Below are 55726 nucleotides of genomic sequence, written 5' to 3' on the forward strand. Positions count from 1 at the left end.
GCGGCCAGGTCGAGGGCCTCGGTCAACCGCCCGCGGTCGGCCTCGTCGAACGCCTCGATCTCCAGCCGGAACCGGGCCAGCAGGCCGGGCTCACCGTGGATCTCGGTGATCGCGTGCATCGGCATGGTGGCGAGGTACGCGGGGAACTCCATGCGTCCCTTATAGCTGATCTTCGCTAGGTTGGGGGACCGCCGGGCCGCTCACGTCGCGGGTGAGGTGCTTGACCAGGCGTACGCAGGTGCCCTCCGGCGTGCCGACGATGGTGGCCTCGTCCATCACCCGCGCCATGATCAGCCGCCCGCGGCCCCGGTCGCCGGTGTCGTCGCCGTCGGCCGGGCGCCAGCCGCCGTGGTCGCGTACCTCGATCTCCAGCCGGTCGCCGCGCAGCTCGGCTCGCAGCGTGGTGATCCCCTCCGGGGCGAAGCGGTAGCCGTGCTCGATGGCGTTGGCGCACGCCTCGCCGGTGGCGATGAGGACGGTGTCGACGTCCCAGTCGCCGACGCCCTGGGCGTGCAACCAGGCGCGCAGCCGGTCCCGCGTGCCGGCGAGCCGGGCCGGGTCGGCCGGCAGATCGATGGTGAGGACCGGGCCGACGTCGCCGGATGTCTCACCCGTCACGTCCGGCCCTCCGTCCCGTGCCCGTCCCCGGACCTGGGCGCCCACTCGCGCTGTCACCGCCTGATTCTCACCCTGTTGTCCCCGGTGGCCGCCGATTCATTCCCCCGGCGGCGATGTCCGTCAAAGGTGATCATTGCGCATCGGCGGCGGTGTGTCAGCCGGCGGCCCGGCGCGGCGCATCGGTCCCGGGCCGGCGAACCCTTCAGGGGACGCCGGCCCGGGACGAGCGGGCGGTCACCCCGACGGCGTCGGGGCGGTACGCGTGCGGGCCCGGGGGCAGGTCAGAGCGGCAGCCGCCCGGCACCGGCGAAGGCGTCGACGGCGAGGGGGACCAGTGGGGCCGGCAGCGGCCGGGCGGCGCGCAGCGTGGGCGTCCATCCGGCGTCGCCGCCGAGGTCCGGGTCGTGGGCGGCGTTGTACGCGGCGAGCAGGCTCACCGGCCGGGGCAGGCGGTCGCCCTGCCGGACCCAGCTGCCGCGCTCGGTGAGGGCGGTGCCGCCCCAGTCGTAGAGCAGGTCGGCCGGGGCGGTGTCGCCGGTGAGCGTGAAGAAGTTGTTCTCCGCGTACAGGGCGGACTGCACGCCGACGCCGAGGGCGTACGCGAAGCCGGGCCCGCCGAGCCGGTAGTGGTTCTCGTGCACGTCGACCCGGCCGAACCGCACCCGGGGCAGGCGTTGCAGAGTGCCGTCGAACAGGTTGTGCCGCACGGTGACGTCGAGCCGGCCCACGTCCGGTCCGACGGTGTTCGACGAGCCGATGAGCATGACCTTGTCCCGGCCGGTGAACCGGTTCCACGAGACGGTGACCAGGCTGGCGGTGTGCGTGACGTCCACCGAGCCGTCGTGCACCTGCCAGGGCCGCCCGAAGTAGACGGGCTGGGCGCTGTCCGGGTTGTCGCCGTCGGTGAACGTGTTGTGGTCGATCCAGACGTGTTCGCTGCGCCGCACCGAGATCTGGTCGTACTGGGAGTTCCAGTTGCCTTCGTCGCCGTCGGTGGGGGACCAGGCGGGGAAGCAGTCGCGGGCGTCGGTGAACTCGATGTTGCGCACGATGACGTTGTCGACCCGGTCGATCATCAGCGTCAGGCCGGTGAGCCGGGCGCCGCGCAGGCCGACGATCGTCGTGTTGGAGCCGACGTTGATCTGGGTCTGCCGGGTCTGGGCGGCCACCGACCGCACCCGGGCGGCCTCCAGCGGCCCGCTCGGGCTCACCCGCCCCCAGGTCGCCGGGTCGTACGCGGCCAGGTAGGCGGGCAGCGAGTACTCCGGGTCGGCCAGGTCGGCGCAGTCCAGCGGCGTGCCGTCCGGGCCTTCGAAGCCGTCGATTGTTCCGGCCACGTACACGATCTTGGCGGTGGTGTCGGCGGCGTTCGTGGCGTTGTCGCCGCCGAGCGCGGCGACCAGCTCGGCCCGGGTACGCACGACGTGCACCCGGTCCGGCGCGGCGGCCGACCCGCCGGTGGTGCCGGTGCCGGCGGCGGCCCAGCCGTCGTTCGCGGCGAGGGCCTGGCGGCCGATCAGCTCGGCGGCCCGGGACGGCTTGCCGGGCGCGGCCGGTGCGGGCGCGGCGGTGGTGAGGACGAGCGCGGCGGTCAGCGCCGCGACGACTGAGGTTCGGGTACGCATGACTCGTTCCGTTCTCCTGGAGGGACATTCACTGCGCGGCCAGGTCCACCACGTACGGCGTGACCGCCCACGGCACGCCCGCCTCGGACGGCAGCGCGCCGCTCTCCGCGGCGGCCCGCAGCACCGCGCCGACGCCCCGCACCATCCGCACCCGCTGCGGGCCGTCGCCCGCCACGCGCACCAGGTCCCCGCCGAGCAGCGTGGGTCGGGGGGCGTCCCGCAGCGCGTCCAGCACCGCGGTGAACGGCTCGGTACGCGCCGGCGGCGCGATCAGCGGCGTGCCGTCGGCGCGGTGGTCGAGCAGGTTCGCCAGCAGCCCGCGGCGGCCGGGCACCGGGCGCGGGACGTCGTCGCCTGGTAGCCGCAGCCGGTCGGTCGGGTACTCCAGCACCGCCCGTCCCCGTTCCCCGGTGACGAGCACCTCCCCGGGGACGTGTTCCTCGGCGGCGAGGGTGAGCGCGGCCAGCACCGGCGGCCCGGCGTGCGGGGTCAGCCGCAGCACGGCGGTGTCGTCCACCTCGATCGGGCGGACCCGGTAGCGCTCCACAGCGATCCGGGCCGGGCGGACGGGTGCGCCGGTGACCGATTCGGCGACGGCCAGGCACTGCATGAGCGCGTGTGCGAGCGGGTTGGCGAGCGCGCCGTCCAGCGCCGGGCGGCCGTCGACGGTGCGCCGCCCGGCCCAGGGGGAGCGGGCGTAGTAGGCGTCCGGGCGTTGCCAGGCGGCGAGCGTGGAGATGCCGGTGACCGGGCCGAGCCGGCCGAGCGCGCCGGTCAGCTCGGTCAGCGCGGCGGAGCCGAGCGCCTGGAAGTTGACCTGCACGGCGCGGCCGGCGGCGTGCGCGGCGGCGGTGAGCCTCCGATGTTCGGCGAGGTCGAGCACCGGCGGCTTCTCCAGCAGCAGGTCGGCCCCGGCGGCGAGGGAGTCGAGCGCGATCGGCAGGTGGGTGTGCGGCGGCGTGCATATCACCACCACGTCCGGCCGGGACTCGGCGAGCATGGCCCAGTGGTCGGTGAACACGCCGGCCCCCGGTGGGACCGGTGCCTCCGGTTCGTCCTCCAGCGGGCGCACGTCGACCAGCGCGACCAGGCGCGCCCGCCCGGCCGCGTGCAGCCCGGCGATGGTCCGGCGGTGCCAGCGGCCGTGGCCGTTCGCCCCGATCAGCGCCACCCGCGGCGGGTCGTTGCCGCTCACCGGCTACTCCCGGCCGGTCGCGGCGCGCCGCCGGTCACCGGGCGTCCGCCAGGGTCGCCCGGACGCCGTGGCGTTCCAGCGCGGTGAGCCAGCCGGACACGTCGGCGCGGAACTCGTCGTCGCCGGCCAGATCGGCCGGGAACACCTCGCGGAGTGCGAAGACCGCGTCCACCACCCCGGCCGGGGTGTGCGCGCCGGCGGTCAGCGCGGCGCGCAGCCGGTCGGCGAGCGGGTCGTCCAGCGGCAGCGGCCGGCCGTCGTCGGCGTACCCGAGCAGGAACCGCAGCCAGGCGGCCACCACGAGCGCGCTCCACCGCGCCGACCGGCCGGCCGCCCGCAGGTCGGCGACGGTGTGCAGGACCCGCTGCGGCAGCTTCTGCGAGCCGTCCATGGCGACCTGTGTCGTCCGGTACCGGATCGCGGGGTTGGCGAAGCGGGCGAGCACCTGCTCGCCGTAGGCGGTCACGTCGACGCCGGGCGGCGGGGTGAAGCTCGGCGTGATCTCCTCGGCGACCAGCCGGCGCAGCACCGCCTCCAGGTGCGGCAGCGCCAGCGCCTCGGCCACCGTCTCCGCGCCGGCCAGCGCCCCCAGGTATGCGGTGGCCGAGTGCACGCCGTTGAGCGCCCGCAGTTTCAGCCGCTCCCACGGCCCGGCGTCGCCGGTGAGGATCGCGCCGGAGTGCTCCCAGGCCGGGCGCCCGCCGGGGAAGTCGTCCTCGATCACCCACTGCGACCACGGTTCGGCGGCGACCGCCGCCAGGTCGGCCACGCCCAGCGCCCGCCGCGCGGTGTCCCGGGTCTCGTCGGTGCTGGCCGGCACGATCCGGTCGACCATGGTGCCGGGGCAGGTGACAGCCGCCAGCACCCGTTCGGTTGTGGCGTCGGGGACCCGGGCCAGCGCGAGGCACTGCTCCACCAGGCCGCGCAGCCGGCGCCCGTTCGCGGGCAGGTTGTCGCAGCTCACCAGCGCGATCGGCCCGGCGTCGGCGGCGGCGCGGGCGAGCAGCCCGCGCACCAGCAGACCGGGCACGGTACGCGGGGGACGGCCGGTGGTGAGGTCGGCGGTCAGGTCCGCGTCCACAGTCAGCGCGGCGGTCACCGGGTCCAGCCGGTACGCCTTCTCGGTCACCGTCAGCGTGACCACCCGGATCGCCGGGTCGGCGAGCAGGCCGACCACCGCGTCCGGGTCACTCGCGGCGTGCCGTACCCCGGCGAGCGCGCCGACCACCCGGGTGGCCGCGTCGTCGGCGGCGAGCGTGGTGACGCTGAACAGGCAGTCCTGCGCGGCCAGGGCGTCGACCACGCCGGTGCTGCGCGGCGCGACGCCGATGATGCCCCAGTCGCCGCCGGCCGCGCCGACCGCCGCCTCGGTGTGCACCGCCTGGTGGGCGCGGTGGAACGCGCCGACGCCGAGGTGGACGATGCCGGCCGGCACGGTGCCGGGGCGCAGCAGCGGCCGGGACTCCGGCGGCAGGTGGCGTAGCGTGGCCAGGCCGAGCCGGTCGGTGGTCAGCGCCATGCCGGGCCGTCCGGGAAGCGGTACCGCGCGATCGACTCCTGACGCATGGTGGCGCTGTAGCCGGGCGCGGTGGGCAGCAGGTAGCGCCCGCCCCGGGTGCGTACCGGGTCGGTGAAGTGCTCGTGCAGGTGGTCGACGTACTCGATCATGCGGCCGTCCAGGCTCGTGCCGACCCGCAGGTGGTCGAAGATCGCGAGGTGCTGCACGTACTCGCACAGGCCCACGCCGCCCGCATGCGGGCAGACCGGCACGCCGAACTTCGCCGCCAGCAGCAGCTCGGCAAGCACCTCGTCCACGCCGCCGACGCGGCAGGCGTCGACCTGCATCACGCCGATCGCCTCGGCCTGGAGCAGCTGCTTGAAGATGACCTTGTTGGCGGCGACCTCGCCGGTGGCGACCCGGCAGCGGCCGCCGGTCAGCTCGGTGACCGCGCGGGCGATCCGGGCGTGCCCGAGCACGTCGTCGGCGTGCGTGGGCTCCTCGATCCAGTACGGGTCGACCTCGGCGAGCACGCCCATCGCGGCGATCGCCTCGTCCACGTCCCACACCTGGTTGGCGTCCATCATGAGCAGCGCGTCCGGGCCGATCTCCGCCCGGATGATCCGGGCCCGCCGCAGGTCGTCCTCGATCCGTCCGCCGACCTTCATCTTCATCGCGCGCCACCCCTGCGCGTACGCGTCGCGGGTCAGCGCGCGCACCTGGTCGTCCGGGTAGCCGAGCCAGCCCACCGAGGTGGTGTACGAGGGGAACCCGTCGCGTTCCAGCCCGGCGAGCCGGTCGGCCAGGCCGTCGCGTCCCTTGTCGAGGATGGCCGCCGCCTCGTCGGGGGTGAGCGCGTCGGTGATGTGGTGGAAGTCGATCGTCGCGACCAGCTCGTCGGTGGGCATCTCGGCGAGGAGGCGCCACATCGGCTTGCCGGCGAGCTTGGCGCGCAGGTCCCAGACCGCGTTGACGAGCGCGCCGGTGGCCATGTGGATGACGCCCTTCTCCGGCCCGAGCCAGCGCAGTTGCACGTCGGCGGCCAGCGAGCGCCAGAACGCGACGGGTTCGGCGGCGATCTCGGCGACGGTGCGTCCGCGGACGTGGTGGGCGAGCGCGCGGACCGCCGCGCAGGTGATCTCGTTGCCGCGCCCGTTGGTGAACGTGAAGCCGGTGCCGGTCGGCCCGCCGTCGGTGGTCAGCTCCACGTACGTGGCCGAGTAGTCGCCCCTGTTTATGGCGTCCGAGCCGTCGCCGCTGGCGGCGGTGGGGAAGCGCACGTCGTGCACCTCGACGTCGACGATCGTGGTCATGAAGGCCCACCTCCGAACTTGAAGACCTGCTTCGGCAGCCGGTACGCCAGGTCGACGATGGTCTCGGCGGCGTCGTCCGCGGTCATCCGGTGCTCGGCGACGAGGCGGGCGAGGAAACCGGCGTCGACCCGGCGGGCCACGTCGTGGCGTACCGGGATGGAACAGAACGCGCGGGTGTCGTCGACGAACCCGGCGGTGTTGTAGAAGCCGGCCGTCTCGGTGACCGCCTCGCGGAACCGGCGCAGCACCTCGGGGGAGTCCAGGAACCACCAGGGCGCGCCGAGGCGCAGCGCCGCGTAGCCGCCGGCGAGCGGGGCGAGTTCCCTGGTGAACGTGTCCTCGTCGAGCGTGTAGAGCACCACGGTGAGCCGCGGGTCGTTGCCGTGCGCGTCGAGCAGCGGGGCGAGGCCGTGCACGTACTCGGTGGCCTGCGGCACGTCGCCGCCCACGTCGCGGCCGTGCCGGGCGTGCAGCCAGCGGTTGTGGTTGCGCACCGCGCCCGGGTGCAGCTGCATCACCAGGCCGTCGTCGAGCGACATCCGGGCGAACTCCAGCAGCATGTGCGCCCGGAACGCCTCGGCGTCGCCCGTGTCGGCAAGGCCGCGCCGCCCCTTGTCGTACAGCGCCGCGGCCTGCGCCGGACCGAGATCGAGGGTACGGGCGGTCGGGTGCCCGTGGTCGGTGGAGGTGGCGCCGGCGGCGGCGAACGCCTCCCGCCGGGCCCGCAGCGCGGCCAGGTAGCCGGCGTACGTGCCGGTGTCCTCGCCGGAGACCTCGGCGAGCCGGTCCACGTTCGCCGACCAGTTGCCGAACTCCATGTCCACCACGTCGTCGGGGCGGAACGTGGTGACCACCCGCCCGCCCGGCCCGCCCCAGCCGTCGGCGGCGAGCTTGGCGTGCCGGCCCAGGTCGTCCAGCGGCGACTCGGTGGTGGCGAGCACCTCGATGCCGAAGCGCTCGAACAGCGCTCGGGGCCGGAACCCCGGTTCGGCCAGGCGCGCGGCGAGCGCGTCGTAGACGGTGTCGGCGGTGTCCGGGCTCAGCGGCGTGTCGACGCCGAACACGTTCCGGAACGTCTGCTCCAGCCACAGCCGGGAAGGGGTGCCGCGGAACAGGTGCCAGTGCGCGGCGAAGCGCCGCCAGATGGTCCGCCCGTCGGTCTCCACCGGGCTGCCGTCGACGCTCGGCACACCCAGATCGGCCGGGGGTACGCCCTGGCTGAGCAGCATCCGGGTCAGGTAGTGGTCGGGTACGACGAGCAGCCGGGCCGGGTCGGGGAACGGCTGGTCCTCGGCCAGCAGCCCGGGGTCGACGTGCCCGTGCGGGGAGATGATCGGCTGCTGCGCGGCGAGCGCGTACAGCTCGCGCGCGACGGCGCGCAGGCCGGGCTCGGCGGGTAGCAGCAGATCGCTGGGGGAGATGATCGGCACGGGTGCGGGCTCCTCGGTCAGGGCAGGGTGAGCAGGTCGGCGACCCGGACGGGCGCGCCGGTCTCCAGCGAGCGGTTGGCGGCCAGGCCGGTGAGCAGGGCGAGCGCGCCGTCGCGGGCGGTGGCGGCCCGGCCGAGCGGGTCGGGTTCGCCGCCGAGCAGCACCCGGGTCATCCGGGTGTCCGCGCCGCCGTGCCCGCGCCGGGTCCAGCCCTCGACCGGGATCTCCTGCGGCGGCGCCCAGAACGGCCGCAGCGTGAGCCGGGCCGCGCCCTGCTCGACGGCGGCCTCGTCGCCGTGCAGCGCCGCGCCCTTGAGTGCTCCGGCGACGGCCGGGCTGACGTGGTCGCTCTCGGTCACCTCCAGTTCGAGGCGGCCCCGGCTGCCGTTGACCATGACCCGGTAGCCCTCCCAGGGGGCGTACGCGGTCAGGTGGTAGGTCATTGTCGCGCCGGTGTCGTAGCGGGCCAGCACCGCGAGGTCGTCCTCGATGGTCACGCCGGGGGCGAAGACGTTGCGGTCGCGGTGGTAGCCGTCCTCGGCCTCGGCGTCGAGGTACAGCTCGCGCAGGCGCGGATGGTCGGCCAGGCGCAGCGCGAACGGGTCGCCGTCGGCGGCCGGGGAACCGTGCGCGCGGTCGTAGTCGCGGGCGTAGCCGTGTCGGCGCCCGTCCGCGCCGTAGAAGAACAACCTGCCGTACGCGTGCACGTCGACCGGCCGGGCGTCGAGCCACCAGTTGACCAGGTCGAAGTGGTGGCCGGACTTGTGCACCAGCAGGCCGCCGGAGACGGACTTGTCGCGGTGCCAGCGGCGGAAGTAGTCGGCGCCGTGGCGCACGTCGAGCAGCCACTCGAAGTGCACCGACCCGATCTCGCCCACCGCGCCGTCGGCCAGCAGCCGCCGGACCTGCTCGTGCAGCGGGTTGTAGCGGTAGTTGAAGGCGACGGTGACGCGCCGGCCGGTCTCGGCGACCGCGTCCAGGATGCGGCGGCACCGTTCCGCGTCGACCGTCATGGGCTTCTCCACCACCACGTCGCAGCCGGCGCGCAGCGCCGCCGTCACGTACTCGTCGTGGGTGGCGTCCACGCTGGTCACCAGCACCACGTCGACGCGCTCCTTCACGAGCATGGCGGCGAAGTCGGCGGCGGCGTACGTGGGCACCGGCGACCGGCCCAGCTCGGCCAACCAGCGGTTGTGGGCGTCCATCCGGGTGTGGTTGACGTCGGCGAACGCGACCAGCTCGGCGGTGTCGGCGTGGTCGAGCGCGAGGGCGCGGACGAACATCTCGGCGCGCGCCCCGGCACCCACCAGGGCGTGGCGGACCCGTTCCCGGGCCGGTGGTGACATGACGTCGGCCTCCCCGGCAGTCGGCTGCAAAGGTTTGCAGCCGAAGAAACCACGACGATGGATACGTCGTCAACGGATGGCGGTCAAGCCGCCCCATCCATCCTCATTGATGAGGTTTCGCGCGCCCACCGGGACCGTCGCCGCAATCGAGCCGCAACAATGGACCGTTGACACGGGCGCAACCGTTTGCATTAATGGGCGGCACCCGTGACCCCCACCACATCGGACGAGGGAGCCCGCCGTGCCAGCCACCATCCGGGACGTCGCCCGCGCCTCCGGTGTGCACATCTCCACCGTGTCCCGGACGTTCTCGGCCCCGCACCTGGTCAACCCGGAGACCCGGGTCCGGGTGCTGGCCTGCGCGGAGGACCTCGGCTACCGGCCCAACCGGGCCGCCCGGGCCCTCATCACCGGCCGTACGCACAACATCGGCCTGATCGTGGCCGACATCGCCAACCCGTTCTTCCCGCCGCTGATCAAGGCGGCGGAGGGGCAGGCCCGGCACCGCGACTACCACGTGTTCGTGGCCGACACCAACGAGGACCCGGTCGCCGAGGAGGACCTGGTCCACGCCCTCGCCAAGCAGGTCGACGGCGTGCTGCTGTGCAGCCCTCGGATGAGCAACAGCCTGATCGAGCAGGTCAGCCGCGAGGTCCCGGTGGTGGTGATAAACCGCCAGGTCGCCGGCCTGCCCTGCGTGATGATGGACGTCGGGCAGGGCGCCCGGGCCGCGATCGAGCACCTGCTCGGGCTCGGCCACCGCCGGATCGCGCTGCTCGGCGGCCCGCGCGGCTCCTGGACCGCCCGGGAGATGCGCCGCGCCGCGACCGCCGCCGCCCGGGGCGGGGGAGCGGACCTGACCATTCTCGGACCCAACCAGCCCACCGAGACCGGCGGCGGCGCCCTGGCCGAACAGGTACGCCGCAGCGGCGTCACCGCCGTGCTCGCCTACAACGACCTGATGGCGATCGGCCTGATCGAAGGGCTGGACGCGATCGGGGCGCGGGTGCCGCACGACGTGAGCGTCGTCGGCGTCGACGACATCGCGCTGAGCCGGCTCACCCGCCCCAAGTTGACGACGGTGGCCACGCCGACCGCGGCCGCCGGCCGGACGGCCGTCGACATGCTGCTGCAACTCGACTCCGACGCGCCACGCGGCGCCCGGGGCCGGGGCGCGGCGGCCGGCGACCGTCGCACCACCGCACAGGTAATGCTCCAGACCGAACTGGTCGTCCGCGACTCGACCGGGCCCGTCCCCGCGCCCGGCCGGGACGGCACCGGGGCCTGAGCAGGTGGCCCGGGCCCGCACAGCACTGCGGACCCGGGCGGCCCGTGGACGGCCGCCGGTGACGTCGTCGCCTCCCACAGCCGAGGAGTGAGCGCAGATGCACCCCGCAACGTCCCCCACCGCCGGCGTACCCGCCGGGCGGGATCACCGTACCCCCCTGACCCGACGCCGACTCGTGCGCGGCCTGGCCGCCGTCGCGCTCGCCGTGCCCCTCGCCCTGGGCGCGGCCGGCTGCGGCGACGACGACGCCGGCGGCGACGGCGGCCCGGTCAAACTCTCCGTCTTCTGGTGGGGCGGTGAGGCCCGGGCGAAGCTCACCGAGGACGCCTTGGCCCTCTACACCAAGAAGAACCCGGACGTGACGTTCGAGAAGACGTGGCAGGCCAACCAGGGCTACTTCGACAAGCTCGCCACGCTGACCGCCGGCGGCAACCCGCCCGACCTGTTCCAGATCGACGACAACTACCTGGCCGAGTACGCCGGCCGCAGCACCACGCTCGACCTGGGCAGCTACCGCGACTCCGGCAAGCTCGACGTGTCGAAGTTCCCCAAGAGCCTGCTGGAGTACGGCGTGGTCGACGGCAAGCTCGCCGGGGTGGCCGCCGGGGAGAACACCCAGGGCCTGGTCTACAACAAGACGCTGCTGACCAAGAACGGGCTGCCCGAGCCGACCACCGGGATGAGCTGGGAGGAGCACATCGCCTGGGCCGAGCAGGTGGCGAAGAAGACGAAGGTCCCCGGTACGCAGGACCCGAGCGCCGACTACAAGGCGCTCTGGGTGTGGCTGCGCCAGCAGGGCAAGGACCTCTACAACGGCAAGGAACTCGGGTTCACCGCCGAGGACGTGACGAAGTGGTTCGAGCTGTGGAAGGGCGCGCGGGACCGGGGCGCCACCCCGACGCCCGACGTGATCCACGAGGGCAACTCCAGCGACATCACCAAGCAGCTCGTGGTCACCGGCAAGTCGGCCACCTCCTGGGTGTGGGTCAACCAGATGCCGGACCTGAAGAAGAACACCAAGGACGAGCTGGGCGTGGTCGCGTACCCGGGTGACCCGAGCGCGCAGTGGGCGCGCGCCTCGATGTACTGGTCGGTGTTCAAGGGCAGCAAGCACAAGGACGTCGCCGTCGACGTGATCAACTTCCTGAACAACGACCCGGAGGCGGTGGCGCTGCTCGGCACCGACCGTGGTCTGCCGTCCAACATGGACCTGCGTGCCAAGGTCAGCGAGACCGCCACCGACCCGGCCATGAAGCAGTCCATCCAGGTCGAGTCCGAGCTGGCGCAGAAGTTCGGCGCCTCGCCCCAGGTGCCGATCAAGGGCCACAGCAAGGTCAAGTCCGAGCTGGTAAAGGCCGCCGAGAACGCCCAGTACGGCCGCGCCACCCCGGCTCAGGCGGCGGAGCAGTTCGTCACCGCCTGCAAAGCCGCGATCGCCTGACCCCACGAAAGGACCGGTCCCGTGGCTCTCACCACGGCGCCCGGCCGGACCCCGCGTACCGGACCGGCCGGCCCCCGCCCCACGCGGCGTCGGGCCGGCCGGGCCCGGCTCGGCGAGGGCCTGGCGGGGTACGTCTTCCTCTCGCCCTGGCTCATCGGACTGATGGGCGTCACGGCGATCCCGATGCTGCTGTCGCTCTGGCTGAGCTTCACCGACTACGACATCCTCACGCCGCTGTCCGAGGTGCGGTGGGTGGGGCTGGCCAACTACGAGCGGATGTTCACCGCCGACCCGTCGTACTGGCACGCGGTGCGGGTCACGCTGACGTTCGCGCTGGTCGCCGTACCGCTGAAGCTGGCCGCCGCGCTCGGCGTGGCGCTGCTGCTCAACCGGGCCTGGCGCGGCGTCGGGCTGTTCCGCAGCCTGTTCTACCTGCCGTCGCTGCTCGGCGGCAGCGTCGCGCTGGCGATCGTCTGGGTCAACATGTTCAACCGGGACGGCGCGTTCAACTCGTTCCTCGCCCTGTTCGGCGTCGAGGGGCTGCCCTGGGTCAGCGACCCGGACTGGGCGCTGGAGACACTGATGGTGCTGGCGATCTGGCAGTTCGGCGCGCCTATGGTGATCTTCCTGGCCGGGCTCAAGCAGGTGCCCACCGAGCTGTACGAGGCGGCGGCGGTGGACGGCGCCGGGGCGTGGCGGCGGTTCCGCGCGGTCACCCTGCCCATGCTCTCCCCGGTGATCTTCTTCAACCTGGTGCTGGAGACCATCAACGGCTTCCAGGGCTTCACCGCCGCGTTCGTGCTCAGCAACGGCACCGGTGGTCCGGTCGACTCCACCCTCATGTACACGCTGAAGCTCTACATCTCCGGCTTCACCGACCTGGAGATGGGCTACGCGTCGGCGATGGCGTGGGTGTTCCTGGTGGCGATCGGCGTGATCACTGCCGTCTTCTTCAGCACCGGCCGGTTCTGGGTGCACTACTCGGACGGAGACGACTCATGACGGCGCTCGCTGCCACCCGCCGGCCGGGCGGTGGCCGGAACGTGCTGCGGCTCGTCGTGCTCGTGGCGATCGTCGCGGTGGTGCTCTACCCGCTGTTCTGGATGCTCGGCACCTCGGTCAAGTCGCAGGCCGAGATCGTCAACAACGTCGGCCTGCTGCCGGAGAAGTTCACCCCCGGCAACTACCTCGACGGCTGGACCAACTTCGACATCAGCTTCGGCCGGTTCTTCCTCAACAGCGCGCTGGTCAGCGGGCTCACCGTCGTCGGCAACGCGCTGTCCTGCCTGCTCGCCGCGTACGCGCTGGGCCGGCTGCGGTTCCGGCTGCGCAAGCTCTGGTTCACCGTCATGATCGGCACGCTGCTGCTACCCGGGCACGTGCTGATCGTGCCGCAGTACATCCTGTTCCGCGGCCTCGGCCTGGTCGGCGGCGACTGGCCGTACCTGCCGCTGCTGGTGCCGCAGTTCCTGGCCACCGAGGCGTTCTTCGTCTTCCTCATGGTGCAGTTCATGCGCGGCATCCCACGCGAGCTGGACGAGGCGGCCACCATCGACGGCGCGTCCCCGTACGGCGTGTTCCGGCACGTCATCCTGCCGCTGAGCCGCCCGGCGCTGGTCACCACGGCGATCTTCTCGTTCATCTGGACCTGGAACGACTTCTTCCGGCAGTTGGTGTTCCTGTCCAGCCTGGAGGACTACACGGTCCCGGTGGCGCTGACCCTGTTCATCGACTCGACCAGCCAGAGCGCCGTCGGTCCGATGTTCGCCATGTCGGTGCTGTCGCTGCTGCCGGTGTTCCTGTTCTTCCTGGCCTTCCAGCGGATGCTCGTCGAGGGCATCAACACCAGCGGGCTGAAGGGATGACCGCCGTGCCTGCCTCCACCGACGCCGTAACCGTCCACCCCGTGCCGGCCCGCGCCGACTGGCGGGACACGGCGCGCGAGGCGACCGACCTGGCGCTGCTCGGCTTCGCCGTGGCGCTCGCCGCGCTGCCGGTGCTCACGCTCGCCCCGGCGCTCGCCACCGCCGGTGCCGCGCTGCACGACAGGTCGGTCACCGGCTCCTGGCCCGACGCGCGGACCAGCCTGGCCCGGTTCGGCCGCGCGCTTCCAGCCGGGCTGGCGGTCAGCGCCGTCGCGCTCGCCGCCGCCGCGCTGCTCGCCGCCGACCTGGTCGCGCTCGCCACCGGCCGGGTACCAGGCGGCGGGCCCGCGCTCGCGCTCACCGCCGTCGTGGTGGCGGCAGTGCTCGGGTACGCGGGCCTGGTCACCGTCGCGGTCGGGCGCACCGGCGGCCGGGGCTGGCGGGCCGCCGCCCGCCGGGTGGCGCGGTCCTGCCCGGAGCGCCCCGGCGTGTGGGCCGCCGCCTCCGGCATCTGTGCCCTCGCGGTGCTGCTGGGTGTGCTGGTCACGCCGGTCGCGGTGCCGATCCTCGGCGGGTACGCCCTCGCGGCGTTGCACGCGCTCGACGCACGCCGTCCGGTCCCCGCCCCGGAGCCGTCGTGACCACCGAACCTCGTTCCGCCGCTGCCGAGCCGCGCCGCGCCGGGCCCGAGCCGCGCCCTGCCGCGGCCGACGCCGAGCCCCGGCTGGTCGTGGACGGCGTCGAGGTGGCCCGGTACCTGGTCCGGCCCGACCTGGACCCGCGCCACGGGCCCCGGCCGTACCTGCATCCGGTGCGGACCCGGGCCGGCACCCCGGTCACCGACGCGCTCCCGGCCGACCACGTCTGGCACCTCGGCGCGTCACTGGCCGTGCAGGACGTGGACGGCGTCAACCTGTGGGGCGGCCGGACGTACGTGCGCGGCACCGGCTACACCTGGCGCGACGACCACGGCGTCATCGCGCACACCGGCTGGCGGGAGCGGACCGCCGACCGGCTCGACCACGACCTGGAGTGGCGGGACCGGCACGGCCGGGTGCTGCTGCGCGAGCACCGGCGGATCAGCGCCACGTCCGCCGGGGAGGACGCCTGGTGGCTGGACCTGTCCGCCACGCTCACCTCCGCGACCGGCGCCGACGTGCGCCTGGGCAGCCCGGCCACGAACGGCCGCCCGGGCGGCGCCGGGTACGGCGGCTTCTTCTGGCGGGCCGTGGCCGACGGGGAACCGCTTGTGCGCACCGCCGCCGCCATCGGTGAGGACGACGTGAACGGCTCGGCCGCGCCCTGGCTGGCGTTGTCCGCCACCGCGCCCGGCGGTGGCGCGTACACGCTGGTGTTCACCGGTCTGGGGCCGGGCGACAGGTGGTTCGTGCGCACCGCCATGTACCCGGGCGTCTGCGTCGCGTACGCGTTCGACAGCCCGGCGGTGGTCGCGGCCGGGCAGCCCCGGCACAACCGGCACCGCGTGCTCGTCGCCGACGGCCACCTCGACCCGGTCGACGTGTCGGCCCGAGTCGAGGCGGTTCTCCGGTGAGCGGGCCGATAGGTGTCGCGGTCGCGGACGGAGGCGGCGCCGGGAGCGGCCCGGAGGTGGTCTGCGTGGGCGAGACGATGGTGGTGCTCACCCCGGATGACGGCGGGGCGCTGGAGCACGCCGCGCGGCTGACCGTCGGCGTCGGCGGCGCGGAGTCGAACGTGGCGGCCGGGCTGGCCCGGCTCGGACACCGCGCCGCGTGGGTCAGCCGGGTCGGCGACGACCCGTTCGGGCGGCGGGTGGTGGCCGAGGTCGCCGCCGCGGGCGTGGACGTCAGCCTGGTCACTGTGGATCCGGACGCGCCGACCGGGCTCTACCTGAAGGATCCGGGGCCGGACGGCACCCGCGTGCACTACCACCGCGCCGGGTCGGCCGCGAGCCGCCTCGGCGCCGCCGACCTCGCGCGGCCCGCGCTGGCCGGGGCACGCCTGCTGCACCTGTCCGGCATCACCGCAGCGCTCTCCGGCACCTGCCGTGACCTGCTCGTATCAGCGCTGGACGGGCGCGCGCTGCCGGGCGCGCGGGTCAGCTTCGACGTGAACCACCGCCCGGCGCTCTGGCCCGCCGACCGGGCCGGACCGGTCCTGCGTGACCTGGCCGACCGCGCCGGCGTGGTGCTGGTCGGGCTGGACGAGGCAGCGGTGCTCTGGTCGGCGGACGATCCGGCCGCGGTTCGCACGCTGCTGCCCGGCCCGGAGCTGGTGGTGGTCAAGGACGGGCCGGTCGGCGCGGCGGCGCTGCCGCGTACCGGGCCGGCGGTGTTCGTGCCGGCGCTGCCGGTGGACGTGGTGGAGCCGGTCGGCGCGGGTGACGCGTTCGCCGCCGGGTTCCTCTCCGGGCTGCTACGCGGCCTCGACCTGCGAGCCTGCCTGCGGCTGGGGCACCTGACCGCGGCGCCGGTGCTGGCCGTGCCGGGCGACACCGCCCCGCCGCCGGACCCGGAGACGATCGCGCGGGCGCTGACGCTGCCGAACGAGGCGTGGACCGAGCAGGCGCAGGTCGGGGGAGGGAGTGGACGATGAGCGGGCACGACTTCGAGGCCCTGTTCGGCGGCGCGCGGGTGATGGTGATCCTGCGTGACCTGCCGCCCGGCGAGACGGTACGGCTGGCGGAACTGGCCTGGGATCTCGGCATCGCCGTGGTGGAGGTGCCCATCCGTACCCCGGAAGCGGTGCCGGCGCTGCGCGCCGCCGTGACGGCCGGGCGGCGGCGGGACCGGATCGTCGGCGCGGGCACTGTGCGTACCCCGGCGCAGGTCCACGACGCGGTGGCCGCCGGGGCGGCGTTCACAGTGGCGCCGGGCCTGGACCTGGCGGTGGCCGACGCGGCGGCCGGTCTCGGCGTGCCGCACCTGCCCGGCGTGGCCACGCCGACCGAGGCGCAGCGGGCGCTCGACCACGGCCTGGTGTGGCTCAAGGCGTTCCCGGCGGTCAGTCTCGGCCCGGCGTGGTTCCGGGCGGTGGCCGGGCCGCTGCCGGAGGCCCGGTTCGTGGCCACCGGCGGTGTCGACGCCGGCAACGCGGGTGACTTCCTCGCCGCCGGGGCGCGGGTGGTGGCGGTCGGTTCGGCGCTCACCGACCCGGCGCAACTGCCGCGCCTGGCCACGCTCGCAACCGGCGGCGCGGTCACCTGACAGTACGGCCGGACGTGGTGGCTGTGGTCCGGATCGCCTTGACGATCGCCGGGATCGACCCGATCAGCAGCACCAGCGCCCAGATCAGCGCCACCACGGCGAACACCACGGCGCCCAGGTCGTCCAGGATGCTGACCAGGATCACCGGCACCAGCGCGTGCAGGAACTGCAGCGCCACAGTGCACAGCAGCGTGGTCAGCGCCAGCGCGACGAGACCCTTGTTGCGCAGGAACCGGGGCTGGGCGGCGAGCAACAGCCCGGCCCAGACCAGTTTGAGCAGCAGCGCCAGCCCGAGCAGCACCGCCGCGTCGTCGACCGGGAAGAACCCCCACACCGCGAGGTACGCCAGCGTGCCGAACGGTGGCGCGAGGAACAGCGACACCATCACCGTCAGCTCGACGAACGCGACGATCAGCAGGACCAGCGAGACCAGCAGCAGCACGATCGAGAAGACGAGCGTGGCCACGCCCTGCACCCGGCCCTGCAACCGGTCCGGCAGCACCAGGCTCAGGCAGAACAGCCCGGTCGTCCAGAGCGCCACCACGTCGATCAGCGCCAGGGAGCCGATGCCTCGACCGGACGGCTCGGACACCGCGCCGACGTCGCCCAGCTCGACGCCGAGCTGACCGGCGCGCTCCCGCAGCGCGCCGCTCGCGTCGCCGCCGCCGGTCAGCGCCGCCGCGCCCAGCTCCACGCCGACGACCAGCGCCACCGCGAGCAGGGCGAGCAGCAGGAACGGCTTGCGCAACTCACCCATGGCGCGTCTCCGTCCCGGTCAGGACCGGGCCAGCGTGACCGAACATCCGCCACCTCCCGGACAACGCAGGAGCACCTCGGTCTCCCGGTCCACCGCCACCTTCGCGACCGCCGGTCCGTCCGCGTCCGGCGCCACCTCGTCGGTCACAGTCACGTCCGCGTCGCCGGGTGCGCGGGCTGTCACCTCGAACGGCGTCGTGCCGCGCAGCACCAGCGTGCGCAGCGCGCCCGGATCGGCCACCCGCAGCCGGCACACCGTGCCGAAGGCGAGCGTCACCCCGTCGGCGGTGGTGGCCGGTTCGGCGGCCGGCGGCAGGCATGTCACCGCCACCGTCGCCGGGTCGACCGTCCCGGTCCCGCGCCCGAGCCGGGCCAGTGCTCCGGGACCGGCCGCCGGGTCGCCCGGGTCGTCGCGGCGCCCGGCCACCGCCACCACGTACAGCGCCACCAGCAGCACCGCCACCGCCACCAGCAGCACCTTCTGCCTGGTTGTCATGGCCGGACGACGGGCGTGAAGCGGATCTCGTCCACCCCGGCGAAGTACCTGTCGGTGCCCTGGGTCTTGCTCACCGCCACGAGCGTCAGCGTGTGCGGGCCTCGGGTCAGCTCCACGGTGCCCACGTCCACCTCGTCGGTGCGGACCACCGTCGGGCTGAACCCGAAGAACGTGTCGCCGACCTGCCGGCCGTCGACCAGCCAGATCGTGTTCGCGTAGTCGAACGACGTGGTCCGCACTGTGGAGAACCGCCAGGTGCCGTCGGACGGCACGTCCACCCGCACCGTCACCCGGTCGCCCACGCCCCGGCCCAGGAAGAACAGTTGCGCGTCGCCGGACCACACCACGTCGCAGCAGTTCTCCTGCGCCACCACCTCCGCCTTCGTGCCGGTGGGGGACTGGACCGTGGCGCCGGAGACGAGCGTCTCCGCCTCCACCGTCACCGCGTTCGCCTGCGGCGGGGCCGGGGTGTCCGGGCCGCGGGTCACCAGCCAGGCCACCACCCCGGCCACGACCAGCACCAGCGCCGCGGCGGCGGCGATCCACGGCCACGGCGCGCGCTTCGGGGGTACGACGGCCCGCACGTCGTACGTGACCCGGCCGCTGGAGCGGGAACTCTCCTCCGGCGCGGTGTTCGCCGAGTACGCGAACCCGGTCATGTCGTAGCGCCGGGGCGGCGTGCCGGGCGGTACGGCCAGGCGTACCAGGAACGACACCGAGCCCTGCCCGGGCACCACCCGCTGCGGCTCGGCCACCGTGAACCAGGCCCGCTGGCTGCCCTCGCCGGGCGCGACGTCGAAGACGACGGTGTCCGGCGCGGTGCCCGGGTTGGACACGGTGAACGTCAGCTCACCGGCGTTGCGGGCGTCCAGGGTGAACTGTTCGGCGGCGGCGACGACTGTCCATTCGGTGGTCATGACGGCTCCTCGGGCGGATCGTGGGGCAGGGGTGCGGGTACGTGCGCCCGGCCGACCGCGCGCACCGTCGCCACCCCGGCGGCGGGCTCGGCGTCGTCCGGCTCGGGCGTGGGCGGCGGGCCCGGGTCCGGCGGCGTCGGGTCGGAGGGCGGGTCGGCCGGGTCCCCGGCGACGACCTCGACGGTGACCGCCGCCGGTTTCTCCGCCTCGACGATGCGGGTGACCAGTGCCAGCCGGTCGGCGGCGGCCGGTGGCACCCGCACCACCAGGTGGAACGGCCGGTCGGCCGGCTCGTCCAGCACGAACCCGGTCACGCCGGTGGCCAGTTCCAGCGCGGTCCGCATCCCGTACGGGGTGCCGCGCCACCGGGCCAGCAGCGCGCCGTGCGCGACGAGGTCCCGCAGCCGGCCGGCCGGCAACGGCAGCGGCGCGTCGGCGCGGGGCGCGGCGACCACGTGGTCCATCGCCACCCAGCGGGTCAGGTACGCCACGAACCCGTCCGGCGTCCGGTACGGCCCGAACAGCGCGTCGACGTCGGCGAGCACCGCCTCGTCCGGGGCGTGCAGCGCCTCCATCACGTCCAGCAGCGCGCCCAGCACGCTGCCCGGGCCGGCGGCCCGCTGGTACGCGGCCGGCAGCAGCCGCTCAATCGCCGCTCGGCGCATCCTGCCGCACCACCTCGATGTCGTGCTCGCCGGAGCAGAGCAGCCAGGTGCCGGGGACGGTGACCACGTCGGCGGTGGCCTGGTTGGCGCTCGCCGTCCAGTCCTCGCCGTCGCCGCTGCGGAACACGCCGCGCTCACCCCCGGCGAGCACCAGCCGCCCGGCGCCGGACGTGCCGGTGGGCGCGGTGGCGGCGATGGCGTCGACCGGGACGAACCGGGTCCGGTCCCGCAGCGGCAGGCCGCAGTTGACCATCACCGGCGACCACTGCGGCTGCCCGGCGAGCGTGTCGAGGCGGACCACGCCGCCGCTCTGCGTCGCGGCCAGCGCGAGCGGACCGCTGAACGTCAGGTCCCGGCAGGTGCCGCCGATCCAGCCGGCCGCCATCGACTGCCACTTCACGTCCGACTCGAACAGCCGGGTGCGGTGGCAGCCCTGGCCGGGCTTCTTCGGGTCCGGCTCGCCCGCGCCGCACCACAGCAGCGTGGCCGGGCCGTCGTACTGCACGGCGAGCACCCGGTTGTCCACGTTGGCGAGACCGACGTGGGCGAACGTGCCGGGCCGTCCCGCGGCGGTGGACAGGTAGACCCCGAATCCGGCCTGCGCGGCGACCGCCACCCCGGGTGCGCCGCGCTCGGAGACGAACGCGCGGACCGCGTAGAAGCCCCGGTCGGCGTCGGCCGGGTCGACAAGGATCTGCAGCGGCACCGCGCCTGGTAGCAGCGGCACCTCGTACAGGCCGGTGTCGGTGGCCAGCAGCAGCGCGCCGGTGCCGTCGCGGTCGATCCAGGCCAGGTCGCGGACGCCGGAGTCGAGGTCGGTCAGCAGCGTCCACGTCTCGCCCAGGTCGGTGCTCAGCCGCACCCGGGAGCCACCGGCGTCGCGGGTGGTCACCACCGCCACCGAACCGGCGCGCGGGACGACGCCGGGGCGTACCGGGGCGGGCGCGGGCACCACCCGCACCACGGTCTCGTCGTCGAACCGGCCGGCCGGTTCCCAGCCCGCCCCCGCGTTGGTGGAGCGGAACAGCACCGACCCGCCGCCGGCGTACCAGGTGTCGGCCTGGTACTGGTCCACCGCCACGGTCCGTACCTGCGCGTCGGGCGCCTCGTCGACCACGAACCGCACCGACTCGACGTAGCGCACGCCCGGCTCGGCGTGCTCCAGCATCCGGTACACGTTGGAGGCGCGTAGCGGCTCGCCGAACGCCCAGCCGGCCGGGTTCAGCGGCGTGGGCAGCGGGCTGAGCGTCTGGTGCAGCCGGTCGTGGATGCGGCGGCGCACCGCGTCCACGTCCTCCTCGCGGCGCACCACCACCCGCGCCTGGATGGACACCGCCTTGTACCGGGCCCAGCCCGCGCGCACCGCCGTACCCAGGGCGCGGCGCCGCTCCAGGTCGGCCTCGACCCGGCGGCGGGCCTCCTCCACCTCGTGCTCACGCAGCACCGCCACCGGCAGCCGCCCGCCGGGGCGGGCCGCCTCCGGCACGTACGGCACCAGCACCACCTCGACCTCGCCGGGCCGGGCGAAGCTGTAGACGGAGGCCCTGGTGAACGCCCGCGCCCGCGCCACCGCGCCGGAGCCGGTGGCGAGGATCTCGAAGTCCCGGGCGGTCACCGCGCGCTGCTGGGCGAAGAACTCGTACGGCCCGCGCGCCAGCACCGACTCCAGCGACTCCAGGTCCCGGCCGCCGGTGGCCGGCTCCGGGTTGTCCACCTTCACCCCCGGCAGCGGATCACGCAGGCTGGTCAGCACGCCCGCCGCCACGTTGCCGGCCGGTCCGCCGCCGCAGCGGTACCAGAGCCGTACCTGCCGCCCGGCCGGCGGCACCGCCGCCACCGTGGTCGCCCCGGCCGCCCCCTCGACGGCCGGGGCGCTCACGTCCGGGCGCAGGTCCAGCGCCGGGGCGAACGTGACCACCCCGGAGGCCCGGTCCACCAGGTAGACCTTCGCCTGCGCCCCGACACCGGCGAAGCTGTCCACCGGCCGCCAGATCTCGTACGTGCGCCCCTCGTGCTCGCGGGCGGCGGCGCCCAGCTCCACCGAGCCCGCCGGCACCTCCACTCCGAGCAGCAGGTCCAGCGCCTCGGTGGTACGGGTCAACGGCGCGCGGGCGGCCCGCAACACCTGACCGGGCTGCCCGGTGCCGGTGCCCAGCAGCTCCGCCTCCACCGGCTCGCAGTGGTGCACACGTACCGTCGTCGTGGTCTCCCCGGCGGGCAGCACCGCCGGTTCGGTGGTCACGAAGACGACCGGCCGGGGGTCCGCCCCGCGGGCCGCGGCGACGCGGGTGCCGGCCGGCACCCGCACCGGGCCGCGGTCCGGGCCGGTACGGGTCAGGCGCACGTCCGCCCAGGCCGCCGCCGGTGGGTGCCGGGTGACGCCGAGCAGGTTCAGGAACGCGACGTACGCCTTCTCCGGCAACTGGTTCAGCCGGTAGATCATCACCTCGGTCAGGTAGGCGAACGCCTCCACCAGCGCCATGCCCGGGTCGTGCGCGGACAGGTCGGTCCAGTCCGGGCAGGACCGGGCGATGCGTTCCCGCGCCTCGGTGACCAGGTCGAGGAAGGCGCGGTCGTCCAGGTGCGGCACCGGCAGCGTCATGGCGTGCCCTCCTCGTCTCCGGTTTCCTCGTCGGCGGGCAGCAGGTCGACGGAGGACACCAGGTGGCCGGGGGAGAGGCTGGCCCGCACCCGGTAGTCGAGCCGGATCACCAGGCGCCACGGGTCGTCCGGGTCCGGGCCGGCGTCCACGTCGAGCACCTCGACCCGAGGCTCCCAGCGCCGGATCGCCTGGCGCACGTAGTGGATCGCCAGCCCGGCGGTGGTGTCGTCGTTCGGGGCGAAGACGAGCCGGTGCAGCCGCGACCCGTACCCGGGACGCATCAGCCGTTCCCCGGGCGTGGTGGACAGCAGCAGGTACAGCGCCTGGCGTACCGTCTCGTCGCCGTCGGTCATGGCGAGCCCGCCGGCGGCGGTGAGCGCGAGACCACCGGCGCGGCCGGCGTCGAAGCCGGCGCCGACGAAGCGGAAGGCCCTCATGCGTCCGCCCCCAGGAAACCCTGCCGCACGTCGCGGACCTGGTGGTGCACGGTGCCCGGCGGGGTGCCGTCGGTCAGGCCGTCCAGGTGCGACAGCACCACCGGTTGCCGGTCCACCCGCACCCACGTGCTGTAACCCACAGTGACGGTCAGCGTGTGCAGGCACGGTTTGATCGTCGGGCCGTAGTTCGGGCAGGCGGTGATGTCACGTCCCTCCGGATCGGGGCGGATCAGCACCGGCACGGCCTGGACCGTCACCCACTGCTGGGACGGGCGGTTGCTCACCCGCCCGTCGTGTCCGCAGGTGATCAGCGAGTCGCGGTGGATCCAGCGCATCAGCCACCTCCGGCGGAACTGGCGAGGGTACGGGCCTGGGCGGCGGCGGTCTCGGCGTCCTCGGCCGCCGGGGCGTGCAGGAAGTCGACGGTGCGGCCGCGCACCACGACGGCCCGGCCGGGCGCGGAGAGCACCAGGTCACCGGCGGCGTGCACGGTGGTCAGCTCGGGACGCAGCTCGACGAAGCTGCCCGCGTCGGTGGCCAGGCGCAGCGTCCGCCCGTCGTCGTCGATCACGATGGACTGCCCGGTGCCGGTCCGCATCGACCAGCGCCGCGAGCGCCCGGAGACGATCCCCGCGTCGTACGGCTCGACCGCGCCGAACAGCGAACCGAGCACCACGCCCGACGCGGGTTCGCCGCCGGGCAGCGCCACCAGCACGGTGTCGTCCGGGTCGGGCAGCGCGACGATGCCCTTGCCCCGGCCCGCGCCCGGGCAGAGCACGGCGAGCCAGCCGGCGTCCAGATCGCCGTACGCCGGGAGCGTCACCCGGGCCCGGCCCAGCCCGTCGGGGTCGTCGACGTCGGTGACGGTGCCGAGCGTGACAGTGGCCGCCGGGGGCGTGGCCGTCGGCGGCGGGCCGGGCGGTGCGGTGGAGAACCGGCTCAGGTGCCCGTCCGCGTCCACCGTGTGCACCACCTCGGTGAGCACGTACACCCCGGCCAGCGGCTCCGGGACGCCGGCCAGGGCGATCCGCCGGCCGGGGCGCAGCGCCGGGTCGCCCTCCGCGGTGCCCTCGGCGGTGACCAGCGCCGCCACCCGGGTGTCCAGCCCGGCCTGGGCCAGCGCGGCCAGCTCGTCGTCGCTGCGGCCCGGCTGGTCGACAGCCGTGCGGACGCCGTCCGCGCCGACGTCGCCCGGGTCCGGGCGCAGCGGGATGCGCCGCCCGCTGCGCGCCTCGTCCGCCCGCTGGCTCAGCGGCTCGGCGCGCTGCGGATGCCAGCCGAGCACGGCGCACTCCGCGCCCGCCCGGTCCAGGTTCTCGGTGACCCGCAGCGCGTGCACCGTCTCGCCGAGCGTCAACGGCAGCGGCTCCCCGTACCCGTCCAGCGTGAACAGCCGCAACCGGTCCCCGTCGACGCCCAGGTGCAGCCCGGCCCGGCCGGCCACCTCGCACAGCAGGTCCAGGTCGGTGTGCCGGTGCTGGAGCAGCCGGTCCAGGCGCGGCCCGTCGTCCTCGGCCGCCACGCTCAACCCCAGCCCGGCGCACAGGTCGGCGGCCAGCTCGGCGGCCGTCACCGACTCGAACACCCGCAGCTCCTGCCGCTTGCGCAGCCGGTGCAGCGGGTCGTACGCCCGGATCCGGGCCAGCGCGGCGCCGTCACCCGCGTACTCCCGCTCGACAGCTGTCACCTCGCCGGTGAACAGCGCCTCCGCCTGCCCGTCGAGGCGCACGTCGACTGTGGCGCCGGGGCGTACCGGCGGGTCGAGCGGGCCCGCACCGGGGGCGGCGGTGAGCGTCAGCTCGCACTGCGCGGGCCGGTCCAGCCGGGCGGCGACGCGGATGCCGCGCAGCCGGGCCGGGTCGGCCAGCGGCCGGCCGTCGACTGTGACCAGGGCGGCCCGGCTCACGGCGCACCCCCGGCGGTCGCAGGCCGCGCGGCGCTTCTTGTCGCGTCGCCGCTCCGGGGAGTCGTGCTCGCGGGGGCGGGGCGGCGCGAGGCGCCGGTCGCGTTGCCGCTCACGGGGTGCCTCCCGTGGTGACGGTGTCCGGCGCGACGGTGGCGGCGCCGACCGGCGGGACGGCGAGCGCGGTGCCGGCGGGCACGGTGAGCGGGTCGGTGATCCGGTTGTGCTCGGCGAGCAGCCGCCACCGCAGCGGCGAACCCAGCGCGTCGTGGGCGAGCAGGTCGAAGCGCACCCCGGACCAGCCCGGCTCGGCCGCGCCGTCGGCGGCGGCGACCACCGCAGACCCGGGTGCGACAGCGGGTGTGCTCGCGGCGGCCAGTTCCTCCTCGAACCCGGCGCGCGCCGCCTCCGCGCCCTCCGCGACGCGGACCAGCCTCAACCGCAGCCAGGACCGCCGGGGCGTACCGGTGAGGGTGAACGCGTCGAAACGTTCCGCGATCGCGGTGATCACGCCCGGTACGTTCCACGTCTTGCCCCAGACCAGGCGGACCAGCGGCGGGCGCAGCCAGCCGTGCTCGACCGCCGAGTTCTCGGCGAGCATCCACAGCGGCCGGGTCAGCGCGCGCACGTCCTCGGGGCGGGCCGGGGACTCCACGAAGTCGACGTCGAAGAGCAGATCGAGGACCAGTTCGGTACGTCCGCCGCCGGTGAAGACCAGCGGGTCGTCGGCCAGCCCGGCGCCGGTGAGCGGCCCGTCCGGTCCGCCGCGCGGCCGTACCCCGGCCAGCCGCGTCACCTGCACGGTCTCCGGGTTGAGCAGGCAGTCGACGCGGGTGCCGGACTCGTCCACGAGGAAGGCGACGCGCTCCATCAGCCACCCGCCTGTTCCCGGTCCAGCCGGGCCGTGTCGCTCCACGGTGTGGTCCGCTCGGGAACCCACGCCGGTTCGGCCGGGAGCACCGGCCACGGGTCCGGGTGCGCGGCGCCGTCGCCGGTCACGCGGCCGGTCGACGCCGGGCTCGTCGCCCGGCGCGGGCCGGCGTCGTCCGGGAGTGCCGGCCAGGGCCCTTCGGTCGCGGGCCGTTGCCACCGTCGCGTCCGGAACTCGCCGCCCGGCGCCGGGCCGAGCCCTCGAGGGTACGGCGAACCGGCGACCCGCCCCGGGTAGTGGTCGACGTATCCGCTCCCGTCGCGACGAACCGCCGATCCGGTTCGGCTGCCCCCGGTGCGCGCGGCCGGTCCGCGCGGCGACGACGGGGGCGCGGCCGCGAAGGCGAGCGGGAACACGTCCCCGCGATCGGGCGACAGGTCCGCTCCGGCGGCGTCATGCCGATGCCGTACCCGGCTCCGGCCGACCGGCGGGAGGTGCCGGAGCGCCTCCATCCGATCCGCGCCGAGGCCGGGTCGTTGCTCGGGCGGTGACGGCCGGGCCGGGTCGTCGGAGGGGACGGGGCTCTGCGATCCGCGCGCGTCACGGCCGCCGTCCGGGCCGGTGCGCCGGTGAGCGCCGGCGGGCGTGCCGGCGCCGGTGGACGTGCCGCGGCGATCCTTGCTGCCGGTGCTGCCGGTGCTGCCGGTGCTCGCGCTGCGGTTCCCTGTCGCTGTCGACCGTCTGGTGCCGGCCACTCCTGCGGAGGTTGTGTCCGTGGTGCCGGTGCCGGCGCCGGTGGACGTGCCGGTGTTGATGCTGGTGCCGGTGCTGGTGCTGGTGCTGGTGCCTCCGCCGGTGTTGATGCTGGTGCTGGTCTCGGTGCCTCTGCCGGTGGCGGGTGTGCTGCGGGTGTCCGGCCCGCCGACGGTGTCTCGCGATCCGGACCGGTCGGCGATGCACGCTGAGCTCGCCCTGCCCGCCGAGCCGGCCGGACCGCCTGACGTCACGCAACCGCCTGACGTGACGCAACCGCCTGACGTCACGCACCGGCAGGCTGGAGAACCCGCGAGCGACCCGGCATCGCCCGGCCGCCCTGCGTCGCCCGAGTGGCATCGGGTCTCCACCGTCGACGGTGAGGTCTCCGGCCCCGCCGTGCCCTCCCCACCATCTGCCCGCGCGGACGCCGTCCCCGTCCCGGACCGTGCCGCACCCCGCGCGTTCCACCCCGAGTGCGCCGATCTCCCACCCCCTGAGATCCCCGTCTCACCTCCCGGGAGCCGCGGAAGATCTTGGTAGGAAGTGGCCCCTATGGGGGCCTTTTCGTACCAAGATCTCGACGGGTCGTTGCGGGAGACGGCGAGTCGGTTGATCAACTGGGCCTTCCACGTCCGCCACAGGCCCTTCCGGCGCCGCTCGGCGGGGGGCGGGGCAGGGATGGCGGGTGGGGGAAGGTCGCGGAGCAGGCCGGGGGCGTGCGCCGCCACCAGGCGCCGCCAGTGCTCGGGCGGCTGCCCGGCCGTGCGCGGCACGACGTCCGGGGAACCCGCGGAGCCCGGGCGGTCCGGGAAGTCCGCAGAGCCCGTGGAGCCCGTGGAGCCCGTGGAGCCCGTGGAGCCCGCGAAGCCCGAGGAGCCCGCGGGTTCCGGTGAGCCCGCGGAGAACGGGAGGTCCGCAGAGCCCGGGAAGTCCGGGAAGGATGGTGAGAGCGGCGTGCCCGGTCCGGAGAGGCGATCGGCGGTGGCCCGCAGGGCGCGGGCCAGCCGGTCACGTGGTCGCCGGGGCGGCGGCACCGCCGGCCTCCAGTTCCAGGCCCTCGTACGCCAAGGTAAGCGCCTCGATGGCGATCTCCTGCGACAGGGTGTTCAGGTGCGCGCCCCGCCACCGGGTCGGCCACGCGTTGATCATGTTCCAGCGCAGCACCTCGGCGGTGCCGGCCGGGTCCAGCAGCACCACCGACACGTTGCGCCGGTTCACGGTGCCCTTGGCCGCCGCGTTCACCCAGTCCCACAGCTCGCGGGAGCTGGTCAGGCCGAAGTGGAGGGTGACCGGGGCGTACTCGACCTGGCCGGGCACGGCCCGGATGCGCTCGTTGCCCGCCTCCCGGTACGACAGCGCCGGTATCGCCACCTCGAAGCCGCTGACCTCGGTGAAGTGCCCGTTGGTGATGCCGTTGATGAGCAGCTTGAAGTGGTACGCCCGGTACGGGTCGACCGGTGCGCCCGGCTGCGGCGTGGCAGTGGTGGGCATGTCAGCCTCCGATCGTCTCGGTCTCGGTGCCGCCGGCCCACTGGCTCAGCTTGAACACCACGAACTCCGCGGGCTTGACCACCGCGATGCCGATGTGGGCCACCACCATTCCGGCGTCACGGACGTCGGCCGGGTTGGTCTCCTCGTCGCACTTGACGAAGAACGCCTCCTCGGGCGTCCGGCCGAGCAGCGCGCCGTCGCGCCACACCCGGGTGAGGAACGCGCCGATGTCCCGGCGGATCGAGCGCCACAGCGTGAAGTCGTTCGGCTCGAACACCATCCACCGGGTGCCGTTGGCGATGGCCTGCTCGATGGAGATGGACAGCCGCCGCACGTTCAGGTAGCGCCACTCGCTGGCCTCGGCGGCGAGCGTCCGGGCCCCCCACAGCCGGATGCCCTCACCGGCGAAGAACCGGATCACGTTGACGCCCTTGGGGTTGAGCACGTCGTGCTCCGGCCGGGTCACCCGGTACGCGAGGTCGACGGCGCCGCGTACCGGCTCGTTGGCGGGCGCCTTGTGCACGCCCCGCAGCGCGTCGGTGCGGGCCCAGATGCCGGCGACGTGCCCGCTCGGCGGGGTGAGCACGAGGTCGCCGCTGAGCGGGTCGCGGACCCGGATCCAGGGGAAGTAGAAGGCGGCGAAGTCCGACTGCCGAGGCCGGTCACCGCCGGTGCCGGGCGGTTCGTCGTCGGCGTCGCCCGGCGTACCCTCGGCGGGTTTGTCGGGCGACGCGGCCGACCCGGACGACGCGGGCTTGGGCGGCTTGCCCGGCGTGGCGACGCGGGTGAGCCGCGAGACGTCGGTGACCTCCGGCGGCGGGTCGCAGATCGCGACCATGGTGCGCAGCCGCTCGGCCATGCTGATCAGGGCCTCGTGCGAGACCGGGTCGTGGTAGCCGGGCGCGGCCACTATGGAGATCTCGTCGATCGCCTCCAGCAGTTCCAGGCCGCCGCGCCGCCCGCCGGTGCCGGTGAGCCGGCCGCCCTCGCCGACGTTGACGACCCAGCAGCGGGTGCCGCCGTTGTCCAGGAAACCGAACACGGCCCGGGCCAGCGGCGTGCTCTCCAGGTGCTCGCCGTCGGCGTACAGCCGCAGGAACTCGGTCCAGCTGTTCACCGCCAGCGCCTCGCCGACGTGGGCGCCGCGGTCGGGCGCGATCCCGACGAACGCGGCGGTGCTCATGCCGACCGGCCCGATCGGGCGGGCCCCGCTGGGCACCTCCTCGACGTAGATGCCGGGGGAGAAGTAGGTGGGCATCGGTCCTCCTCGGACGTCAGTCGGGCGCGCGGACGACGATCAGGTGATCGCCGTCCGGATCGAGTTCGGCGGTGTGGACGCGTCCCGCGCCGACCAGCCGGATCCGCACCGGGGCGTCCGGCGCGTCGGGGTCGTGCGGCACGCCGGCCAGCCGGAACCGGCCGGCGGCGTCGGTCTCGGTGGCCTGGGCGGTGCCCACCAGCTCCACCCGGACGGCGGCGAGCGGCTGGTCCTGCGGGCCGACCACCCGGCCGTCGAGCGTGCGCATGCCGAGCTGCCGCAGTCGCAGCGGCCGGCGTACCGGCGGAGCGACCGGGACCGGCCGCTCCACCCGGGCCGGCGCGTCGAGCAGCAGCGCAGGCCGGGGCGCCACGCCCAGCGCCCGCCACAGCGCCGGGTCGCCGGCGGCCAGCACCAGCTCCGGCCGGCCCGCCGTGGTGGCGGCGGTGAGCACCCGGTCCAGCGCGGGCAGCGCCGCCGGCCCGCCGCCCGCGACCAGCAGGCGGACCACGAACCGGTACGGCTCGCGCGTCGCGCCGCCGGTCGCGGTCTGCCGGGCCGGTCGCAGCTCCAGCGGCCAGACCGTGAGACCGCCGTCGGGGTCGTCGCGCGGCGGACCGACCGGTACGGGTTCACCCGCGACCCCGGCCAGCCAGCTCGCGACGTCCGCGACGGCCGCCTCGATCGCGCCGGTCATCGCGGTGGCGTCCCCTGGATGCGGTACGCGATGGCCTCGTTCCACACGTGCGGGTAGACGCCGATCTCGAAGTAGCGGGTGAACCGGTTGATCGGCGCGTTGGTGTGGTCGTGCCAGAGCAGCCACACCGGAGCGATGGTGAACAGCACGTAGTTGAGCGCCACCAGCGGCAGGTAGAACGGGCCGAGCAGCCGGGCCTGGAACACGTGCACGTCCTCGTGCCGCTGGATGCCCGGGCTGGACCCGGCGCAGACGGTGCCGATGGTGGTGGCGTACCGGGGGGAGACGCCCTCGATCACGTTGACCCGGCCGCTGCCGGCCGAGACGATCCGGTCGAGCTGGTGGCCGAAGACCAGGTGCAGGGCCAGGAAGAGCGCCCCGGCGAACGTGTTGAGCAGGCTCCAGGTGTGGTCGACGACGAAGAGGAAGATCCCCTTCGGGTCGGCGCCGTACGTCCCGGCGGAGGCGGACGCCCAGCCGAAGGGCGCGCCGAGGAGCAGTCCGACGACCGCGCCGACCAACAGCCCGACGGTGCCGGCGGCGAGTTGCCCGAGTACGGCGCCGAAGACGACCTGGACGGCGGCGCTGAGGATGCCGAAGATCATGGGGTCACCTCTCTCAGACCCAGGAGCGGACGTAGCGGGGCTCGCGGCCCTGGGCGAGCTGGCTCGGCGACGCCTGCGTCGGCTGCCGGTTGCCAGGGGGGAGCTGGTTGATGCCGAGCGCGGCGGAGAAGATCACCAGACCGTTGAAGAACGCGATGATCCACTTCTCCGGGCCGGCGTCGGTGGCGAACGCGGCGGTGAGGTAGGACAGCAGGAGCGCGAAGCCCAGCGCGATCCACTTGCGCGCCTTGTCGCCGCTCGGTCCGATCAGCCCGCCGATGACGTTCGTGGCGAGCAGGGTGGCGGCGCTGGCGCCGGTGAGGCTGCCCAGGGCGGCCCAGGTGAAGAGATCGTTCACGGCGATCCCCCTCTTGTCACGGTGCGGTGGTGCGGTCGGGGTGGGATGGTGCGGCGGCGTCCGGGTCACTGACTCCAGGTTCCGCCCGGTGTGCTCGTGGGCCGCCGGCGCGGGCGCCGTCGGTGGTCGGTGGGTCCGGCCCGGTTCAGGCCGGTGGACCGGTGGGTGGTGCGGGTGCGGGCGGGGCGCCGGTGCCGGCCGGGGCCGGGCCGGTGGCCGCCGTCGCGGTGGGGGCGGCCGCCGGATCGGGGACGCCACGGGAGCGCCGTCGCCGCAGCAGCAGGACGAGCACCACGCCGGCGACCAGCAGCAGGACGACCACGGCGGCGACGACCGGCAGCCAGGGGAAGGAACCGTTCCCGGTCACCACGGCGGCCGGGCTGGTGGCGGGCGGCGGGGGCGCCTGGGCGACGGCGCGCAACTCGGCCGGCTTGGGCTGGTTGGCGATCACCTTCCAGCTGACCGAGCGTCCGGTGACCGTGCCGTTGGTGTCGAGCACCCGGCCGGGGAACGTCACCGAGATCTCGAACGCCATCAAGGTCATGAACGCCTGTTGCTGGCGCGGATCCTGCTGCCCGAACTTGCCGCCGTATTTCTGCGGGTCCAGCGGGAGCGAGAAGCGAATGAGATCCTCGTCCCGGACAAGATTCACACTTTCGCTCGTGAATTGTGCCAGTGGCGTTTTCCGGTACGTGATCTGAATGCCGTACGAGGTGGCGTCCTCGTACCGGGTCTCCGCTCCGGGCGGAAGTGAGGGAATGTTCGGCCGCAGTTCGGCGAACGCCACCGCCGGATCCGGGTTCCGCTGCTTGAGCACGGACTTCGGTGCGGTGAGCAGGAGCTGACCGGAGACCGTGTCGTCGTCGTTCACGGTCAGCCCGAGGTTGAGCTGCATGCAGCCGCTCATTATCGCCACGAGGGCGAGACACACCGCGAGGCCGAATGCGCGGCTGCGGCGGAGTCTCGTATTCATGCGCTCAGTGTGAGCCGGTGCCGGTCGCCGGGCAGTCCGTGATCGGTCGCCGTTCTGTCGCCGATCTTACCGGCTCCCTCTCCCGTTCGGACGACCTCGAAAACGCGAGCGATAGATATTCTGAAGGATTGTCGCGACGCAGATGTCGACGGCCTTCCTCGCCGGAGCGTGAGCCGCCGTCACCGCTCCGGGGACTCCGCCGCGACGATCCGGAAGACCGGGATGCCGGCGGCGACCCGGGCGAACTCGGCCAGCGGGGCGTGCCGGTCCACCGGTACGTGCGGGCGCGCGCCCGGGGCGAGCGCGAGGTGCCGGCGCAGGATCGGCGGCCGCTGCGCCACCGGCACCTCGACCAGCCGGACCGGCTCGCGGCGGCGACGGCGCAGCACCACCCGGCCGCCCGCGGCGCGCACGTTCGCCACCCAGTTGGCCCGCTCGCCCAGCATGGACACGACGTACCGCTCGCCGTCGTGATCGGCGACCACGATCGGCACCGAGACGGTCCGCCCGGTACGGCGGCCGGGCACCTCCATGGTCATCCAGTGCGCCGGGGCGAGACCGGCGCCGTACTGCCACGCCGACAGCGCGTTCATCATCCGGGCCAGCCGGTTCGGCCGGCCGCCCCGGTACATCCACGTCATGGCTCCGCCCATCGGGATCCCTCCTTCTCCCGTATCCATTGACGGGCGGGCGCGCCACGGCGGCCAGGGCCGACCGGCCCGTACCGGCTCAGGCGCTGTCGCGGGTGACGAGCGTCGACGGGAACGGGGTGCTCGGGGCGACCGGCTCACGCGTCAGCACGGCAGTGGCCGCGGCGGCGGCGATCCGGTCGACCGGGTGGGTCGCCGTGGTCAGCGGCGGGCTGCTGATCGCCGCGTACGGCAGGTCGTCGAACCCGGCCACCGCCACGTCGTGCGGTACGCGGATGCCGCGCCCGCGCAGCGCCGCGATCACGCCGAAGGCGGTGGCGTCGCTGGCCGCGTAGACCGCGTCGGCGTCCCGCCACCGGCGCAGTGCCTCCAGCGCCGCCCGGCCGCCCCGCGCCGCGGTGAAGTCGCCGGTGACCAGCCGCTCCGGCGCCCCCGCCTCCCGCATCAGCTCCCGGTACGTGGTCACCGAGCGCTCGGCGCAGCTCAGCCAGCGCGGCCCGGTGACCATGACGATGCGGCGGCGGCCGGTGGCGTACAGGTGACGCAGCACCTCGCCGGCGCCTCCGGCGTTGTCGACGTCGAACGACGGCACCGCCGGCGAGCCCTGACCGATCGAGACGATCCGGCCGCGCAGCCTCGGCGGCACCGCGTCCAGCGCGGCCTGGGTCGTGTTGACCAGGACCACGCCGCAGACGCCCCGGTCCGCGCCGAGCCGGGCCAGCCCGGACGGGTCGGCCAGTGGCAGCCACTCCAGCGCCACGCCGATGCCGTGCGGCGCGCACACCCGCGACGCCGCGCTCACCACCCGGTGCACGTACGGGTCGTCCAGGACCGTGTCGTCGCGGCCCACCACGGCCACCACCAGGCGTACGCCTGCTCCGCGCACCAGCGAGCGGGCCGCGAGGTCCGGCACGTAGCCGAGGCGGTCGGCGGCGGCGTGCACCCGCGCGCGAGCCTGCGCCGAGGTGAAGCCGTAGCTGCCGAGGACCCGGGAGGCGGTGGCCCGGGAGACCCCGGCGTCGCGGGCCACGTCGTCGAGGGTGGCGGGGCGTGCGGTCGGCGTACCCATGTCCGCATCATGCCTGCTCCCGCCCGGATGGGCGATGCCATAACAGCGCTTGTGGTGGAAGCGCTCTCAGGTGTGCGATTGTCGTCGGGAACCAGACGGGGGAAGGGACCACAGCACCGTGAGCAGCACCATCGACGCACCGGCCGGGAAGCGGCCACCGGCGCCCCGTGCGGTGCTGAGCGCCCGTAACGGCGTCGCCGTCGTCTTCGCCCTCAACGGGCTCGCGGTGGCGAGCTGGTTCTCCCGGGTCCCGGCGGCCCAGGACGCGCTCGACCTCAACCCGGGTGGGCTCGGCCTGCTGCTGCTCTGCGCCTCGGCGGGCTCGCTGCTGGCGATGCCGACCGCCGGCCTGGTCACCCAGCGGCTCGGGCCGGCGCGCACGGTGGCCGTGTCGGTGGTGCTGGTCTCGCTCGGCCTGACCGTGGCGGGTCTGTCCGCCAGCCTGGCAGGCTCGGTCGCCGGGGTGGGGCTCGGCCTCGCCGCGTTCGGCTTCGGCTCCGGCCTGTGCGACGTGGCGATGAACGTCGAGGGCGCGGCCGTGGAGAAGCGCCTCGGCTACACCATCCTGCCCCGGTTCCACGCCGCCTGGAGTCTCGGCTCGGTGGCCGGGGCCGGGCTCGGCGCCGGCGCCGCGCACTTCGGCGTACCCGTCGGCGTACACCTGCCGGTCCTGTCCGTGCTGATCCTGGCCGGCACGCTGGTCGGCGCCCGGGCGTTCCTCGCGGCCACCGCCGAGGCGGCCGGGGCCGGGGAGCCGGCGGCCCGGCGCCAGGCGCTGCTGGCCGCCTGGCGCGAGCCCCGCACGCTGCTGATCGGGCTGCTCGTGCTGGTCATGGCGTTCACCGAGGGCAGCGCCAACGACTGGCTCGCGGTGGCGTTCGTCGACGGGTACGGGGTCGACGAGGCCGTCGGCGCCGCCGTGTTCGGCGTGTTCGTGGTGGGCATGACGATCGGCCGCACCGTCGGCACCGTCGCCATCGACAGGTGGGGCCGGGTGCCGGTGCTGTTCACCACCATCGCGATGGCGTCGGCCGGTGCCGCGCTCGCCGTGCTGGCCGGGAACGGCCCCCTCGCGGTGGCCGGCGTCGCGCTGTGGGGACTCGGCGCCTCGCTCGGCTTCCCGGTCGGGATGAGCGCCGTCGCCGACGACGAGGACAAGGCCCCGGCCCGGGTGAGCGTGGTCGCCGTGATCGGCTACACCGCCTTCCTGGCCGGCCCGCCGCTGCTCGGCTTCCTCGGCGACCACTTCGGCGTGCTGTCCGCGCTCGTCGTGGTGCCGCTGCTCCTGCTGCCCACGCTCGCGCTGGTGCCGGTGCTGCGGGAACGCCCCGCAGCCCCGGACGCGCAGGCCGGCGCCCCGACGGCGAAGGTCGGCTGAGCCGCTTCAGCCGCCTCCCACCGCGCTCCCAGCCGCCTGTCAGGCGGGCGTGCTGCACTGGAGCGAACGCCGAGGAGAGGAGGCGGGCATGGGCTGGTTCAGCCGCCGGGCCGCCGACCCGACGACGCCCACGAAGCTCGACCGCGAGGCGACCAAGGAGGACCTGGCGCAGCTGGAGGCGTTCGTCACCAGCCGGCGCGGGGTCGAGTTCTACCTGGAACCGGAGACCACCGCCACCGACACGACGGTGGTCGCCATCGCGCACGACGGCGAGTGGATCCGCCGCCGTACCGGTTCGCCCCGTGCCGCCGGCAAGATCGCCCAGAAGCACGCGGTGCCGCTGTACGAGGCGGCCCGCACCGGCTACCCGGAGCGGATGCGGGCGTGGAACCGGGCCCACCCGGAGCGCCGGGCCCGCTGACGGTCCGCCCCGCCGACCGGCTGACCGCTCCGGTCAGCCGGTCAGCGCGGCGACCAGCGCGTAGCCGAGGAACGCCGCGCCCAGGCCCGCGGTCACACTGAGTGCCACATTCGCGTACGCGAGGCGGCGCCCGCCCGCACGGGCCAGGCGCAGCGTCTCGTAGCTGAGCGTGGACCAGGTGGTCAGCGCGCCGCAGAAGCCGGTGCCGGCCAGCGCGGTCACGCCCGGGTCGACGGGTGCCGCGAGCAGGCCGCCGAGCAGCAGCGACCCGGCCACGTTGACGGTCAGCGTGCCCCACGGGAACGGCGAGCGGTGCCGGGCCTGCACCGCCCGGTCGGTCAGGTAGCGCAGCGGGGCGCCGATCGCGGCGCCGATCGCGACGAGCAGGACGGTCATCGGGCCGCCACCGTCCCGGCGGTCACGAGGTCCGCCCGTGCCGGGCGGCCAGCAGCCGTGCGGTCACCGTGTCCCCGGCGGCGACCGCCGCCAGCGCGCCGAGCACTGTGGCGGCCAGGTAGGCGCCCGCCGTACCGGGCGCGCCGTCGGTCAGCAGCCGCTGCGCGTCGACCGCGTACGCGGAGAAGGTGGTGAACCCGCCGAGCACGCCGACCCCGAGGAACGGCCGGGTCAGCGGGTGGACCGGCCGGGCGGCGAGCACCGCCATCAGCACGCCGATGAGCAGGCATCCGGTGACGTTGACGGCGAACGTGGCCCAGGGGAAGTCGCCGGGCTGGTGCGGCAGGGCGGCCTGGGCGCCCGCCCGCGCGAGCGCGCCGAGCACGCCTCCGGCAGCGATCACGCCGAGCACCGCCGCCGGGTGCGCGGACAGTTCCGTCCGGTCCGCCGGTACGAGCAGGTCGACGTCAGGATCGACCCGGGGATCCGACACGACACCTCCCACCAGCACCCGCGAGCATAACCCCGCCCTCCCGCCCCGCCCCCGCCCCGCTCCCGGCGATCTTGCGGTTTCGGCCCCGGCGAAGGGCGCGAACCGGACACCCGAGGGGCGGCAAGTGCAAGATCGCGGGGGAGGGGGTGGGGCCGGCCGGGGAGGGTGGGGGCGGGCGTACGGTGGGCGGGATCGCCCCGGGGCGGCGGCGTCCGGGGTCCCTCGTACCAGGAGGTCACCGTGGAGGAGCGCACGCCCCGTCCGGAGGAGCTGGATCCCGTCGAGCGGATCGGCGTCGACGAGCTGCGCGCGCTGCAACGGGACCGGCTGCGGCACTCGCTGCGGCACGCGTACGACAACGTGCCCCACTACCGGCGCGCGTTCGACGCCCTCGGCGCGCACCCCGACGACCTGCGTGACCTGGCCGACCTGGCCCGCTTCCCGTTCACCACGAAGGCGGAGCTGCGGGAGAACTACCCGTTCGGCATGTTCGCGGTGCCGCGCGAGCGGATCGCCCGGCTGCACGCCTCCTCCGGCACCACCGGGCGTCCCACGGTGGTCGGCTATACCCGCGCCGACCTGGACACCTGGGCGAAGCTCATGGCCCGCTCGATCCGGGCCGCCGGGGGCCGCCGCGGCGACCGGGTGCACGTCGCGTACGGCTACGGGCTGTTCACCGGCGGCCTCGGCGCGCACTACGGCGCCGAGGAGCTGGGCTGCACCGTCGTGCCGGTCTCCGGCGGCATGACCGAGCGTCAGGTCACGCTGATCCGCGACCTCGAGCCGGAGGTCGTCATGGTGACCCCGAGCTACATGCTCGCCATCGTCGACGAGATGGAACGCCAGGGGATCGACCCGCGCGCCACCTCGCTGCAGGTGGGGATCTTCGGTGCCGAGCCGTGGACCGAGGACATGCGCCGTGAGCTGGAGCAGCGCCTGGACATGCACGCGCTCGACATCTACGGCCTGTCCGAGGTGATGGGCCCGGGTGTGGCGGTCGAGTGCGTGGAGACCAAGGACGGCCTGCACCTGTGGGAGGACCACTTCTACCCGGAGATCATCGACCCGGTCACCGGAGAGGTGCTGCCCGACGGACAGCGGGGTGAGCTGGTGCTGACCTCGCTGACCAAGGAGGCCATGCCGGTCGTCCGCTACCGCACCCGCGACCTGACCCGGCTGCTGCCCGGCACCGCCCGCCCGATGCGGCGCATCGAGAAGATCACCGGGCGGACCGACGACATGATGATCGTCCGCGGGGTGAACGTCTTCCCGACCCAGATCGAGGAGCTGATCCTGCGTACGCCGGCGTTGTCGCCGCACTTCCAGTGCGTGCTCGACCGGCGGGGCCGGCTCGACACGCTCACCGTGCACGTGGAGCGGCGCGCGGGCACCGCCGCCGACGAGGCCGAGCGGGCCGGCGCCGCTCTCGTCGAGCAGGTGAAGAACACGATCGGGGTGTCGGTGGCGGTACGGGTGATCGAACCGGACGGGGTGGAACGCTCGATGGGCAAGATGCGCCGCATCGTCGACCAGCGGCGGGAGTCCTGAGATGGCCGGTGACGGCGACCGTACCGCGGCGCACGACATGTTCGACGCCGACGTCGCGTCCAAGGGGCTCGGCATCGAGCTCGTCTCGGCCGGCGACGGCGCGGCGGTGGCCCGGATGCGGGTCACCCCGGCGATGCTCAACGGGCACGCGATCGGGCACGGCGGCTTCGTGTTCCTGCTCGCCGACACCGCCTTCGCGCTGGCCTGCAACAGCCACGGCCCGGCGACGGTGGCGGCCGGCGGCGAGATCAGCTTCCTGCGCCCGGTCCGCGAGGGCGACCTGTTGGAGGCGTACGCCACCGAGCGGGTCCGGCACGGCCGCAGCGGCATCTACGACGTGACGGTGCGGCGCGGCGACGAGGTGGTGGCCGAGTTCCGGGGACGCAGCCGCACCATCGCCCGCGACTGATCCGACCGGCCCGGCCGCCGGGTGACGTCCCGGCCGGAGTGGCCCCGTGCCCGCTCCGACCCGGACGTCACGCTCATGCGGCCAGCCCGAGCGTGTGCCCGCCGGGCTCGGTTCTTCGCCGGCCCACCCGCCCGGGCCGTCCGGGCCACTGCGTGACGCCCGGTCCGGCCCGCACCGGCTGCCCCGGCCGTCCGGGCACCACCCGGAGCGGGTCGGAGCGATCGAGCCGGTCCGGCGGGACGGGCGCCGGTCGGGCCCCTCCACCCGACCGGCGCGACCGTCCCGCCCCGAGCGGGCACACGTCCCGCTCGTCGGCGTCCCGGACCGGGACGCCGGTTCCCGCTCCCGGCACGCGGCCGGCAGCGGTGTCCTTCGCGGTACGCAGGCGGCGGGCGAAGTCGGCGCGTACCGCACGCGACAGCCGCAGCGCGGCCACCCGGGCCACCAGCGCGTCGACCGCCCAGGCACCGGCGGCGAGCGGGTGTACCAGCCCGGCCGCGGCCAGCGCCCGCAGCACCGGCTCGGCCCGGCCGGCGGGCCAGCCGAGCATCGCCTCCACCGCGGCGGCCACGACCGGGCCACCCCGGGCGGCCCCGGCCAGCAGCGCCGCCCGGTGCGTACCGTCGAGCCGGTCCAGCCGGGCGTCCACCAGGCGGCGCGCGAACGCCGGCACGCCAGCGGGCTCGCCGGCCGGATCGGCCGACGCGTACGCGGTCGCGACGGCCGGATTGCCGCCGACCAGCGCGACCAGCCGGCCGGCGAGCGCGGCCGGTCGCCCGGCCCGGTGGAGCAGGTGCCGCAGCAGCCGCCCGGTGTCCGACGCATCCAGCGGCTCCAGCGGGATCCGCCGCGCCGGCGCGGGCAGCGGGTCGGCCGAGCCGGCGCCGCACGTGGTGACCACCGCCAGCGGCAGTCCTCGCTCGTCCGCCGCCACGTGGAGCTGGTGCAGGAAGCGGCGCAACGCCGGGGCGGCCCGGTCCAGGTCGTCCACCGCGACCACCAGCGGCGCGTCGGCGGCCAGGCCGAGCAGCGCCTCCCGGCAGGCGACCACGGCGCGGGCCGCCACCGTGTCGTCGTCCGGCGCGGCGAGGAACGCGGCGAGCGCACCACCGCCCGGACCGTCCCCGGCCGGACCGCCCGGCCGGGGACGGACCAGGCCGGCCAGCGGCGCCAGTTCGCCGCACGGGTACGGCGGGCAGGCTGTCACCCGCACGCGCACCGGCACACCGTCCACGCTCGACACGGCGCGGGTCACCTCGTGCAGCAGCCGGCTGCGGCCGCTGCCCGGCGGACCGACCAGGGAGATCCACCGGGGACGCCGCTCCCGCAGGGCCCGGCTCACCTCGTCGGCGGCGCTCGCCACCTCGCGGCGACGGCCGACGAGCGGCGTACGATGCCGGGCCGGCCTGCTCCCGGCCGCCCCCGTGACCCGCCACACGTCCAGCGGAAGCGCCTTGCCGGCGAGCGTCAGCGTGGCGAGTGGACGCTGCTCGACCAGGCCGGCCACCGCGTCCCGGGTGACCGGGCAGACGACGACTCCGCCCGGCGGCGCGTGCTCCTGGAGGCGGGCCGCCGTGGTGATGACCGCGCCGCTGGCCGCGCCGTGGCCGCCGTCCCGGACCCCGGCCAGGTCCAGCAGCACCTCGCCGGTCGCCACGCCCACCCGCACGCGCAGCCGGACACCGGCCGGCCGTCGCCGCGCCAGCGCGGCCTGGATGTCCAGCCCGGCCCGCACCGCCCGGTACGCGTCCAGACCGTCCGAACCGGACGCGCCGAACAGTGCCATCACGGCGTCGCCGACGTACTTCTCCACCACGCCCCGCCAGCGGCGCAGCACGGAGGCGACGGTACCGAAGTAGGCGCGCTGCAGCGCCCGTACGTCTTCCGGGTCGAGCCGCTCGACCAGACGGGTCGAGCCGACGATGTCGACGAAGAGGACGGTCATGACACGTCGTTCCTCGGGCACCGGCCGGCACGCCGCGATGACGGCTTTCCGACTCCCCACGGGCGTGGTGATCAACATCGCACCCACCCTTTCCCTGTTGTGGTGCCCGACGACCTCAGCAGACTTCCACCACCGGGTTCTCGGGGGATCTGTAGGACGACGTATGTCGGGCACCCGCAACCATTAGTCGTGTAGTCGACGCGAGGAGTACGAGTCCGGCCCGAAGGCCGTAGAACGGTGCGGGGACCTGTGACTAGGCTGCGTCCCATGGCCAGCGACGTGGACACCGCACCGCTCGTCGGCCGATCCGGCACCATGGCGACGCTGCGGTCGGCGCTCTACGACGACCTGCGGCCCGGGCAGACCGGCGCGGTGTTCCTCACCGGAGAGAGCGGAGTGGGCAAGACCCGCCTGCTGACCGAGGCCGGCGAGCAGTTGCGACGCAGCGGCGCGCTGGTGCTCACCGGCACCTGTCTCGACATCGGAGACGCCTCGCCGTTGCACCCGGTCCGGCAGGCGCTGCGCCGGCTCGACGCCGAGCAGGCCGACGCGCGCACCACATCGGCCGTCCGCGGGGTCCTGCAGGTCTTCGACGAGGAGACCCCGGGCCCGGACGGCGCCGGGGCGCTGCTGGAGCGGGTCGCCCAGGGCCTGCACCTGGTGGCCGGCGGGCGTCCGCTGGTGCTCGTCCTCGACGATCTGCAGTGGGTCGACCGCAGCACCCGACAGCTCCTGCTCTACCTCCTCGCCGGGCTGGGCGACCTCCAGCTCTCCGTGCTGGCCGCGATCCGGGCCGAGTCGCTGCGCGGCGCGCACCCGCTGCGCCGGGTGCTCACCGAGCTGCGCCGGCTGCGTTCGGTACGGGTGATCGACCTGCTGCCGCTGGAGCGGTCCGCCACCGACGAGCTGGCGGCCGCGGTGGTCGGCGCGCCGTTGCCGCCGGAGGCCGCCGACCAGCTCTGGCAGCGCAGCGGCGGCAACCCGTTCGTGGTGGAGGAACTGGCCCGGGACCGGCGCGACGGCCGCGACGGCCTCTCCGACACGCTGCGCGAGGTGTTCCTCGACCGGGTCGACGCGCTGCCCCAGCCGGCGCACGCGGTGGTGCACGCGGTGGCGGCGGGCGTCGAACCGGTCGAGCACTGGCTGCTGGCCCAGGTGGTGCGGCTGCCCGAGGAGGAGCTGCTCGACGCGGTCCGCGAGGCGGTCGCGCACCGCCTGCTGGTCGGCGCCGACGACGGTTACCGGCTGCGGCACCGGCTGGTCGCCGAGGTCCTGGCCCACGAACTGCTGCCCGCCGAACGGGCCGCGCTGCACCGCCGCTACGCCGAGGCGCTCACCGCCGTACCGGCCGAACTGCACCAGGCCCGGCTCGCGCACCACTGGCGGCAGGCCGGCGAACCGGCCCGGGCGCTGCCCGCCGCGATGGCCGCGGCCCGCGAGGCGGAGCGACTGCACGGGTACGCCGAGGCGCACCGCCACTGGTCCGCCGCGCTGACCCTGGCCACCGAGCCGGCCGCCGTCCTGCCCGACGGGGGACTGCCGGAGCCGGTGGACGTGGACCGGGCCGAGCTGCTCAGTCACGCCGCCGAGGCCGCGCACCACAGCGGCGAGCACGCCCGCGCCCTCACGCTGCTCGAGGAACTGGCCGACGACCCGTCCGGCCCGCCGGTCTGCGGGTTGCGCATCCGCCGGGCCCGCTACCTGGCCGCGGCCGGCCGGTCGGCACCCGCGGAGCAGGAGTACCGGCGGGTGCTGGACTCGCCCGACTGCACGCCGCAGGAGCGGTGCACCGCCGCGGCCCGGCTGGCCGAGCTGCTGCTGCACCTGGGCCGCTACGCCGAGGCCGGCGACCAGGCCCGGGAGGCCCTCGCGCTCGCCGCCGACGTTCCCGGCACCACCTCCGAGGTGGTGATGGCCAGCGCCGCGCTCGGGTTCAGCGAGGCGTTCCTGGAGGATCCGGCCGCCGGGCTGGCGGTGATGCGCCAGGCGCTGGACACCGCCGAGCGGGCCGGGCGCCCGGAGGACGTGGCCTGCGCGTACCTGCACCTGGCCGAGCTGCTCACCGGGCCGCTGAACATCCTCGAGGAGGGGGTGGTGGTGGCCCGCCGGGGTGCCGACCGGGTCGCCGAGCTGGGGCTCGGCCGCACCTGGGAGACCCGGCTGCTGGCGGTGGCGACGAACGGACTGTTCCGGGTGGGGCAGTGGGCCGAGGCGGAGAAGGTCGTCGCCGCCGCGCTGCGGCACCGCCCGTCCGGGGCCGACGCGGTCGAGCTGCTACTGGCCCGGTGCCGGCTGTCCGTCGGGTACGGCGACGTCGAGGCGTCCGACCGCGACCTGGAGGCGGTGGCGACGGTGCTGGCCGGTGGCGGCGCCCGGCACGTGCTGCCGATGCTCATCCTGCGCGCCGGCCTGGCCATGTGGCAGGGCCGGCACGACCTGGCCCGGCAGGCGGTGCAGCGGGGCCTGACCGAGAGCCGCTCCGACGACGTGATCGTGCTGGCCACGCTGGCCTGGCACGGGCTGCGCGCGGAGGCCGAGGCGACGGCCAGCCGCACGATCGAGGTCGACCCGAACGCGGTACGCCGACTGCGCGAGGTGGTCGACCGGGTGACCGGCAAGAGCGCCAAGGCGGGCGCCCCGGTGCGCTACGTGGCCGAGGGGTTCCTGGCGCTCTGCGAGGCCGAGCTGAGCCGGCTCGAGGACGGCCGCGGCGACCCCGCGCTGTGGGAGCGTTCCGCCGCCGAGTGGGACCGGCGCAACCACCCCTACCCGGCCGCGTACTCGCGGTTGCGGCAGGCCGAGGCGCTGCTGGGCCGCCGCAGCCGGGTGGCCACCGCCGGCAAGCTGCTGCGCCGGGCGCACGAGATGGCCCAGTCGCTCGGCGCGGTGCCGCTGACCGCGGAGATCCGTACCATCGCCGCGCGGGCCCGGGTGACTGTGGACGCCGCGCCGGAGGCCGCGCCGGTGCCCCGGCAGCGGGCGGCGGCGCCCGCCGGACCGGCGGTGGACGAGCTGGCGACGCTCACCGCGCGGGAGCGGGAGGTGCTCGCCGCGGTCGCCGAAGGGCTGACCAACCGGGAGATCGGCCAGCGGCTGTTCATCAGCGAGCGGACCATCGGCGTCCACGTCTCGCACATCTTCGACAAGCTCCAGGTCCGCACGCGGGTGCAGGCCAGCGCCATCTTCCTGCGCAACGGCGCGGAATAGGCGTACGTCGGCAATACGTCGTTCGACGGATCCCTGTGTGGACGGTGACTGGCAGGCTGTCCCGCGGAACAGGGGTGGCGTCGTGGGGGCGCCGGCCGGCTGATGGAGGAGAGATGACCGAACCGGTCTGGGGTCCTGTGCACCAGGACATCGTCGGCCTTCTCGCCGACCATCCCGCCGACGTGCCGGCGGTCGTGGACCATCTGACCAAGCTGCAGGACCTGCTGGTCCGGCTGCCGCCGCTGGAGGAGAGCTGCCCGCTCGCCGACTTCAACAAGCTCTACCTGATCATCACCAGCACCGTGCTCGACGGCCTGTACGACGACCGGTTCTGCGACCCGGCCTTCCTGGCCCGGCTGGACGTGGAGTTCGCGGCCCGCTACTTCGAGGCGCTGCGGTTCTGGACCGACTCCAGCCCGAGCACCCCGAAGGCGTGGTCGTGCCTGTTCAAGCGCATGCGCGGCCCGGACGCCCGGCCGCTGCCGTCCGCCGCCGCGGGCGTCAACGCGCACATCAACTACGACCTGCCGTTCGCGCTGGTGACCACGTTCGACAGCCTGGAGTCCGAGCCGATCGACGGCAGCGACCAGCACCGCGACTACCTGGAGATCAACAAGATCTTCGCCGAGCGGATCCCGGAGCTGCGCCGTGGCTACCTGGACAACTGGCAACTCATGATCGACATGGTGAACGGCGACATCGACGACTGGTACCAGGGCGAACTGGTGGGGTACACCCGGAACGTGGCCTGGCGCAACGCGCAGAAGATCTGGCGCTGCCGGCACGACCCGGACGCCCGCGAGTGTGAGCGGACGCGGCTGGACGACAACGCCGCGCTGCTCGGCCGGCTGCTGCTGTCGCCCCTCGGGGCGTTCCTGCAGTAGCCGGGACGGGGGGTTCCCGCGTCCCGCCGTCCGGGCGCGGGACGCGGGAACGCCCCCCGGGGTGTCGAGCCCGCCGCACCGGGTACCTCGCCGCCGTGCCGCGAGACGAACCAGCCGGCCCCGGGGCGCTCCCGCCGGGCCCGGTCCGCCGCTTCCCGTTCCGCTTCGACCCGGCGTTCCGGCTGCCGCTGGCCCTGCTCGGGGTCCGGCCCGCCACGGCCTGGCTGGACTGGGGACCGGACGCGCTCGTCGTCCGGTTCGGTCCCTGGCTGCTGCGCACCACGCCGGACAACGTCACCGGGGCGGAGCTGAGCGGACCGTACCGCTGGTGGCGGGCGATCGGCCCGCACCTGTCGGCGGCCGACGGCGGGGTGACCTTCGGCGCGAGCGTGGCCGGCGGCGTCTGCCTGCGCTTCGCCGAGCCGGTTGCGGCGCTGGTGCCCGGCCCCTGGCTGCGGCACCCGGCGGTGACCGTCACCGTGGCCGACCCGGCGGCGGTGCGCGCGCTGGCCCGCTGACCGGATCTTTGACCGGTTCGGCCGAGCCGCGCCCGGGACAAGCCCTACCGTCTTTGCCAGGGGGACGAAGGGGAGCAGATGGGGCAGGCGGGGGACGCGGAGCAGCCCAGGCGTGCGCGGGAGCGGCGCCGGGAGGCGCACGCGGCCGCGGCGGCCCGCGCCGGGCGGCACGGCGACCACGCCGAACGGTCCGGCCGTACGGCGCCGGAACTGCCGGAACGGGTGGCGGCCCCGGCGCGGCCTGCCGCGCCGGCGGGCCGGCTGCACCGGTGGCTGTTCGCGCACCGGGTCGAGCCGGTCGGCCCGGAGGTCCGCGAGCACCAGACCCGGTCCCACCCGTGGTGGCAGGTGATGTGCCTGACCGGCGTCGACTACTTCTCCACGCTGTCCTACCTGCCCGGCATCGCCGCCGTGGCGGCCGGCGCGCTCAGCCCGCTGGCCACGCTGCTGATCGTGGCGCTGACGCTGCTCGGGATGCTGCCGATGTACCGCCGGGTGGCCCGGGAGAGCCCGCACGGGCAGGGCTCGGTGGCCATGCTGGAACGGCTGCTGCCGTTCTGGCGGGGCAAGGTCTTCGTGCTGGTGCTGCTCGGCTTCGTCGCCACCTCGTGGATCATCACGATCACGCTCTCCGCCGCCGACGCCAGCGTGCACCTGCTGGAGAACCCGGTCCTGCCCGCGTCGTTCCCGCACGGGCAGACGGCGGCGGTGCTGGTCACCGTGGCACTGCTGCTCGTGCTCGGCGGCGTGTTCCTGCTCGGGTTCAGCGAGGCCGTGCAGGTCGCCATCCCGCTCGTGGCGGTGTTCCTGGCGCTGAACGCCGTGGTGGTGGTCGCCGGGGTGGCCGAGGTCGTCGCCGACCCGGGTCTGCTCGACGACTGGACCGGGCGGCTGGCCCACGCCGGCGGGCCCGGCGACATCGTGGTCACGAGCGTGCTCGCGTTCCCGCTGCTGGTGCTCGGCCTGTCCGGTTTCGAGACCGGGGTGAGCATGATGCCACTGGTGCGCGGCGAGGGCGACGACGCGCAGCGGCGGCTGGACGCCCGGATCCGCAACACCCGGCGGCTGCTCACCACCGCCGCGCTGATCATGTCGGTCTACCTGATCGCCACCACGTTCGTCACCACCGTGCTGATCCCGCCGGAGGCGTTCGACCCCGGCGGGCCGGCCAACGGCCGGGCGCTCGCCTTCCTCGCCCACGAGCACCTCGGGGAGGGGTTCGGCACCGTCTACGACATCAGCAGCGTGCTCATCCTCTGGTTCGCCGGCGCGTCGGCGATGGCCGGGCTGATCAACATCGTGCCCCGTTATCTGCCCTCGTACGGCATGGCGCCGGAGTGGGGGCGGGCGGTGCGCCCGGTGGTGCTCGTCTACACCGCGATCAGCATCGCCATCACGATCGCGTTCGGCGCCGACGTGAACGCCCAGGCCGGCGCGTACGCCACGGGCATCCTCGCGATGATGGTCTCCGGCGCGATAGCGGTGACCATCGCGGCGTTGCGCGCCCGCAGCCGCGCCGCCGCCGCCGGCTTCGCGCTGCTCACCGCCGTGCTGCTGTACGCGCTGGTGGAGAACGTGTTGGCCAAGCCCGACGGGATCACCATCTCCGGGTTCTTCATCGCGGGGATCATCGCGGTGTCGCTGATCTCCCGGGTCACCCGGACCACCGAGCTGCGCGCCGAGCGGATCGAGTTCGACGAGCCGGCCCGACGCTTCGTCGACGAGTCCGTCGCCCGGGACGGGCGGCTGCACCTGATCGCCAACAAGCGGCAGCGCGGGTCGGTCAAGGAGTACCGGGTCAAGGAGCGGGCGCAACGGTCGATGAACCCGGTGCCGGGCGCCGCCGACGTGCTGTTCCTGGAGATCGACGTGAGCGACCCGTCCCAGTTCAGCCAGGTGCTGCGGGTGCACGGGGTGGAGTCCGGCGGCTTCCGGATCCTGCGCGCCAGCAGCCCGGCCGCGCCGAACGCGATAGCCGCGATCCTGCTGGCGCTGCGCGACGCCACCGGTGTCCGCCCGCACTGCCACTTCGAGTGGTCGGAGGGGAACCCGATCGCGCACCTGCTGCGCTATCTCATCCTCGGCCGGGGCGACACCCCGCCGGTGGTGCGGGAGATCATCCGCAAGTCCGAGCCGGACCCTACCCGCCGCCCCGGCATCCACGTCGGCGGGTGAGGAACGGCCGGGACACGGGACCGGCCGAGGCGCGGTGGGCTAGCCGAGCGCGCGTACCCGGGCGAGCAGGTCGCGGGCGCAGAAGTCCAGGAAGCCGTCCGGGTCCGGGCCGGCGTTCTGGAACACGATGTGGTCGAAGCCGGCCTCGACGTACGTCCGCGCCTTCTCCACGTGCGGCGTCGCGTCCGGGCCCACGGAGAACTGCCGCCGGATGTGGTGGTCCTCGACCCAGGAGGTGGCGGCGTCGAAGTTCACCGGGTTGGGCAGCTCGCTCATCACCTTCCAGCCGGTGACCGCCCAGCGGCTGGTCTCCTTTGCCGCGCGTACCGCCGACTCCTCGTCGGCGGCCCAGGCCATCGGCACCTCGGCGTAGCGGGGGCCCTGGCCGCCGGCGTTGCGGTACTGGTCGACGATCGACGCCTTCGGCTCGGTGGCGAACAGTCCGGTGCCCAGCTCGGCCGCGAGACCTGCCGACTCCCGGCCGCTGGCGGCCACGGCGAGGACCGGCGGCTGGTCGGGCAGGTCCCAGATCCGGGCGTCCTCCAGTTGCAGGTGCCGGCCGTCGTACGAGCGGTATCCGCCCTGCCAGAGCAGCCGGATGATCTCCAGCGCCTCGCGCAGCCGCTCGTGCCGCCCCCGGACGCTCGGGAACCCCTGCCCGACGACGTGTTCGTTGAGCCGCTCGCCGGCGCCCACCCCGAGCGTGAACCGCCCGTCGGAGATCAGCGCCATGGTGGCGGCGGCCTGCGCGACGATCGCCGGGTGGTAGCGGACCGAGGGGCAGGTGACACCGGTGGCGAGGCCGATGCCGGTGGTACGCGCGGCGATCGCGCCGAGCGCGCTCCAGGTGAAGCAGGAGTGCCCCTGCACCTCCAGCCACGGGTGGTAGTGGTCGCTCATCTCGACGAAGTCGAAGCCGGCCTCCTCGGCCCGGACCGCCTGCCGGATGAGTTCCTGGGGCCCGAACGCCTCCGAGGCGAGCTTGTAGCCGATCCGCATGCCCGGTTCTCCGTTCCCGTCGTCGGCGAACCGCTGCCGTTCCCACCCGTTCCGCCCGCAAACCCGGCCGGACCCAGCCTCCTAGGATGCCGTAGGGGTGGTGACCCGGCGGACACGAAACGGCCCGCGCTCGACGGGCGGGCGCGGGCCGGGAGGGGAGTACGGGAGCGGCGGCCTACTTCGACGGCTCGGGGAGCTTGCAGTCCACCTTCGGGTTGGCGCCGATGTAGTTCAGCGGGCCGGCCACGATGGTGACCAGGATCGTGCCCGCCTCCGCACAGTTGGTTTCGTCGTTGCCGTAGTAGCCGCGCTGACCGGCGGCGATGGCGCCGATGATGAGCCAGATGACGACCAGGACGCCGACTATCGAGGTGCCGCGCATCAGTTGCCTCCACTGGGGTTGTGGTGGATTCGAGGTGGAGGCCTTGTACCCCGTCCGGGTGATCCGCCAAACGGCGCGCAGGTGCCGGCACGGCCGATTCCGATTACCTCAGTGCGGCGGCATCGGCTCCTCCGGCGGGCGGCCCCGGCTGCGGCGGTAGTCGGCGAACGCCACTCCGGCCAGGACCAGCATCGCCCCGGCCGAGGCGTAGACCGGCGCGAGGAACAACCCGGCCGGCGCGATCGACAGCAGCGCCAGCACCCCGCCCGGCCGCGACGGCGAGACCCGGCTGAACACCTCGTACTCGAAGGCGGCCCGCCCGGCCAGGAACAGCGCCGGCCCGCCGAGGATCACCGCCAGCCAGGCCGGCGGCGTGTGGCCGGTCGGCTCCAGCAGGACCAGGTCGAACCCCGCCGCGGTGGTCACCACCCCGGCCACCATCAGCAGATGGGTGTACGGCGCGGTGTTGAGAAACCGGCTCGGCTGGGCGGCCCGGGCGATGGCGTGCGGCAGCAGCTCACCGGACTTGTGTACGTAGATGCGCCAGAGCAACAGCGTGGTGGCGAACGCGGTGGCGAACGCGACCAGGTTCTCCGCCTCGGAGTGGTGCAGGCTGAACACGGTGCCGGCGACCAGCACGGCGTCGCCCAGCGCGATGATGAAGAACTGCTGGTACCGCTCGGACAGGTGCTCGGCGGTCACGTTGCGCTGGGCCTCCGGCACCGCGCCCAGACCGGGCACCGGGTACGCCAGACGGAACCCCAGGTAGTCGATGGCCAGGGCGGCGGCCCAGAACCACAGGCGGGCGGTGCCGTGCGCGGCCAGCGCGCCGACCAGCCAGGGCACCGCCGACACGGCGAACCAGACGAAGATACGCAGTGCCCGGCGGTTGCTCTGCGGGTGCCGCCGGACGGCGGGCATGAGGAACAGGCCGCGTCCGAGATGGATCGCCACGTACGTGCCGCCGAACACCAGCCCTCGGGCGCCGAACGCCTCCGGGATGGCGGTGGTCATCAGCAGGGCGCCGAACATCACCGCCACGATCAGCAGCTTGATCTCGGTGCGCTGCGGGTCGTAGATGTCGGTGACCAGCGTGGTGATCGCCCAGGTCCACCAGATCGCCATCAGCATGACCAGGGACTCGGCGGCCCGTTCCCAGGTCACCGACCCGACCAGGTTGCGCGAGATCAACGCGAGCGCGACCACGTACACCAGGTCGAAGAAGAGTTCGAGCAGCGTCACCCGGCGCGGCGCCTCCGGATCGCGGACCGGCGGTCGCCGGCCGGCGGGCTCCGGCGCTGCGGTGGGCACGAGACGCTCCTGCGGGTGGCGGTACGCGCGGCGGGCCGTCGCGGCCCCTCACCGACCGTAGCGACGCCCGTCCCCGCCCGGCCCGTTTTCCGGCATACCGCTCCGGGTTGGGGGTGATGGGGTGGCTGGTGATGTGGCCAGTCCGGCGTGCTGGCGGATGGCGGAACGCACCGGGCCGGTGGCGACCATCGTCACCACCGGCCCGGGAACGCGCAGGACCGTCTACTCGGCGCCGGCCGGGAGCACCCGGTCGGCGTCCGCGCCGATGCCCGCCAGCACCTTCGCCTGCTGCGGCCAGGTGGCCAGACCCGGCGCGGAGCGCAGGCCGGCGGCCTTCACCGTCTGCCGCAGCGCGGCCTCGTCCAGCTCGGCGAGCTGCCGGTAGGTGCGGATCCCGGCGTCCTGCAGGGCGGCGGCCAGCTTCGGCCCGATGCCCTGGATCCGCCGGAAGTCGTCCGGCGCGTCGCTGTCCGCCGCGGCCGGGGCGTCGTTCTCGACCGAGGTACGCGGCGCGGGCACGGCGACCGGCTCGGTTGCCTCGACCGGCTCGGTGGCCTCGACCGGCGCGGCCTCGGTGGCCGGCGCGTCGACGGCCGCGCCGACCGCGGGCTGCTTCTCCGTGACGGGCTCGTCCTCGGCGAGGGTGGCCGGAGCCGCCACCGGCTCGGCGTCGGCGGTGGCCGGAACCGTCACCGGGTGGGCGTCGACGGTGGCCGGAGCCGGCTCGGCGTCGGCCACGGGCGCGGCAACCTGCTCGGGCTCGGGCTCGGGCTCGGGCTCGGGCTCGGCGGCGACGGGCTCGGACACGACGGGCTCGGCGGCGACCGGCTCGGCGGCGACGGGCTCGGACACGACCGGCTCGGACACGACCGACTCGGCGGCGACCGGTTCGGACACGACGGGCTCGGCGGCGGCGGGGGAGGACTCGGCCGGCTCGTCGGCGGTGCGGGCGGTGGCGACGGCCGGTTCGGCGGTCGCGGTCTCGGTGGGCGCGGGCTGCTCGGCCAGCGTGGCGGCCGCCGGGGGCTCGTCGACCACGGCGACCGGGCGCGGCTCGTCGACGGTGGCGGTCACCGCGGGGGTGGTCTCCACCGTGGGCGTCGCCGGGGTGCCGGACCGGCGGCGGCCGACCAGGAACCAACCGGCGCCGAATCCGATGAGCAGGGCCAGTATCACGAAAAGCCACTGCCCGAAGCTCGACGGCATGGCCAACCTCCTTCTATATGTACGTGTACGACGGTGCCGAAAGACTCGGGGCAGCTTCGCACACGCGCGCGGCGCACGACAGGCAGGCCGGGGCCGGGCCACGACGGTGGGACCGGCGGTGTCGGCCGGTGGCCGGAGCATGACCGAGCGTGTGCCGTGCGGCCGCGTCGAACGGCGTCGGAGGGCGGGGAGACGCCCCGGAACCCGGTGCCGTGCGTGGTTCCGGGGCGTCCCGTCCGTCGCCCGTGGCCGGTCAGTGGATCCGGTCGGGCGCAGGGGTGTCGGCGGCGTCCCAGCTGTAGAAGCAGCCGGCCACGGCGTCGCGGGGGGAGTTCCAGGTCGGCAGGTACGGCGAGGTGTGCGCGGAGAGCCGCTTGTTCACCTGTTCGTAGAGCGGGTGGTCGCGCAGCTCCGCGGTCAGCCCGGGGTCGACGTCGACGGTCTCCATCAGATGGACGCACAGGTCGTGCAGGTAGTACAGCGACCGGTGCCGGACACCGGTGAGGTGGGGAAGTTCGGTCGCGTCGGCCTCGGCGAAGATCTGCGCCACCCGTCCCTGCGCACCCGGCACGATCCGGCTGACCACCAACAGTCGACTCATCGTGACCCCTCTCGCCGCGGCGGTGCTGGGTTCACGGTGCCGGTCGCGCTGTCACCTGGCCGTCACCGCGTACCCCGGGGCATTGATGGTGGTGGCGGCGCGGCGGGGGCGCGCGGCGCCGGCTTGGCGGTCCGGTCGGTGCGGCGCGGCGGCGGCTCCGGGCGGCTGGCCCGGCGGATCGGCGCGAGGGTGTCGTCGAGCAACGCGGTCATCGCCGGGGACGGTTCCAGGCGCAGCTCGCGCAGGAGCAGGTCCCGGTAGACGTAGAAGGAGTGGACCGCCTCGAACGCGTTGCCCTCGGCCAGGTGGATGCGGACCACCAGGCGGTGCGGTGTCTCCCGCAGCGGCTCGGCGGCCATCGCCTCCAGCGCGGCCTCCAGCGCCTCGCCGTGCCGTCCGGCGGCGAGGTGGTTGCCGGCGAGTTCCTCCAGCATGTGCAGGCGCAGCTGGCGCAGCCGTTCGCGTTCCAGCAGCACCCAGTCGTCGTACCAGCCGGGGAGCAGGTCGTGGCGTCCGGCGCCGGCGGCGCCGCGCGGGACGGCGCCCTCGCGGACCAGCGCGGCGGTCTCCACCAGGTCGTCCACGTCGAGGCGGACGGTCGGTCCGAGGCGGACGGTGTCGCCGTCGGTGCGCAGCGGGCAGCACGGGTCCTGCCGCAGCCGCCACAGGGCGGTCCGCAGCGACGACAGCGCCCGCTCCTCCGGCGTCTCGGGCCACAGCAGCCCGGCGAGGTGGCTGCGGGTCGCGGCCGGCCGCAGGCCGATCAGGGCGATGACGCGCTGCAACCCCCGGGGTACGACCACCGGCGCGTCGTCGTGCAGCAGCTGGAATCCGCCGAGCAGGTGCAGTGACACCCGTGGGGCGGGTTCGCCCGCCGTCGGCATTCTCGATCCACCCGACACGGCGCACCCCCCAGCACCGGAACCCTCGTCCCGACGTATCGCGTTGCCCGGACCGCCGCCCGCGACGCCGGTGTCGGAACGCCTCCGCCACGGCCGGAAGCTCCACCGTGGCCGGGCTGACCGAGACGCAGAATATCAACGCCTGTTACTCTCAGTCAACGATCCGTCGGTCACCTGACTGTCCGCAGCGGACCGGTAATACGCCTGTGATCTGCGAAGAAGTGTCGTCGCCCGGAGAGCGGAAGGCGATCTTCCCATAGCTCGCGCACAGCTTGCGTCAACGCAGCGTCACCATGTTTGTGGCGCGATGGGGCCCGGTTGACGCCCGGTAGACGCCTGCGGCGCGACCGTGTGCCCATCCGTGCGGCGCGACCGGTTCGCCGCGCACCGGGACGTACGCAGGAGGCGCGAATGGACCGTTCGCTCATCGTCGCCAAGGTGGTGCCCACAGCCGAGGACCGGGTCGCCGAGATCTTCGCCGAGTCCGACGCGACCGAGCTGCCCGGCCTGGTCGGCGTCCGGCACCGCTCGCTGTACCGGCTGCACGACCTCTACGTGCATCTGCTGGAGACGGAGACGCCGGCGCAGGGCGCCGTGGAGGACAACCGGGGCCATCCGGAGTTCGTCCGGATCAGCGAGCGGCTGCGGCCGTACATCTCGCCGTACCTGCCGACCTGGCGCTCGCCCCGCGACGCGATGGCGCACTGCTTCTACCGCTACGACGCGCCGGCCCACCGGTACGACGCGGCCGGGCGGCCACGGTGACCACGACCGCCCCGCGCGACGAGCAGCTCTGGTCGAGGTGCGACGGGTGCGCGTCGCTGCTCTACCGCAAGCGGCTGCGTCGCAACCTGGACGTCTGCCCGGAGTGCGGCTCGCACGCGCGGCTGGACGCGCCGGACCGGGTGGCGCAGCTGGCCGACCCGGACTCGTTCGTCCCGCTGCCGGACCGGGCGGTACGCGTCGACCCGATCGAGTTCGTCGACGAGCTGCCGTACCCGCACCGGCTCGGCGCGGCCCGCGCGGCGACCGGCCTGGACGAGGCGGTGCTCTGCGGCACCGCCCGGCTGGGCGGGCACGCGGTCGCGCTGGCGGTGATGGACTTCCGCTTCCTCGGCGGCAGCCTCGGCTGCGCGGTCGGTGAGCTGATCACCCGGACCGCCGAGCGGGCGCTCGCCGACGGTGTCCCGCTGGTGCTGGTGACCGCGTCCGGCGGCGCCCGGATGCAGGAGGGCGCGCTGTCGCTGATGCAGATGGCCACCGTCAGCCAGGCGCTCGCCGGGATGCGGGAGGCGGGCCTGCTGACGGTCAGCGTGGTCACCGATCCCACGTACGGCGGCGTGGCCGCCTCCTTCGCCACGAACACCGACCTGGTGCTCGCCGAGAGCGGCGCCCGGCTGGGCTTCGCCGGGCCCCGGGTGATCCGCCAGGTCACCGGCGCGAAGCTGCCGGAGGGCTTCCAGACCGCGGAGTACCTGCTGCGGCACGGCCAGGTGGACATGGTGGTGCCCCGGCACGCGTTGCGGGGCCGGCTCGCCGCGCTGCTCGCCGCCGCCGAGGCGGGCCGCCGTGCCCCGGAGACCGCGCCCGCTCCGCGCCCGCCGGCCACCGCGCCGACCGCGGCGGCGCGGCCGGACCGCGACCCCTGGGAGACGGTACGCACGGCGCGGCACCCCGGCCGGCCGACCACACTGGACTACCTGGAGACGGCGTTCGACGGCTTCGTGGAACTCCACGGGGACCGGCTCGGCGCGGACTGCCCGGCTGTCGTCGGCGGCATCGCCCGCCTCGACGGCCGTCCGGTGATGGTGATCGGCCACCAGAAGGGACACACCACCGCTGAACTGGTGACCCGCAACTTCGGCATGGCCAGCCCGGCCGGGCACCGCAAGGCGCTGCGGCTGATGCGTCTCGCGGCGCGGCTGCGGCTCCCGGTGGTGACGCTCGTGGACACGCCCGGCGCGGACCCGGGGGTGAGCGCCGAACAGCAGGGCCAGGCGGCGGCGATCGCGGAGAACATCCTCGCGCTCACCGTGCTGCCCACGCCGGTGGTGGCGGTGGTCACCGGGGAGGGTGGCAGCGGTGGCGCGCTCGCGCTGGCGGTCGCCGACCGGGTGCTCATGCTGGAACACGCCGTCTACTCGGTGATCAGCCCGGAGGGCTGCGCGGCGATCCTCTGGCCGGACAGCTCGGCCGCCCCGCAGGCAGCCCGCGCGTTGCGGCTCACCGGCGCCGACCTGTGCCGCCTCGGCGTCGTCGACGAGCTGGTGCCGGAGCCGCGTCCGGCCGCCCACGCCGACCCGGGCGGCGCGGCCGAACTGCTGCGCCGCGCGGTGGCGGCGAACCTCGCCCCGCTGCTCACCGTCCCGCCGGCCACGCTGGTCCGCCGCCGCCGGCAGCGCTTCCGCCGCTTCGGCGCGGCCCGCGCGGCCGGACCGTCCCCGGCCGCCTCCCCGGCCGGTGGCCGGGCGGAGGTGGCGTGATGGCCGACGCCGAGGCCGAGCAGGTGCTCGACGGGCTGCGCCGGCAGGCCCGTAAGCTCGTCGCCGACCTGGCCGGGCCGGTACGCCGGGTGCGGCTGCGCAGCGGCGAGTCGGTGCTGGAGGTCGAGTGGCACGACCCGGCGGCACCCGCGCAACGCGCCGCCGAGCCGGCCGAGGCGCTTCCCGCGCGGGCCGCCGAGCCCGCCGCACGGGCGGCGCCGGTGGCCGACCGGCCGACGGTGCGCTCACCGGTGGTCGGCACGTTCTACCGGGCCCCCGAACCCGGCGCGATGCCGTTCGTCGCGGTCGGCGACCTGGTCCGCCCGGGCCAGGTGGTCGGCATCGTCGAGGCCATGAAGCTGATGAACGAGGTGACCGCCGGCCAGGCCGGACGGGTGGTCGAGGTGCTGGTCGACGACGGCAAACCCGTCGAGTACGACCAGCCGCTGATCGCCCTGGAACCGGTCACCGGACGGGACTCCTGATGTTCGACAAGGTGCTGATCGCCAACCGGGGCGAGATCGCGCTGCGGGTGCTGCGCGCCTGCCGGGAACTCGGCGTGCGCACGGTGGTGGTGCACTCCAGCGCCGACGCCGACTCGCTGCCGGTACGGCTGGCCGACGAGGCGGTACGGATCGGCCCGGCGGCCAGCCGCCGCAGCTACCTCAACGCCGCCGCGATCGTGGAGGCCGCCCGGCAGACCGGCGCGCAGGCGGTGCACCCCGGATACGGCTTCCTGTCCGAGGACGCCGACTTCGCCGAGATCTGCGCCGAGAACGGGCTGGTGTTCGTCGGCCCGCCGCCGCAGGTGATGGCCGCACTGGCGGACAAGTCGACCGCCCGCGCGCTGATGAGCAAGGCCGGGCTGCCGCTGCCGCCGGGCAGCGTACGGACCCTGCCCACCGTCGCCGAGGCGCAGGAGGTGGCCGCCGAGGTGGGCTACCCGGTGATCGTGAAGGCCGCGGCGGGCGGTGGCGGGCGCGGCATGACTGTGGTGCGTTCGGCCGCCGAGCTGCCCCGCGCGTACGCCCGCACCCGCGCCGCCGCGCAGGTCGCGTTCGGCGACGACCGGGTGTACGTCGAGCGGTACCTCGCCGACGCGCGCCACGTCGAGGTGCAGGTGCTCTGCGACAGCCACGGCAACGGCGTGCACCTGGGCA

At 74.8% G+C, this 55726-nt stretch carries 56 protein-coding genes (2 of these 56 only partly in view); 21 read left to right on the forward strand and 35 right to left on the reverse strand.

The window, feature by feature from the left end:
* From O7604_RS22030 to O7604_RS22065, 8 genes are all read right to left on the reverse strand, one after another.
* Window positions 1-152: the beginning of an HD domain-containing protein gene (locus O7604_RS22030; RefSeq protein WP_269705658.1), read on the reverse strand. The gene continues 574 nt to the left of window position 1, outside the view; 152 of the gene's 726 nt are visible here — the first part of the coding sequence; the start codon lies at window positions 150-152; its stop codon lies off the left edge, out of view.
* A 7-nt stretch (window positions 153-159) separates the two neighbouring features.
* On the reverse strand, window positions 160-618 hold the full coding sequence (locus O7604_RS22035) for an ATP-binding protein (protein WP_269705659.1): 459 nt from the start codon (window positions 616-618) through the stop codon (window positions 160-162).
* A 281-nt stretch (window positions 619-899) separates the two neighbouring features.
* Window positions 900-2243 carry a pectate lyase gene (locus tag O7604_RS22040; protein ID WP_281577617.1) on the reverse strand — a complete coding sequence of 448 codons (1344 nt, stop codon included), beginning with the start codon at window positions 2241-2243 and terminating at the stop codon, window positions 900-902.
* Between the two features lie 28 nt (window positions 2244-2271).
* The gene (locus O7604_RS22045) at window positions 2272-3438 is read right to left on the reverse strand and encodes a Gfo/Idh/MocA family oxidoreductase (protein ID WP_269705661.1); all 1167 of its coding nucleotides are present in this window, start codon (window positions 3436-3438) and stop codon (window positions 2272-2274) included.
* A gap of 34 nt (window positions 3439-3472) precedes the next feature.
* Window positions 3473-4957, reverse strand: a complete 1485-nt coding sequence (locus O7604_RS22050) for a mannitol dehydrogenase family protein (protein ID WP_269705662.1) — start codon at window positions 4955-4957, stop codon at window positions 3473-3475.
* On the reverse strand, window positions 4948-6249 hold the full coding sequence (locus tag O7604_RS22055) for an enolase C-terminal domain-like protein (protein WP_281577618.1): 1302 nt from the start codon (window positions 6247-6249) through the stop codon (window positions 4948-4950). The genes O7604_RS22050 and O7604_RS22055 overlap by 10 nt, the downstream gene beginning before the upstream one ends.
* Window positions 6246-7679, reverse strand: coding sequence for a glucuronate isomerase (uxaC, locus tag O7604_RS22060; protein ID WP_281577619.1), 1434 nt, complete (start codon window positions 7677-7679; stop codon window positions 6246-6248). The genes O7604_RS22055 and uxaC overlap by 4 nt, the downstream gene beginning before the upstream one ends.
* Before the next feature lie 17 nt (window positions 7680-7696).
* Window positions 7697-9025, reverse strand: a complete 1329-nt coding sequence (locus O7604_RS22065; RefSeq protein WP_281577620.1) for a Gfo/Idh/MocA family oxidoreductase — start codon at window positions 9023-9025, stop codon at window positions 7697-7699.
* Window positions 9026-9266: 241 nt separating this feature from the next.
* On the opposite strand from O7604_RS22065, the gene O7604_RS22070 reads away from it, so the two are divergent.
* The 8 genes from O7604_RS22070 to O7604_RS22105 all read left to right on the forward strand — a co-directional run bounded on the left by O7604_RS22070 (window position 9267) and on the right by O7604_RS22105 (window position 16804).
* Complete coding sequence (locus tag O7604_RS22070; RefSeq protein ID WP_135240483.1) at window positions 9267-10313, forward strand: LacI family DNA-binding transcriptional regulator; 1047 nt, start codon at window positions 9267-9269, stop codon at window positions 10311-10313.
* Between the two features lie 97 nt (window positions 10314-10410).
* The gene (locus O7604_RS22075; RefSeq protein ID WP_269705666.1) at window positions 10411-11754 is read left to right on the forward strand and encodes an extracellular solute-binding protein; all 1344 of its coding nucleotides are present in this window, start codon (window positions 10411-10413) and stop codon (window positions 11752-11754) included.
* Between the two features lie 21 nt (window positions 11755-11775).
* Window positions 11776-12756 (forward strand): sugar ABC transporter permease, encoded by a 981-nt coding sequence (locus O7604_RS22080; RefSeq protein ID WP_269697135.1) that lies wholly within the window; start codon window positions 11776-11778, stop codon window positions 12754-12756.
* Entirely contained in the window at window positions 12753-13619 is an 867-nt protein-coding gene (locus tag O7604_RS22085; protein WP_281577621.1) for a carbohydrate ABC transporter permease, read from the forward strand. The genes O7604_RS22080 and O7604_RS22085 overlap by 4 nt, the downstream gene beginning before the upstream one ends.
* Window positions 13616-14260, forward strand: coding sequence for a hypothetical protein (locus O7604_RS22090; protein WP_281577622.1), 645 nt, complete (start codon window positions 13616-13618; stop codon window positions 14258-14260). Before O7604_RS22085 ends, O7604_RS22090 begins: the two co-directional genes overlap by 4 nt.
* The gene (locus tag O7604_RS22095) at window positions 14257-15171 is read left to right on the forward strand and encodes a PmoA family protein (RefSeq protein WP_281577623.1); all 915 of its coding nucleotides are present in this window, start codon (window positions 14257-14259) and stop codon (window positions 15169-15171) included. The genes O7604_RS22090 and O7604_RS22095 overlap by 4 nt, the downstream gene beginning before the upstream one ends.
* A gap of 65 nt (window positions 15172-15236) precedes the next feature.
* Window positions 15237-16193 (forward strand): sugar kinase, encoded by a 957-nt coding sequence (locus O7604_RS22100; protein WP_281577624.1) that lies wholly within the window; start codon window positions 15237-15239, stop codon window positions 16191-16193.
* On the forward strand, window positions 16190-16804 hold the full coding sequence (locus O7604_RS22105; RefSeq protein ID WP_281577625.1) for a bifunctional 4-hydroxy-2-oxoglutarate aldolase/2-dehydro-3-deoxy-phosphogluconate aldolase: 615 nt from the start codon (window positions 16190-16192) through the stop codon (window positions 16802-16804). The genes O7604_RS22100 and O7604_RS22105 overlap by 4 nt, the downstream gene beginning before the upstream one ends.
* Here the strand turns inward: O7604_RS22105 and O7604_RS22110 are convergent.
* The 10 genes from O7604_RS22110 to O7604_RS22155 all read right to left on the reverse strand — a co-directional run bounded on the left by O7604_RS22110 (window position 16797) and on the right by O7604_RS22155 (window position 25579).
* On the reverse strand, window positions 16797-17561 hold the full coding sequence (locus O7604_RS22110) for a hypothetical protein (protein WP_281577626.1): 765 nt from the start codon (window positions 17559-17561) through the stop codon (window positions 16797-16799). The two genes, O7604_RS22105 and O7604_RS22110, sit on opposite strands and share 8 nt — an antisense overlap.
* An 18-nt stretch (window positions 17562-17579) precedes the next feature.
* A complete protein-coding gene (locus O7604_RS22115; protein ID WP_281577627.1) occupies window positions 17580-18056 on the reverse strand; it encodes a hypothetical protein in 477 nt (158 codons plus the stop codon).
* Window positions 18053-18973, reverse strand: coding sequence for a hypothetical protein (locus O7604_RS22120; RefSeq protein WP_281577628.1), 921 nt, complete (start codon window positions 18971-18973; stop codon window positions 18053-18055). Before O7604_RS22120 ends, O7604_RS22115 begins: the two co-directional genes overlap by 4 nt.
* Complete coding sequence (locus O7604_RS22125) at window positions 18970-19638, reverse strand: phage tail protein (protein WP_281577629.1); 669 nt, start codon at window positions 19636-19638, stop codon at window positions 18970-18972. Before O7604_RS22125 ends, O7604_RS22120 begins: the two co-directional genes overlap by 4 nt.
* A complete protein-coding gene (locus O7604_RS22130; protein ID WP_281577630.1) occupies window positions 19619-22240 on the reverse strand; it encodes a putative baseplate assembly protein in 2622 nt (873 codons plus the stop codon). Before O7604_RS22130 ends, O7604_RS22125 begins: the two co-directional genes overlap by 20 nt.
* Complete coding sequence (locus tag O7604_RS22135) at window positions 22237-22677, reverse strand: GPW/gp25 family protein (RefSeq protein ID WP_269705679.1); 441 nt, start codon at window positions 22675-22677, stop codon at window positions 22237-22239. The genes O7604_RS22130 and O7604_RS22135 overlap by 4 nt, the downstream gene beginning before the upstream one ends.
* On the reverse strand, window positions 22674-23012 hold the full coding sequence (locus tag O7604_RS22140; RefSeq protein ID WP_166455931.1) for a hypothetical protein: 339 nt from the start codon (window positions 23010-23012) through the stop codon (window positions 22674-22676). The genes O7604_RS22135 and O7604_RS22140 overlap by 4 nt, the downstream gene beginning before the upstream one ends.
* Window positions 23012-24583, reverse strand: coding sequence for a phage baseplate assembly protein V (locus O7604_RS22145; protein ID WP_281577631.1), 1572 nt, complete (start codon window positions 24581-24583; stop codon window positions 23012-23014). The genes O7604_RS22140 and O7604_RS22145 overlap by 1 nt, the downstream gene beginning before the upstream one ends.
* A 109-nt stretch (window positions 24584-24692) precedes the next feature.
* Window positions 24693-25451: a hypothetical protein gene (locus O7604_RS22150; protein WP_269705682.1), complete on the reverse strand. Its 759-nt coding sequence runs from the start codon at window positions 25449-25451 to the stop codon at window positions 24693-24695.
* Window positions 25451-25579: a hypothetical protein gene (locus O7604_RS22155; protein ID WP_281577632.1), complete on the reverse strand. Its 129-nt coding sequence runs from the start codon at window positions 25577-25579 to the stop codon at window positions 25451-25453. Before O7604_RS22155 ends, O7604_RS22150 begins: the two co-directional genes overlap by 1 nt.
* 559 nt (window positions 25580-26138) lie before the next feature.
* On the opposite strand from O7604_RS22155, the gene O7604_RS22160 reads away from it, so the two are divergent.
* Window positions 26139-26747 carry a hypothetical protein gene (locus tag O7604_RS22160; RefSeq protein ID WP_281577633.1) on the forward strand — a complete coding sequence of 203 codons (609 nt, stop codon included), beginning with the start codon at window positions 26139-26141 and terminating at the stop codon, window positions 26745-26747.
* Between the two features lie 468 nt (window positions 26748-27215).
* Here O7604_RS22160 and O7604_RS22165 read toward each other — a convergent pair whose 3' ends face one another.
* From O7604_RS22165 to O7604_RS22200, 8 genes are all read right to left on the reverse strand, one after another.
* Window positions 27216-27698, reverse strand: coding sequence for a phage tail protein (locus O7604_RS22165; RefSeq protein ID WP_269705685.1), 483 nt, complete (start codon window positions 27696-27698; stop codon window positions 27216-27218).
* Window position 27699: 1 nt separating this feature from the next.
* Window positions 27700-28956, reverse strand: coding sequence for a phage tail sheath subtilisin-like domain-containing protein (locus O7604_RS22170; protein WP_281577634.1), 1257 nt, complete (start codon window positions 28954-28956; stop codon window positions 27700-27702).
* A gap of 16 nt (window positions 28957-28972) precedes the next feature.
* Window positions 28973-29653: a carboxypeptidase-like regulatory domain-containing protein gene (locus O7604_RS22175; RefSeq protein WP_281577635.1), complete on the reverse strand. Its 681-nt coding sequence runs from the start codon at window positions 29651-29653 to the stop codon at window positions 28973-28975.
* Window positions 29650-30258 carry a glycine zipper family protein gene (locus O7604_RS22180; protein WP_269705688.1) on the reverse strand — a complete coding sequence of 203 codons (609 nt, stop codon included), beginning with the start codon at window positions 30256-30258 and terminating at the stop codon, window positions 29650-29652. Before O7604_RS22180 ends, O7604_RS22175 begins: the two co-directional genes overlap by 4 nt.
* 13 nt (window positions 30259-30271) lie before the next feature.
* A complete protein-coding gene (locus O7604_RS22185) occupies window positions 30272-30616 on the reverse strand; it encodes a hypothetical protein (protein ID WP_194799225.1) in 345 nt (114 codons plus the stop codon).
* A gap of 145 nt (window positions 30617-30761) precedes the next feature.
* A complete protein-coding gene (locus O7604_RS22190) occupies window positions 30762-31589 on the reverse strand; it encodes a DUF3153 domain-containing protein (protein ID WP_281577636.1) in 828 nt (275 codons plus the stop codon).
* A gap of 179 nt (window positions 31590-31768) precedes the next feature.
* Window positions 31769-32242, reverse strand: a complete 474-nt coding sequence (locus tag O7604_RS22195) for a nitroreductase/quinone reductase family protein (protein WP_281577637.1) — start codon at window positions 32240-32242, stop codon at window positions 31769-31771.
* A 76-nt stretch (window positions 32243-32318) separates the two neighbouring features.
* Entirely contained in the window at window positions 32319-33308 is a 990-nt protein-coding gene (locus tag O7604_RS22200) for a LacI family DNA-binding transcriptional regulator (RefSeq protein WP_281577638.1), read from the reverse strand.
* A 118-nt stretch (window positions 33309-33426) separates the two neighbouring features.
* Between O7604_RS22200 and O7604_RS22205 the strand changes: the two genes are divergently transcribed.
* Complete coding sequence (locus tag O7604_RS22205) at window positions 33427-34686, forward strand: MFS transporter (protein ID WP_281577639.1); 1260 nt, start codon at window positions 33427-33429, stop codon at window positions 34684-34686.
* A gap of 88 nt (window positions 34687-34774) precedes the next feature.
* Entirely contained in the window at window positions 34775-35107 is a 333-nt protein-coding gene (locus O7604_RS22210; RefSeq protein WP_030499339.1) for a hypothetical protein, read from the forward strand.
* Between the two features lie 33 nt (window positions 35108-35140).
* Here O7604_RS22210 and O7604_RS22215 read toward each other — a convergent pair whose 3' ends face one another.
* Complete coding sequence (locus tag O7604_RS22215; RefSeq protein ID WP_281577640.1) at window positions 35141-35503, reverse strand: CrcB family protein; 363 nt, start codon at window positions 35501-35503, stop codon at window positions 35141-35143.
* A 22-nt stretch (window positions 35504-35525) separates the two neighbouring features.
* Window positions 35526-35996, reverse strand: a complete 471-nt coding sequence (locus tag O7604_RS22220) for a CrcB family protein (RefSeq protein WP_281577641.1) — start codon at window positions 35994-35996, stop codon at window positions 35526-35528.
* 240 nt (window positions 35997-36236) lie between these two features.
* On the opposite strand from O7604_RS22220, the gene paaK reads away from it, so the two are divergent.
* Window positions 36237-37544: a phenylacetate--CoA ligase PaaK gene (paaK, locus tag O7604_RS22225; RefSeq protein WP_281577642.1), complete on the forward strand. Its 1308-nt coding sequence runs from the start codon at window positions 36237-36239 to the stop codon at window positions 37542-37544.
* 1 nt (window position 37545) lies between these two features.
* Window positions 37546-37953, forward strand: coding sequence for a hydroxyphenylacetyl-CoA thioesterase PaaI (gene paaI, locus O7604_RS22230; protein WP_281577643.1), 408 nt, complete (start codon window positions 37546-37548; stop codon window positions 37951-37953).
* Window positions 37954-38026: 73 nt separating this feature from the next.
* Here paaI and O7604_RS22235 read toward each other — a convergent pair whose 3' ends face one another.
* Window positions 38027-39898: an adenylate/guanylate cyclase domain-containing protein gene (locus O7604_RS22235; RefSeq protein ID WP_281577644.1), complete on the reverse strand. Its 1872-nt coding sequence runs from the start codon at window positions 39896-39898 to the stop codon at window positions 38027-38029.
* A gap of 267 nt (window positions 39899-40165) precedes the next feature.
* Here O7604_RS22235 and O7604_RS22240 point away from each other — a divergent pair, with 267 nt between their 5' ends.
* The 4 genes from O7604_RS22240 (at window position 40166) to O7604_RS22255 (ending at window position 46682) form a co-directional block, all read left to right on the forward strand.
* Entirely contained in the window at window positions 40166-43105 is a 2940-nt protein-coding gene (locus O7604_RS22240; RefSeq protein ID WP_281577645.1) for a helix-turn-helix transcriptional regulator, read from the forward strand.
* A gap of 113 nt (window positions 43106-43218) precedes the next feature.
* Entirely contained in the window at window positions 43219-43989 is a 771-nt protein-coding gene (locus O7604_RS22245) for a DUF5995 family protein (protein ID WP_269705698.1), read from the forward strand.
* A 95-nt stretch (window positions 43990-44084) separates the two neighbouring features.
* The gene (locus tag O7604_RS22250) at window positions 44085-44507 is read left to right on the forward strand and encodes a hypothetical protein (RefSeq protein ID WP_269705699.1); all 423 of its coding nucleotides are present in this window, start codon (window positions 44085-44087) and stop codon (window positions 44505-44507) included.
* A gap of 78 nt (window positions 44508-44585) precedes the next feature.
* Window positions 44586-46682: an amino acid transporter gene (locus tag O7604_RS22255; protein WP_281577646.1), complete on the forward strand. Its 2097-nt coding sequence runs from the start codon at window positions 44586-44588 to the stop codon at window positions 46680-46682.
* A gap of 39 nt (window positions 46683-46721) precedes the next feature.
* Here O7604_RS22255 and O7604_RS22260 read toward each other — a convergent pair whose 3' ends face one another.
* From O7604_RS22260 to O7604_RS22285, 6 genes are all read right to left on the reverse strand, one after another.
* Entirely contained in the window at window positions 46722-47681 is a 960-nt protein-coding gene (locus tag O7604_RS22260) for a TIGR03557 family F420-dependent LLM class oxidoreductase (protein ID WP_281577647.1), read from the reverse strand.
* 175 nt (window positions 47682-47856) lie between these two features.
* Complete coding sequence (locus tag O7604_RS22265) at window positions 47857-48063, reverse strand: hypothetical protein (RefSeq protein ID WP_013286658.1); 207 nt, start codon at window positions 48061-48063, stop codon at window positions 47857-47859.
* Window positions 48064-48171: 108 nt separating this feature from the next.
* Complete coding sequence (locus O7604_RS22270; protein ID WP_269705702.1) at window positions 48172-49374, reverse strand: low temperature requirement protein A; 1203 nt, start codon at window positions 49372-49374, stop codon at window positions 48172-48174.
* A gap of 222 nt (window positions 49375-49596) precedes the next feature.
* Entirely contained in the window at window positions 49597-50580 is a 984-nt protein-coding gene (locus O7604_RS22275) for a helix-hairpin-helix domain-containing protein (protein WP_281577648.1), read from the reverse strand.
* Between the two features lie 253 nt (window positions 50581-50833).
* Window positions 50834-51181 (reverse strand): TcmI family type II polyketide cyclase, encoded by a 348-nt coding sequence (locus O7604_RS22280; protein WP_281577649.1) that lies wholly within the window; start codon window positions 51179-51181, stop codon window positions 50834-50836.
* 62 nt (window positions 51182-51243) lie between these two features.
* Window positions 51244-52083 carry a BTAD domain-containing putative transcriptional regulator gene (locus O7604_RS22285; RefSeq protein ID WP_269705705.1) on the reverse strand — a complete coding sequence of 280 codons (840 nt, stop codon included), beginning with the start codon at window positions 52081-52083 and terminating at the stop codon, window positions 51244-51246.
* A gap of 411 nt (window positions 52084-52494) precedes the next feature.
* Here O7604_RS22285 and O7604_RS22290 point away from each other — a divergent pair, with 411 nt between their 5' ends.
* The 4 genes in view from O7604_RS22290 to O7604_RS22305 are tightly spaced (each overlapping or abutting the next) and all read left to right on the forward strand, a layout consistent with a single transcriptional unit that may run on beyond the window.
* Window positions 52495-52848: a TcmI family type II polyketide cyclase gene (locus O7604_RS22290; RefSeq protein ID WP_269705706.1), complete on the forward strand. Its 354-nt coding sequence runs from the start codon at window positions 52495-52497 to the stop codon at window positions 52846-52848.
* Window positions 52845-54566 carry an acetyl-CoA carboxylase carboxyltransferase subunit alpha gene (locus O7604_RS22295; protein ID WP_281577650.1) on the forward strand — a complete coding sequence of 574 codons (1722 nt, stop codon included), beginning with the start codon at window positions 52845-52847 and terminating at the stop codon, window positions 54564-54566. The genes O7604_RS22290 and O7604_RS22295 overlap by 4 nt, the downstream gene beginning before the upstream one ends.
* A complete protein-coding gene (accB, locus tag O7604_RS22300; RefSeq protein ID WP_281577651.1) occupies window positions 54566-55051 on the forward strand; it encodes an acetyl-CoA carboxylase biotin carboxyl carrier protein in 486 nt (161 codons plus the stop codon). The genes O7604_RS22295 and accB overlap by 1 nt, the downstream gene beginning before the upstream one ends.
* Window positions 55051-55726 carry the 5' end (the start) of an acetyl-CoA carboxylase biotin carboxylase subunit gene (locus tag O7604_RS22305; protein WP_281577652.1) on the forward strand. It continues 842 nt past the right edge of the window, so 676 of the gene's 1518 nt are visible here — the first part of the coding sequence; the start codon lies at window positions 55051-55053; the stop codon falls past the right edge of the window. The genes accB and O7604_RS22305 overlap by 1 nt, the downstream gene beginning before the upstream one ends.

It is taken from the genome of Micromonospora sp. WMMA1947 (assembly GCF_027497355.1).
Taxonomy (GTDB): Bacteria; Actinomycetota; Actinomycetes; order Mycobacteriales; family Micromonosporaceae; genus Micromonospora.

Excerpts from the sequence above, each read along its gene's own strand:
- O7604_RS22040 (WP_281577617.1), bottom strand. The coding sequence starts at position 2,243 with ATGCGTACCCGAACCTCAGTCGTCGCGGCGCTGACCGCCGCGCTCGTC.
- O7604_RS22050 (WP_269705662.1), bottom strand. The coding sequence starts at position 4,957 with ATGGCGCTGACCACCGACCGGCTCGGCCTGGCCACGCTACGCCACCTG.
- O7604_RS22055 (WP_281577618.1), bottom strand. The coding sequence starts at position 6,249 with ATGACCACGATCGTCGACGTCGAGGTGCACGACGTGCGCTTCCCCACC.
- O7604_RS22065 (WP_281577620.1), bottom strand. The coding sequence starts at position 9,025 with ATGTCACCACCGGCCCGGGAACGGGTCCGCCACGCCCTGGTGGGTGCC.
- O7604_RS22075 (WP_269705666.1), top strand. The coding sequence starts at position 10,411 with ATGCACCCCGCAACGTCCCCCACCGCCGGCGTACCCGCCGGGCGGGAT.
- O7604_RS22085 (WP_281577621.1), top strand. The coding sequence starts at position 12,753 with ATGACGGCGCTCGCTGCCACCCGCCGGCCGGGCGGTGGCCGGAACGTG.
- O7604_RS22090 (WP_281577622.1), top strand. The coding sequence starts at position 13,616 with ATGACCGCCGTGCCTGCCTCCACCGACGCCGTAACCGTCCACCCCGTG.
- O7604_RS22105 (WP_281577625.1), top strand. The coding sequence starts at position 16,190 with ATGAGCGGGCACGACTTCGAGGCCCTGTTCGGCGGCGCGCGGGTGATG.
- O7604_RS22110 (WP_281577626.1), bottom strand. The coding sequence starts at position 17,561 with ATGGGTGAGTTGCGCAAGCCGTTCCTGCTGCTCGCCCTGCTCGCGGTG.
- O7604_RS22115 (WP_281577627.1), bottom strand. The coding sequence starts at position 18,056 with ATGACAACCAGGCAGAAGGTGCTGCTGGTGGCGGTGGCGGTGCTGCTG.
- O7604_RS22120 (WP_281577628.1), bottom strand. The coding sequence starts at position 18,973 with ATGACCACCGAATGGACAGTCGTCGCCGCCGCCGAACAGTTCACCCTG.
- O7604_RS22125 (WP_281577629.1), bottom strand. The coding sequence starts at position 19,638 with ATGCGCCGAGCGGCGATTGAGCGGCTGCTGCCGGCCGCGTACCAGCGG.
- O7604_RS22130 (WP_281577630.1), bottom strand. The coding sequence starts at position 22,240 with ATGACGCTGCCGGTGCCGCACCTGGACGACCGCGCCTTCCTCGACCTG.
- O7604_RS22135 (WP_269705679.1), bottom strand. The coding sequence starts at position 22,677 with ATGAGGGCCTTCCGCTTCGTCGGCGCCGGCTTCGACGCCGGCCGCGCC.
- O7604_RS22140 (WP_166455931.1), bottom strand. The coding sequence starts at position 23,012 with ATGCGCTGGATCCACCGCGACTCGCTGATCACCTGCGGACACGACGGG.
- O7604_RS22150 (WP_269705682.1), bottom strand. The coding sequence starts at position 25,451 with ATGGAGCGCGTCGCCTTCCTCGTGGACGAGTCCGGCACCCGCGTCGAC.
- O7604_RS22165 (WP_269705685.1), bottom strand. The coding sequence starts at position 27,698 with ATGCCCACCACTGCCACGCCGCAGCCGGGCGCACCGGTCGACCCGTAC.
- O7604_RS22170 (WP_281577634.1), bottom strand. The coding sequence starts at position 28,956 with ATGCCCACCTACTTCTCCCCCGGCATCTACGTCGAGGAGGTGCCCAGC.
- O7604_RS22175 (WP_281577635.1), bottom strand. The coding sequence starts at position 29,653 with ATGACCGGCGCGATCGAGGCGGCCGTCGCGGACGTCGCGAGCTGGCTG.
- O7604_RS22180 (WP_269705688.1), bottom strand. The coding sequence starts at position 30,258 with ATGATCTTCGGCATCCTCAGCGCCGCCGTCCAGGTCGTCTTCGGCGCC.
- O7604_RS22190 (WP_281577636.1), bottom strand. The coding sequence starts at position 31,589 with ATGAATACGAGACTCCGCCGCAGCCGCGCATTCGGCCTCGCGGTGTGT.
- O7604_RS22195 (WP_281577637.1), bottom strand. The coding sequence starts at position 32,242 with ATGGGCGGAGCCATGACGTGGATGTACCGGGGCGGCCGGCCGAACCGG.
- O7604_RS22200 (WP_281577638.1), bottom strand. The coding sequence starts at position 33,308 with ATGGGTACGCCGACCGCACGCCCCGCCACCCTCGACGACGTGGCCCGC.
- O7604_RS22210 (WP_030499339.1), top strand. The coding sequence starts at position 34,775 with ATGGGCTGGTTCAGCCGCCGGGCCGCCGACCCGACGACGCCCACGAAG.
- O7604_RS22215 (WP_281577640.1), bottom strand. The coding sequence starts at position 35,503 with ATGACCGTCCTGCTCGTCGCGATCGGCGCCGCGATCGGCGCCCCGCTG.
- paaI (WP_281577643.1), top strand. The coding sequence starts at position 37,546 with ATGGCCGGTGACGGCGACCGTACCGCGGCGCACGACATGTTCGACGCC.
- O7604_RS22235 (WP_281577644.1), bottom strand. The coding sequence starts at position 39,898 with ATGACCGTCCTCTTCGTCGACATCGTCGGCTCGACCCGTCTGGTCGAG.
- O7604_RS22240 (WP_281577645.1), top strand. The coding sequence starts at position 40,166 with ATGGCCAGCGACGTGGACACCGCACCGCTCGTCGGCCGATCCGGCACC.
- O7604_RS22245 (WP_269705698.1), top strand. The coding sequence starts at position 43,219 with ATGACCGAACCGGTCTGGGGTCCTGTGCACCAGGACATCGTCGGCCTT.
- O7604_RS22255 (WP_281577646.1), top strand. The coding sequence starts at position 44,586 with ATGGGGCAGGCGGGGGACGCGGAGCAGCCCAGGCGTGCGCGGGAGCGG.
- O7604_RS22260 (WP_281577647.1), bottom strand. The coding sequence starts at position 47,681 with ATGCGGATCGGCTACAAGCTCGCCTCGGAGGCGTTCGGGCCCCAGGAA.
- O7604_RS22265 (WP_013286658.1), bottom strand. The coding sequence starts at position 48,063 with ATGCGCGGCACCTCGATAGTCGGCGTCCTGGTCGTCATCTGGCTCATC.
- O7604_RS22275 (WP_281577648.1), bottom strand. The coding sequence starts at position 50,580 with ATGCCGTCGAGCTTCGGGCAGTGGCTTTTCGTGATACTGGCCCTGCTC.
- O7604_RS22280 (WP_281577649.1), bottom strand. The coding sequence starts at position 51,181 with ATGAGTCGACTGTTGGTGGTCAGCCGGATCGTGCCGGGTGCGCAGGGA.
- O7604_RS22290 (WP_269705706.1), top strand. The coding sequence starts at position 52,495 with ATGGACCGTTCGCTCATCGTCGCCAAGGTGGTGCCCACAGCCGAGGAC.
- accB (WP_281577651.1), top strand. The coding sequence starts at position 54,566 with ATGGCCGACGCCGAGGCCGAGCAGGTGCTCGACGGGCTGCGCCGGCAG.